Below are 57671 nucleotides of genomic sequence, written 5' to 3'. Positions count from 1 at the left end.
AGAGCCTTCAAGGTATCGTGTCGCCTACCCTGCTGGCCTCCTTCGCGTTGTTGGCGGTCTTTCCCTGGATTGCCCGTCTCATCGTACGCTTCGTGCAGCGACGCAAGGTTTACCAGGGATTCACGCGGCCCTCGCGCTTCGACGTGGACATTGCCGTGATTGGCGGCGGTTCGGCGGGTCTGGTGACCAGCTATATTGCCAGTGCGGTCAAGGCCAAGGTAGCGCTGGTGGAAAAACACAAGATGGGCGGCGACTGTCTGAACACCGGCTGTGTACCTTCCAAAGCACTGATTCGCGCGGCGCGTGCCGCCCATGAGATACGTACCGCACCACGCTTTGGGGTCACCTCTAGCGAGCCAGAGATCGACTTTGCCAAGGTGATGGGCCACGTTCACCAGGCCATTCGCGATATCGAACCCCACGATAGTGTGGAGCGTTATAACGACTTAGGCGTTGAGGTGTACCAGGATCACGCCACGCTCCTCTCGCCCTGGGAAATCCAGATCGGTGATCAGACCCTATCGGCTCGCCATATCGTGCTGGCGACCGGGTCACGCCCGCGCGTACCGTCGCTACCGGGGATAGAGCGTGCGCCGCTATTAACGTCTGAAAACCTGTGGTCGTTAACCGAACTCCCCAAGCGCCTGGTCGTGCTGGGTGGCGGTGCGATTGGTTGCGAACTTAGCCAGAGTTTTGCCCGCTTGGGTAGTCAGGTCACGTTAGTGGAGGGAGGCTCACAACTACTCGGACGCGAAGACCCAGAAGTAGGCGAGCAGGTCGAAAGCACCCTGACCAGCGAGGGGGTGACGGTGATGACCGATGCCAACGCGCTGGAGGTGCTCAACGACGAAGCAGGCTATCAGTTGGTCGTGGAACATAACGGTGAGCGACATCTGCTTGCCTTTGACTACCTGCTGGTCAGTGTCGGCCGTCAAGCCAATATCGAAGGTTTAGGGCTGGAAGCGCTGGGAATTACCACCACCCCAACGGGCACAATAGAGCTTAACGAGCGCCTGCAGACTCGCTTGCCTAACATTTGGGCCTGTGGTGATGTGGCGGGGCCTTTCCAACTGACCCATGCAGGTTCCCACCAAGCGTGGTATGCGGCCGTGAATGCGCTGTTTGGCGAACTAAAAAGCTTTAAAGTGGACTACCGCTATATGCCCGCGGTGACCTATGTGCAGCCTGAAGTGGCACGCGTAGGGCTGAACGAAACGGAAGCGAAAGCTAAAAAAGTGGCGTATGAGGTCACTCGTTATGCCATGAGCGAAAGCGACCGTGCCATCGCCGAAGGTGCTCCCCAGGGCTTTATCAAAGTGCTCACGGTGCCCGGTAAAGACAAGATTCTGGGCGCGACCATCGTGGCGGAAAATGCCGGTGAATGGCTGGGCGAATTTACCATCGCCATGAAACACGGCCTGGGTTTAAACAAGCTGCTGGGCACCATTCACCCCTACCCCACGTTAAGCGAAGCGGCAAAGGCGACCGCGGGCGCGTGGAAAAATGCCCACAAGCCCGAGCGGGTGCTGGCCCTATTGAAACGTTACTTTAGCTGGCGTCGCGGTGATCGTTAAATGAAGCAATTAGTACTGATGGGTGCGGGTCATGCCCACGCCTTTGTTCTCGAAGCCTTTGCCAAGCAGCCCGACCCTGGCATCGCCATCACCGTTATCAGCGATGCCCCTTTAGCCGCTTACTCCGGCAGTGTTCCTGCGTGGCTGGCGGGTGAATGTACTCTACGTGACACGCAGATAGACGTGGCGGCACTATGCCAGAGGGCTAATGCCAGGCTACTTCTTTCCTCAGTGAACGCGATCAATACCCGTGCGCGCTACGTCAACCTTGCTAACGGAGAGCGGGTTTATTTTGACGTTGCTTCGTTCAACATCGGCTCAACCTTAACGCCTCCCCAGCGCCACGGAGAGAACCTTCCCAAGCAGCTCATCATGCGCCCGTTAAGCTCATTGCACGAGCGCTGGCAGGCGCTGCTGAAGGAGGTTGACCGCTTACCCAGCCATAGCCTCCAACGTATTACGGCAGTAGGCGGCGGTGCCGCTGGCTGCGAGACCTTGATGAGTGTACTGGCACAGCTACGTTCTCAGCGCCCGGATATCGAGTGGCAAGGCAAGATACTTAGCGCCTCTTCGCAGTTGCTTCCCAGTGCGGGATATTTACCGCGATGGCTCACCCGTCGGGCACTGGTAAAGGCAGGTATCAGCGTGCACTCATCGCTACGCGGTGAAGCCCTTATTGAAGGCGGAGTATTAACGCAGAACGGTAAGCACATCGTTGCAGATATCGTGCTGTGGGCAACGGGGGCAGTGGGTCACCCTTGGCTTGCGACCACCGCACTACCGGTCGATAAGCAGCGCTTTATTCGAGTCGAAAACACGCTGGAAGTCACTGGCCTAGCGGGTATTTTTGCTGCTGGCGACTGTGCCGCGTTTACCCCCAGGCTACCCAACGCAGGCGTTTATGCGGTGCGCATGGGCCCTCACTTAGCGAACAATCTTCGCCATGCCTGCTACGGCGACGCGCTAACGCCCTGGCAGCCACCCAAGCGCGTCCTGGCACTGATTGGCACCGGCAATGGCCACGCCATCGCCAGCCGTGGCGTCGTGGGGCTAACCGGAAAATGGGTGTGGGAATGGAAAAAGCGGATTGATGCGCGCTTTATCGCCCGCTTCAATCCGCCTTTTGAACGCTAAACGCTTAGCTGGTGACTAACGACTAGTTACCTTCGCGCCAGCCGCCAAGCACTCGACTATCCGGACCGAAGAAAACCAATCGATCATGGTCAATCAAGTAACGATAGGCGGATTCCATCATGTCCGTCACCCGCTTAGCATCCCCCATTTGCGGGCATGCCATCCGCGTCGTGCCCAGGTTACTAAACTCAATGCGCTGGCTATCGCCTAACTTGACTTGACCAGTGATACGGTTACAGCCATCACTGCCGCTCACCTTTCCTTCTCGGGAAATGTGGAAAAAAGGCGTTTCCGGCATGGCAAGACGCTCATCGGTACCCACCAACAACAAGTTCCAGCGCTGCTCGACGATAGCACCTGAGAATGAAGAATCTCCTGGCCCTTGGGGCGCCGGCGAGCTTGGCCCTGGCGCGCTGCTACAAGCACTTAAAAGCAGCGCTAGCGACGCAAGCCAAGGCAGTAATGGCCAACCTTTCATGGTCATGATGATGTTTCCTTTCATTAGCAATTACCAGCTACCGCTATTTTCCATGGAAGCCCAGGGCTCTTGCGGCTCGAAGGCATCGCCTTTCTGGAGCAACTCGACGGAAACACCATCCGGCGATTTGACAAAGGCCATATAGCCGTCGCGTGGCGGACGGTTAATCGTCACGCCATTATCCTGTAGATGTCGGCAAAGCGCGTAAATATCATCGACCCGATAGGCTAAATGGCCAAAATTGCGCCCGCCGGTATAGGTTTCAGGGTCCCAGTTATAGGTCAGTTCAAGCTCGGGAGCCGTCAATCGCTCTGAACGCGACACATCTTCCGGGGCTGCCAGAAAGACCAAGGTAAAGCGCCCTTTCTCATTCTCTTTACGGCGGACTTCTTCAAGCCCTAGCAGATCGCAGTAAAAATGTAGCGATGCATCCAGATCACTGACCCGTACCATGGTGTGTAGATATTGCATATTACCTCCAGAGAAAACTGACATTTACAGGCGTTACAAAAACGTGACAGCGTAAATATATGACGGCACCGCTGTACAATTAATTAATAACGTTTATCTTAACTGGGTTTACCCGTAGGAGAAACCTGTGGATTCTGTCACACAAGCCGCCCTTGGCGCCGCGATTGGCGGTGCCGTGCTGGGCCAGCGTTTAGGACGTAAAGCTATCCTTATTGGCGCTGTATTGGGCACGCTCCCAGACCTTGATGTGGCATTAGATTATGGCGATGCGATTGCCAATGTCACTGAGCATCGGGGCTTTAGTCATTCACTGTTTGTGCTCACGGGTGTGGCGACACTGCTGGCGATTCTATGCGCCCGTTTTGCATCAGTAACGTCTGTCAGCCTAGCTCGCTGGTGGTGTTTTTTCACACTGATTTTGATCACTCACCCGCTACTTGATGCGCTGACAACCTACGGTACCCAACTATTTTGGCCCATGAAGGTCGCGCCCACAGCGTGGCCCATTATTTTTATTATCGATCCCGCCTATACCCTCGCCTTACTGATTGCACTGGGCTTTGGTCTGGTATCTTTGCGGGTAAAAAAGGCGTGCACCTGGGGGCTGGCGATCAGCTGTATTTACTTAGCCATGGCGGCAGGTGCCAAGTTAACGGTTGAACAACGACTCGCCCCGGCACTGGCGGAGCAAGGGTTGGAAGAGGCCCCCCTCCTGGTCCAGCCTACGCCCTTTAATATAGTGCTATGGCGTGCCACGGTGGTAGAGGATGATCGCTATTATGAAAGCTTAGTTAGCCTTTTTGATAATGGCCATGAACCAACATTTGAGCCGTTGGTTCGTAATGTCGCGTTAGCCGCCCCCTCGCTGATGAGTCAGCAAGGACAACGTTTGGCCTGGTTCACTGGGCCTTTCCTGCGCTATGAGACGCGCTGGTTGAACCATAAGCAGACATTGATCGCCACCGATATCCGACTTGGCTTTCCGGGGTTTCATCCCTTCAGCTTCACTCTGGCCACATTAGAGGATGACGTGTGGGTGCCACTAGCGGTGAGCGAACAGGTGCAGACAACCCGCGGGCTTCATCTGGAAACGCTATCACGGCTTGCTGCTCGTGCGGCGGGCGACACCTCAGCTCTCTGCGCTAGTGACTATGTCGCCCAGCAGTGGCGGGCCGAGCGTGTGGTTTATCGCTGCTAAGTGAGCCCAGCCAATACCCTGTAGCGCGCACCGCCGTTAGGCAAGGCTAGCGTCATACATCCTAGGGAGCGATACCTTGGCCACAGCCACTGTACTGCTCACCACCATACGTCAACGTGACCCGGGCCGGGAAAGGCTCACCACTCATGCTGTCAAAGCAGGCACCCGCGTCAATTCGCACACGATAAAATGGGGCCACATCAGCGCTTTCCAATACAACACGCCCTGCCTCGTTATCCATGACGCTGACCATATAGGGTAGTTGAAGGCTTTCTTCCCCGTAATTTGTCTGCATAGTCAGCGTCGGCGTATCGTGCGCCAATGCCACCGACCAGCCCGGCTCATTGCCACGCGCAAAAAACATTACCCCAGGCTTATCATCGCGGGTTAACGCAGCACGCTGCCCGGCCAACGAACACTGAAGCTGCCCCCGGGGAGTCTCCACCAGCGCCTTTTCACCCCGGTTCCAGAAGCTGATCTCGCCATCTTGATAGCGTGCGCCGCTCGCCACCACTGCTTGCGGCAGTCGCCATGCGCCATGCAACGACCAAAGGCGCAGGTCGTTAGCATTGGTTGCTGTCACTAAGTGCTGCTGAGCTGGCGAGCAGTGCCAAGCATCAAAGCGCTGAGCAGAGCCGGGGAAAAGCGCCGATGGAAAAAAAGGTGCTCGGTTATCGCTGCTTGCCTGGCTGGCGGAGGAGGTGGCTGGAGAAGAGGACGTGGCAGCACAGCCTCCCATGACGAGCAGGACGCCAGCGGCGGCGACACCTCCCCACGCTGTTAACATCTTCATACACTGCGCTCCGTTTATATTCTGACGCTATTCATTGCTGATATTCTTGCCTAAGCGATTGATTACGGTCGTACTTTACCACGCTTAAACGCCTGCAGATCGTCAGTGTCGAGCTGCTCTACCTGGGGAGGCAGCTCCAGCTCTTCACGTTTAATTTTTACCTGCATTTTTTCCGCCAGCCGCTCGGCGTCATCATCGGTAGTCCGCCCGTTAAGCTCTGCTAACTGGGCCATGCCCTGGTGATAAAAGGTAAGCAAATCAAGCGCGGTACGATTATTCTCGTCCACCGCTTGGCGCAGTTGGGTTAGATAGCTACTGACTTGCGACAGGTGATGCTTAAGCTGCCAGACATAGCGCACTTCTTTCATCCAAGGACGCTCACGCAGCACGGCGAAGAGCGCACTGGTCGCCAACAGTCCCAACAGCACGCCCAAGGCATTCAGCCACAGGCTACTGCCAAAGGTGGAGGTGAGCAGCATTGAAAAAAGAAGCCCAAATACAATCAGTTGGCCCGCCATGGCGAAGCTAATGATGCGGGCTTTGCGACGGTAGGTTTCAGGGTCGTGATGCTCAAGCGTAAATACCATGGCCAGCCTCAATGATGGTGCAAATAAGCTATGATACGGGGCTGGCCACGGCAAACAAGTAATAGCATGCGTCAATGCTGATTTAAGCTAACCTCTCTGCGGCGGTTTTCAGCAAGTGCTCGGTGGTTTCCCAGCCAACACAAGCATCGGTGACCGAGACACCGTAGCGCATGGCACCGGGCTTAAGCGGCTGCTTGCCTTCAAATAGATGGCTTTCCAGCATCAGCGCTACCAAATTGGCTTCGCCTGCCTGGCGCTGCGCTAACACATCCAGCATGACTTCACTCTGGCGACGATGATCTTTGCGCGCGTTGGCGTGACTGCAATCGACCATCAGTCTAGGGTTTTGGCCAGCGTTACGCAGCGCTGCGGTGGCGGCTTTTACGTGGTGTGTCTGGTAGTTGGGCTCACCGTGTCCGCCGCGCAGCACCACATGGGTGTGAGGGTTGCCTGGCGTTTGCTGGACAACCGGATAGCCCTGAGGATCTACCGCAAAACGCTGGTGCGGATGGGCGGCGGCACTCATCGCATCAATGGCCACCTGCACGTCGCCGCTGGTGGCATTTTTGAATCCCACCGCAGCCGCTAAATCACTGGCTAACTCACGGTGCAGCTGCGATTCCGTGGTGCGCGCACCAATCGCTACCCAGCTCAGCAGGTCATCCACATAGGGGGCCAGCATCGGCTGTAACAGCTCGGTCGCCACCGGCAGGCCGCGCGCGGCCACTGCGTGCATTAGCTCACGGGATAGCGCTAAACCGCGTGGCATATCACCACTTCCGTCGAGTCCTGGGTCGTATGCCAGCCCTTTCCACCCTACCGTGGTGCGTGGCTTTTCAATATACACACGCATCACCGGCAGAATGTGCTCGCGCACCTCTTCACTTAACGCGGCAAGGCGGTCAGCGTACTCCAGTGCAGCGTCAGGATCATCCACGGAACAAGGCCCTACCACTACCAGTAAGCGGTCATCGTGGCCACTTAGAATTTGCTGTACGGCATGGCGTTGATGGCTAATCTGCTCACGTAGGGAGTTATTTAGTGAGATGCGCTGGCGAAGCAAGGCGGGCGTAGGCAGCCTGGTAGCAGTACCGTCAGGTGCAGTCTCAGTGCCGGGCGCTGAAGGCGTCAGCGGTGGCGTCGCATGGGTCTTGTTGATAACAGAACTAACAGGGGCATTCATGGGTCATTCTCCGCAATCGTGTGACTAAGTGACCACCCAGGCGCACACGGTCGGAGGTGGCAGCTAGCACCGACCGCGCGTCACTAAATCGCCAGCTATAGCCATAGCCTACAAAGCCCGTAGCGAAAGCGTTAATCAGTGCACGATAGATCATGATGCTGCTCCTTGATGAAATTATGATGAAAATCAACTATGCCCATAATGCCAAAAGCCCCGGCGGGGTTACCGACCGGGGCTTGTATGCTTGCGGCAGGCAACCTGGTGGTGTGCCTGGTGGCGCGACGCTACGTGTCGGCCAGGGGCACACCGTGGCTAAACCAATACCAATAAACCATAGCGCTATTCCCAGGCACGCCCGCACGTGAGCCGCCAGCCATGTAGGGCTGTTGCTTCACTGGAGAGGACGTGCTGAGTCGGTGCATGGCTTTATTCCGCAAGAGTGCCTAATGGCGTTATGGTTTTATCCTGCCTGCAAGTGGTGAAAATGGCAACACTCAACCACTAAAAGCTTGGATGATACGCAGGGTCGCGGGCAACGCGCTCATGCTAACCAGTACCACCAAGCCTAGAAAAATAGCCAGAAAACCAGAATCGTCTTTAAATTCTTCGTCGTGATGGGCCATCTTAGCCTCCTTTTGTCAGGGAATATAAACGATGAGCGCCATCGCGTGGGCGCTTACCAAAAGTCTACGAGCCTTAACCTTGACAAGCAGCGCCACCAAAACGAACTCGCTCTAACACGGGCCGTTATTGGTGCACGATCCTACGCTGCTCGTTTACCAAACTAGGGTGTGCGAGGCGCGTAAGCAAATACGTCGGAAAACACGCGTTCCAGCGTTATCCCTTTTGCTTCGAGCACATCCAGGCAGGCGTACACCATTCCAGGCGAACCAGAGATATATACATCGCAGGTTTCGGGTGACATCTCCGCGGCTTTTAGTACCTGATCAATACGCCCATGGTGATGGGTAATCCGCTCGCCCACCGCTAACGGCTCTTCTAGCGGCAGCTCAGTGACGGCATGAAACGAAAAATTGGTATGGGTTTGCGCCCAGTGGCTAGCCAACTGCTCCAAATAAAGGTCTTGTCGACCACGGGCAGCCCACCACAGCGAAATTTCCCGCTCAGGCTGTTCGTGCAGCACCGCTTCAATGATCGCCTTCATTTGGGAGAAACCGGTGGCTGCCGCTATCAATATCAGTGGCCGCTGGCTGTCGAGATCCAGCACACTCTCGCCACCGGGCAAGCGCAGAGTCACCTGGCTTGCGACCTGAAGCATCTCGCGTAGCCGTACAGAACTATCCCGCTCGGGCCAGTGCTGAATATGTAGCTCAATGAGACCTTCACCACGGTCAACACTGGCAATCGAAAACGGCACCCAGGTGTTCTCGTCTAGCTTCAGCTCTAAATACTGCCCTGGCGCATACTGCATAGCCTCAGCACGGCCTAAAAGCCTGACACCGAAAACATCGGCGCTTAAGTTTTCAACCTCGGTGACTTGGCAAGTCAACGTCCTTGCACTCATGAAAGCCTCTTTTTGCAAATTCGGTCTGCGATTCGTCACAGGGTCAACACCGGTGGTCACCACATCAAAGACGAGAGGGTGGCAACTCCAGGCCAATACCCAATGTTTCCCAACGTTCATCGACACGTGTTTTAACGGACTCGTCCATCACGATGGGAGTGCCCCATTCGCGGTCGGTTTCACCCGGCCATTTATTGGTGGCGTCTAACCCCATCTTGGAACCAAGACCTGAGACCGGCGAGGCGAAATCGAGATAATCAATCGGGGTATTCTCGACCATCACCGTGTCCCGCGCAGGGTCCATGCGTGTGGTGATCGCCCAGATCACGTCTTCCCAATTACGTGCGTCTACATCGTCATCGAGTACAATCACAAACTTGGTGTACATGAACTGGCGCAAGAAGCTCCATACCCCCATCATCACGCGCTTGGCATGACCAGGGTACTGCTTCTTCATGGTGACGACCGCCATCCGGTATGAACAGCCTTCGGGCGGCAGGTAGAAATCGACAATTTCAGGGAACTGCTTGCACAGGATCGGCACAAATACTTCGTTAAGCGCCACGCCCAGAATCGCTGGCTCATCCGGCGGCCGCCCGGTATAGGTCGAATGATAGATGGCATCACGACGCATCGTCATCCGGGTAACGGTAAATACCGGAAAATGATCGACTTCGTTGTAATAACCGGTGTGGTCGCCAAAAGGCCCTTCTGCGGCCATGTCGTCGGGGTAGATAAATCCTTCAAGGATGATCTCGCTGGACGCCGGTACATCAATGTCAGCGTGGCCACACTTCACAAGCTCGGTGCGCGAACCGCGCAAAAGCCCTGCAAAGGCATACTCAGAGAGGCTATCCGGTACGGGCGTTACGGCACCCAAAATGGTTGCTGGATCAGCACCTAAAGCAACCGCAACGGGGAACGGCTCGCCAGGGTGGGCTTGTTGAAACTCCTGAAAGTCCAATGCCCCCCCGCGATGCGATAACCAACGCATGATCAGGCGGTTTTTACCGATCTTCTGTTGGCGGTAAATCCCCAGGTTCTGGCGTTTTTTATGGGGGCCTTTGGTAATCACCAATGGCCAGGTAACCAAGGGGCCCGCGTCGCCAGGCCAGCAGTGCTGGATCGGCAGCAGGCCCAGATCAACCTCATCACCTTCGTACACCACCTCCTGTACGGGGGCATACTTAATGTTTTTTGGCCCCATACTGAGTACTTGCTTGAAGATCGGCAGCTTGTCCCACGCGTCTTTCAAGCCCTTCGGTGGATCAGGCTCTTTAAGAAACGCCAGCAGCTTGCCAACTTCTCTCAGTGCTTCAACCGAGTCCTGGCCCATGCCCAATGCCACCCGCTTTGGGGTGCCAAACAGGTTACCCAGCAGTGGCATGTCGTGCCCTTTGACGTTTTCAAACAGTAACGCCGGGCCGCCCGCACGCAGGGTGCGGTCGCAAATTTCGGTAATTTCCAGGTAAGGGTCGACTTCGACGTGGATACGCTTGAGTTCACCTTGCGCTTCAAGCGCCGTGATGAACTCGCGTAAATCTTTGTACTTCAAGGCGCGCTCCCTGGCTGGCAAATTCGCCGCTGGATAACCATAGCGGCGTTTTAGCGTTTCTGCGGCGTTTTACGACAAGCTAGCGGCGTTTCATCGCTTCAAAGAATTCTAGATTGGTCTTGGTGTCTTTCAGACGATCAATCAAGAACTCAGTGGCTGCGGTGTCTTCCATCGGGTTGAGCAGCTTGCGCAGAATCCACATGCGCTGCATTTCATCTTCTGAGGCCAGGAGATCCTCACGACGGGTACCACTGCGGCGAATATTGATCGCCGGGAATACACGACGCTCCGCCAGCTTGCGGTCCAGGTGGGCTTCCATATTACCGGTACCCTTGAACTCTTCGAAGATGACTTCATCCATTTTGGAGCCCGTATCGACCAGCGCCGTAGCGATAATCGTCAGGCTGCCGCCCTCTTCGATGTTACGCGCCGCACCAAAGAAACGCTTGGGCTTCTCGAGCGCGTGGGCATCAACACCACCCGTCAACACTTTGCCGGAGCTAGGCACGACGGTGTTGTAAGCGCGCGCCAAGCGGGTAATCGAGTCGAGCAGAATGACCACGTCTTTTTTGTGCTCAACCAGACGCTTGGCTTTCTCGATGACCATCTCGGCCACCTGAACGTGACGTGCTGGCGGTTCATCAAAGGTCGATGCAACCACTTCACCGCGCACGGTGCGTGACATTTCGGTCACTTCCTCAGGGCGTTCATCGATCAACAATACGATCAAATGACACTCTGGGTTGTTGCGGGTAATGGAAGTCGCGATGTTTTGCAGCATCAGCGTCTTACCCGCCTTGGGCGGCGACACCAGCAAACCACGCTGTCCTTTACCAATCGGCGAGGTTAAATCAATGATCCGCGCGGTCAGGTCTTCGGTGGAGCCGTTGCCGATCTCCATGCGCATACGATCGTCTGGAAACAGGGGCGTCAAGTTTTCAAACAGGATCTTATGCTTGGCATTCTCCGGACGGTCAAAGTTGATTTGACTGACCTTCAGCAGGGCGAAGTAACGCTCCCCCTCCTTCGGCGGGCGGATCTTGCCTGAAATGGAGTCGCCTTTACGTAAATTGAACCGGCGGATCTGCGACGGCGAAATGTAAATGTCGTCTGGACCGGCGAGATAAGAGCTGTCAGCGCTGCGCAGGAAGCCAAAGCCATCCTGAAGAATTTCCAGCACACCGTCGCCGTAGATATCCTCGCCACTTTTGGCGTGTTTCTTGAGGATGGCGAAAATGATGTCCTGTTTGCGCGAACGGGCCAAGTTATCGATTCCCATTTCACGGGCGATATCGAGGAGCTCGGGAACGGTTTTTTGCTTGAGTTCAGTGAGATTCATCGGTGTGTTAGAAAGTTGCTCATGGAAGCTGGGCGCCAAGCGCCGGGAGTAAGACAGGAGGCGTGAAAGTGACGCCGTGTGATGCGTTCAGATCCCGGTAAAGGCACGCGCTCGAAGATGAAAGGGACAAGGTTGAACTTAACTAACAACGCTATTGCTTGCCATCATTAAGACTCAACTCGAGGGTGCTAACACTTGCTTAATCTGGCTCATGCAGGAGAACGGCTGAACCAGTGGGCAATCTGACGACTTGGAGTTCTGGCTGACGCTAACAGGCTAAACGAATAATAACGTCTGGGGCGACCAAGGTGCCGTACTTGAGCGGCGCATGCAAGATAATTTATCTAAATAATAAACAATCTAACAACGACGCGCTTGTGAACACGCGAACTAACCAGGTCAAATCAGGCCAGTAGCTCGATGTTAGTCAAGCGCCGCGACAAACGCAAGCCTTATAGAACGCCTGCAATTGACAATGAGTAAAGGTCGCCGCAACCTTGGCATAGCCAACACGAAGGAAAGCACATGCCCAAGGACGTTTCGCCCCCAATTTCCGCTATTACCGCTGAGGAAGAGAGCGGTGAGCCCCAGCGCTTAGCCGCTATCGACATGGGTTCCAACAGCTTTCACTTACTCGTCGCCAACTATCAGCATGAACGTCTGCAGGTGGTGGCCCGTCTGGGTGAAAAAGTCCAGCTCGCCGCTGGATTAGACGACGACGGCCTGCTCAGCGAAGCCGCCATGCAGCGTGCGCTGGATTGTTTGGGGCGCTTCGCGCCGTTTTTAAGCGACATTACCAATACCAACTTACGTATCGTCGGCACCAACGCGCTGCGCGATGCCCATAACAGTCAAACGTTTATCGAGCGTGCCGAGGCCCAATTGGGTCACGCCATCGAAATTATTGCCGGCCGTGAGGAAGCACGACTGATTTACTTAGGCGCCGCTCATGCGCTGGCAGAAAATGGTCGTCGATTAATTGTCGATATCGGCGGTGGTTCGACCGAATTTATCATTGGTGAAGCCTTTGAGCCGAAGGCGCTGGAAAGTCTGCGCATGGGCTGCGTTACCTTTTCACGGCGCTTCTTCCCTGACGGCGAGCTAAACGAAAAACGCATGCGCCGCGCTGAGCTAGCCGCCCTCTCAGAGCTTGCCAATATCCAACGGCCCTATCAGCGCCTGGGCTGGGATGACCCGGTAGGCTCAAGCGGCACGATTAAAGCCGCAGCGAGCGTCCTTTTTGCCTATGGCGATACGCCGCATGAGGGCGTTATCACGCGCGGCGGATTGAAGAAGTTGCGCGAACGACTATTAAAGTGCAAACAGCTGGATAAAGTAGAGCTGGAGGGTCTCAAAGCCGACCGCGCCAAAGTATTTCCGGCAGGCATTGCCATTCTTGGGGCTATATTTGAAGCCTTTGATTTAACTCAGATGCGCTTTGCCGATGGCGCCCTACGCGAAGGCGTTCTCTACGACATGGCCGGGCGCAATAGTGCCGAGGACTCGCGCTCGAAAAGCCTGGAGTCACTGAAGCGCACCTACGACGTGGACACCCGCCAGGGACTCAATATCGCCGACACCGCTGAACGCTTATTTAATCAGGTGCGCCATGACTGGTCGCTACCTCAGGATAAAGCGCGCTATTTACAGTGGGCAAGCCACGTCCATGAAATCGGCTTGGCGATTTCTCATAGCCAGTTTCACCGCCATGGTGCCTATCTGCTGGAGCACTCCGACTTGGCAGGTTTTTCGCGCCCGGAGCAACGTCTACTGGCGTTTTTAGTGCGTGCCCATCGGCGCAAATTCCCGTTAAAAGAGTGGCAGGCGCTGCCCGATGCGCAGCAAGCGGTAGCCCAGAAACTTGCGCGGCTACTGCGCTTGGCAGTGCTACTTAACCACTCTCGCCCTGAAAGCGCGCCAGCGCTACCCAGCCTAAGCGCCGACAGCGATAGCATGACGATTACGCTGCCCGAGAGTGATGAGCCTACCCTGCTCAGCACCGATCTGGAGCAGGAGCAAACGTTTATGGAGGCGGCTGGTTTTAAGCTCTTGATCAAGCAGACGAAGTCAGACGAGTAAACACGACACCCGCCGCCTGCCATAGCAGCGTGGCGGGAGGTGAAATCACTCCAATGCAGCTATCTGCCTGCATGATCACCACTAGCCGCTCACGTTCCCAAGGGGGAACATCGGCCTCCTGCAACAAGCGCTTTACATCGCGCCGCCCACGGCCGGGCAAGTGGATGACCTCCCCGCCCTGTCGCCAGGTCACCCGCAATGGTTGAGACCGCGCTGAAACGCTCTGTTGAGAGGCGGCCACTTGCCAGCCTAGCGGCCCAAGCGGCGTCTTCAGCGCTGTTTGCCCATTCCAATCAACCGCCCACTCAGGCAACGGCTCATACGGTTTCAACAGATAGAGCCGCTGACGCCACAGGCGCGCTTGGGCCCCCGGCCACTCAATGCACACCTCTGCATCCGGCTTAGCGGTTAGCTGCTCAAGCACGCTTTCTAAGCGCTTTTGCGGTGGCGTCGGCAGTCCATGCTGGTGGCAAAACGTACGTATCAGCAGCCGCTGTCGCGGGCGGGAGCGTTCGCTTAGCGCCGTGGCGCCGAGCGTATGATTTTCGCCTAGCAGCGTGAGTAGTTCGGCTTCCGCGTACTCCGTCAATAGCGTATCGGCTTCGCCGGCATGGGCGGCACTGCTTGCCAGTGCTGCGTCCGCTGCGGGCCAACGCTCGCGCAGCGTGGCTAGCACTTGATGACGCAGGCGGTTACGATCAAGCGCAATGTCGCTATTGGTAGGGTCTTCGCACCACGACAGGTCAAGCACGCGAGCCGCCGTCTCCAGCTCGGCCCTGGCAATGAACAACCATGGGCGCATCAGTGTGACTCCCTGGGATTGGCGCCGATAAGGCATCCCCGCCAATCCACGCACGCCGCTACCACGCAGCGCCGCAAGCAGAAACGTCTCGGCCTGATCGGTCTGATGCTGCGCCAGCCATAGTGCATCGCCGTCCGGAATCGTCTCGAAAAACGCCTTATAACGGGCGTCGCGAGCCGCTCCCTCGATACCTTTCCCGGATGTTTTTACCGCCACCTTAGTGACGGTTAAAGGGACATTCAAACGTTCACAAAGCGCCCGCGAGTGCGCTTCAAACGACTCCGCCGCTGCCTGCAGACCGTGGTTAACATGGATCGCCCGTAGCGAGCGCCCCGCTGGCTCGGCGAGTGCGGCGGCTAATGCGAGCAGTAAGCAGGAGTCTAATCCCCCCGACAGCGCCACCCAAATAGTACGCCCTGGCGGAACCTCCGCCAGGGCGTTATCGAGCAGGCCTTTCAGGGTGTTAAGCGGTGGGGGCGCCATAGCTCATTAAGCGTTTATAGCGACGCTCTAGCAGCGCGTCTGTATCCATCGCCTGCAAACGTTCCAGGCTCGCTGTAAGAGCCTCTTTGACCCGCTCAGCGGTGCTGATGGGGTGACGATGCGAGCCACCCAGTGGCTCTTTAATCAACGAATCGACAAAGCCCAGTTCTTTTAGGCGTTCCGCGGTAATCCCCATGGCTTGGGCGGCATCAGACGCTTTGCTCGCGCTCTTCCACAGGATCGAGGCGCAGCCTTCCGGAGAAATCACCGAATAGGTGGAGTACTGCAGCATTTGCAGCTCATCGCAGACGCCAATGGCCAGCGCCCCACCAGAACCACCTTCGCCTACGACGGTGGAAATAATCGGCGTTTTCAGGCGCGACATAACGGCCAGATTGTAGGCAATCGCTTCAGACTGACCACGCTCTTCAGCGTCAATCCCCGGATAGGCACCGGGAGTATCGATAAAGGTCAAAATCGGCATTTTGAACCGCTCAGCCATTTCCATCAGTCGACACGCCTTGCGGTAGCCTTCAGGGCGCGGCATGCCGAAGTTACGGCGCACTTTTTCTTTTACATCGCGACCTTTCTGATGGCCAATCACCATCACCGGCGAATCGTTTAGCCGCGCAATGCCACCCACTAGCGCGGCATCGTCAGCAAAGTTTCGATCACCATGAAGCTCGTCAAAATCTGTAAAAATGTGCTCAAGATAGTCCAGCGTATAAGGCCGCTGGGGATGGCGCGATAGCTGTGACACCTGCCAGGGGGTCAAATCCTTGAAGATCGATTCCGTCAGCTTACGGCTTTTTTCTTCCAGCCGAGAAATCTCATCCGAGAGGTTCACCTGGCTATCGGAGCTGACTAAACGCAGCTCTTCAATTTTTGCCTGAAGTTCAGCAATGGGCTGTTCAAAATCGAGGTAATTAGGATTCATCGGCTCTGCCTGTAAGCTGCCTGTCAAAAAGACGCTTGATCAAAATAAATAAGTAATAAAGAGCATTATCGCACCCTGACCCTGCCGTGCAAGGTCGGTGAGTGCCCTTTAGCGATAGCTCTTTAACGATAGCTCTTTAACGATAGCGTAGCTGGACCCCCGCCTGGCCCTGAACATCCCTTAGCGCCAGCAGCAGGTCATCACTAGGCGCGACTTTCCACTCCTCGGCAAGTTCCAGCCACGCGACGGCGGCCGGGTGGCGATACTGCAGGCGTACAGGGAGGCCAGCATCGTCGCGATACGGCGTAAGGCTATCGCGTAGCGTTTCGATCAGCCGGCCATTAATCTGCTCAGCATCAAGGGCAAGCTCTACGGCTTGGCCATAGCGAATACGCGCCGTCACCATGGGCGTGACGTCTTTGCCGCGCAGGCGTAAACCGCCGGAAAATTCATCGCTGGAGACTTCACCTTCCACAATCAACACCTGATCGGACTCAATCTGCCCGCGCAACTGCTCGAACAGCTCGCCAAACAGCGAGGCCTCAATACGCCCGGTACGGTCATCCAGGGTGATAAATGCCATGGTGTCGCCGCGTTTGGATTTCATGGTGCGCACACCCACGACCAAGCCCGCCACTCGCTGAGGATCACGCGAGGGCTTTAGATCACTGATCCGGGTAGAGACAAAGCGCTTCAACTCTCGCTCATACTCATCAATGGGGTGACCGGTCAGGTAAAGCCCCAGGGTGTCTTTCTCTCCAGACAGGCGCTCACGATCGGTCCACTCCCGGGCGCTGAGGTATTCACTGTAGACCTGGCTGTCACCCTCTTCGGGTTCAGCAAACGCGTCGCCGAACATGTCCAGCATGCCCAGATTCTGGTTGGTATGATTTTGTGCGGCGGCTTTTAGGGCATCTTCCATAGCGGCAAACAGCACCGCACGATTGGGACCCAGCGTATCCAATGCACCGGAGCGAATGAGCGCTTCCAGCGTACGCTTATTCATGCGCTTGGGGTCGATACGCCGACAAAAATCAAAGATATCCTTGAACGGGCCGTCAGCCTGGCGAGCCTCGACGATAGCGCCAATCGGACCTTCACCCACGCCTCGAATAGCGCCAAGGCCATAAACCACCCGCGCATCGGTATCGACGGTAAACTTATAGCCGCCTACGTTGACATCGGGCGGGGTCACGGTAAGTTTGAGGTTACGACACTCCTCAATCAGCGGGACCACTTTATCCAGGTTGTCCATTTCCGTGGACATGACCGCGGCCATAAAGGGCCCCGGATAGTGGGCTTTCAGCCAGGCAGTTTGGTAAGACACCAGGGCGTAGGCGGCCGAGTGCGATTTGTTAAAACCGTAACCGGCGAATTTCTCCACCAGGTCAAAGATGTTACCGGCCAGATCTTTATCGATACCGTTGGCGGCGCAACCTTCCATAAAGCCGTCGCGCTGTTTGGCCATCTCTTCAGGCTTTTTCTTACCCATCGCGCGGCGCAGCATATCGGCCTGACCGAGGCTGTAGCCCGCCATGACCTGAGCGATCTGCATGACCTGCTCTTGGTAAAGAATAATGCCGTAGGTAGGCGCCAGCACTGGCTTCAACAGCTCATGCTGATAATCCGGGTGTGGATAAGAGACTTCAGCCCGGCCGTGCTTACGGTTGATGAAGTCATCGACCATGCCCGACTGCAGCGGGCCGGGGCGGAACAGCGCCACCAGAGCGATCATATCGTCCAGCGAGTCGGGCAGCAGGCGTTTGATCAGCTCCTTCATGCCGCGGGATTCAAGCTGGAACACCGCGGTGGTTTCGGCGCGTTTGAGCATCTCAAAGGTCGGCGCGTCGTCCAACGGGATGCTGTCTATATTGAGCGATTCCTGGCCGTTGACGCTGCGCACCTTATCGACCATTTCCAACGCCCAGTCGATAATGGTCAGCGTCCGCAGGCCCAGAAAGTCGAACTTGACCAGCCCCGCCTCTTCGATATCGTTTTTATCGAACTGAACCACTAAACCAGAGCCATCTTCATCGCATAGCAATGGTGAGAAATCGCTCAGTTTGGTGGGGGCAATCACCACGCCGCCCGCGTGCTTACCGGTGCCTCGGGTGGTGCCCTCCAGCTTGAGCGCCATCTCCCAGATTTCTTCGGCTTCTTCGTCGTTGGCGATAAACTCCTTGAGCGCTGGCTCCTGCTCAATGGCCTTCGCCAAGGTCATGCCGACTTCAAAAGGAATCAGCTTTGAGAGCTTGTCACCCAGTGAATAGGGGCGCCCCTGAGCACGCGCCACATCGCGCACCACGGCCTTGGCCGCCATGGTGCCAAAAGTAACGATCTGGGAAACCGCGTTGCGTCCGTAGCGCTCGGCGACGTACTCGATCACTTTGTCGCGTTTTTCCATACAGAAGTCGACGTCAAAGTCGGGCATGGAGACACGCTCTGGATTCAAAAAGCGCTCAAACAGCAGATCGTAGCCAATCGGGTCCAAGTCGGTGATCTTTTGCGCGTAGGCCACCAGCGAGCCTGCACCCGAGCCGCGCCCAGGACCTACCGGCACGTTGTTATCCTTGGCCCACTGGATAAAGTCCATTACGATCAGGAAGTAGCCAGGAAACCCCATCTGAATAATAACGTTAAGCTCAAACTCCAACCGGTCGCGGTAGCGCTGGTCGATCGCTTGATACTCCTCGCTATCGCGGGGGTAGCGTTCAACGGGAAAAAGGAAATTGAGTCGATCCGTTAACCCATCGTGGGATACCTTGCGGAAAAACTCATCCTGAGTCATGCCCTCGGGTATCTCAAATTCGGGCAGGAAAATCTCACCCAAGCGCACGTCTACACTGCAACGCTCAGCGATCATCACGCTGTTTTCCAGCGCCTCGGGAATGTCCGAGAATAGCGCCGCCATCTCGTCAGGACTTTTCAGGTACTGCTCTTCAGTATAACGCCGCTCGCGGCGCGGATCGTCCAGCGCCTTGCCTTCGCCAATCGCCACGCGGGTTTCATGGGCCCAAAAATCATCTCGCTCTAGAAAGCGAACATCGTTGGTCGCGACCACCGGGGTGCCGGTTTCAATGGCGAGCTTGACGCTGGCATGAACGCAAGCCTCTTCCAACGAGCGTCCAGTGCGCACCAACTCTAAATAAAAGCGATCAGGAAACGCCGCTTGCCACTCGTCGAGCAGCACGCGGGCGTCTTGTTCGTGGTCAGCCAGGAGGTGACGGCCAATCTCGCCCTCGCGTGCGCCGGAGAGCACGATCAAGCCCTCGCTTTGTTCAAGCACCCACTGCTTTTCGAGAATGGCACGCCCTTGGCGCTGGCCGTGCGTCCAGCCTTTCGAGATCAGCTCGGTTAGGTTGCGATAACCGACATTGTTCATCGCCAGCAGCGTTAGCCGGTAAGGGTGGGTCTCGTCGTGAGGGTTCTGTAGCCATACATCGCTACCGATAATCGGCTTTAACCCTGCCCCTTGGGCGGCCTTATAAAACTTCACCAGACCGAACAGGTTGGTCTCATCGGTCAATGCCAGCGCAGGCATCGCCCGCTCAGCGGTGGTGCTTACCAATGACTTGAGCTTAACCAAGCCGTCGACCAGGGAGTATTCACTGTGCACACGCAGATGAACAAACGGTATCGTCATGACACTCTCAACATATTCATAACATTCTCAGCAAAAAAGGCACGGACTTAAAACAGCGCTAGAGCCTGTTGATCGTTGATAGCTGACGCTGAACGGGGGCAAAACTACGCCGATGCTCTGGCAATGGGCCATGCGCCGCCAAGGCAGCAAGATGCTCTTTGGTGGGATAGCCTTTATGACGTGCAAAGCCATACTCAGGATAGCGCAAATCCAGCGCTACCATTTGGGCATCCCGAGCGACTTTTGCCAAAATCGACGCGGCAGCAATGGCCGCGTGGCGAGCATCGCCCTTGACCACCGCCTGGCCGGGTAATTGATGGCCGGGTAACCGGTTACCATCAACGAGTAGATATTCAGCGGCGGGAGCCAGCGCATCAATCGCCCGGCGCATGGCCAAATGAGTGGCGTGGTAAATATTCAAGGTATCCACTTCGCCAGCATCAGCTTGCGCTACAGCAAACGTTAAGGCCCGCTCGCGGATCTGACTATCGAGTGCTTCACGCCTGCGCGCGGTCAACTTTTTGGAGTCGGTCAGCCCCTCAATAGGTTTGGCTGGGTCAAGAATCACCGCAGCAGCGACCACGCTGCCCACCAGGGGCCCGCGCCCTACTTCATCCACCCCCGCCAACCGCTCACCGCTGTAGGCAAGCTCGATCGGCGGAAAATCTTTGTGCTCAATTGACCAGTGTTCCATCGACCAATGTGCCATCGATCCGCTGTTAATCGTCATGCACATTCTCCAGCGTTTGACCGGCAGCCAACAGACTAATCGCCTCGGCAGCACGTCGGCTAGCGTCGCGCTGCAGCGTAATATGTAGCGTTGCGAAGCGCGCCTCCAACTCGCGCCGGCTAGCGTCGTCCGCCAGCATCGCGCCGAGCTGGTCAGCAATCGCCTCTGGCGAAGCGGCCTCTTGAATAAGCTCTGGCACCAGCGTTTCCTGGGCAATCAGGTTAGGCAGTGATACCCACTGGGTTTTCACCAGCCGCTTTGCCAGCCAATGGGTAGCCGGAGCCATTTTATAGGCGACCAGCATGCTACGGTGGCACAGCATTGCCTCCAGCGCGGCCGTCCCTGACGCCAGCAATACAACGTCACTGGCTATCATGGCCTCGCGGGCCTGTTCATTCAGCAGCAGGCAGCGCTTGGCCAACTGCGGATAATGCGCTAACAGTGCGCTGATTTCTCGATGGCGATCAGCCGTAGCGGCAGGAATAACGACCTGCAGCGCAGGGTGCCGTTGACAGAGTTGTTCGGCGGCGGCACAAAATGTATCACCCAGAAAACGAATTTCATTCGCCCGGGAACCGGGCAACAGTGCTAACACTTGGCTGTCAGGTTCCAGCCCCAGCGCCTGGCGTGTCCCTAACCGATCATTTTCAAGCGGCAGTTCGTCCGCTAATGGGTGGCCTACAAACGCAACAGGCACTCGATGGTCGCGGTAGAACTCAGCTTCAAAGGGCAACAGGGTGAGCATGCCATCTACCGATTTGGCGATCCCTTTTACGCGCCCCTGGCGCCAGGCCCAGACGGAAGGGCTCACATAATGGGCGGTGGTGATACCGGCTTCGCGGAGCTGACGTTCAAGCCCCAAATTGAAGTCGGGAGCATCGATTCCCAGCATGATATCCGGCTGCCAAGCCAAGGCTTCGGCTTTCAGAGTACGCCGCACCTTGATCAGCGCTGGCAGGTGCTTCAGCACTTCAACCAACCCCATTACCGCCAACGTTTCCAGTGGGAAGCGGCTTTGCATACCCGCCGCCTGCATACGCGGACCACCGATACCACGAAACTCGACCTCGGGGTGACGTGCGCTGAGTTCACGCATCAGCCCAGCACCAAGGATATCGCCAGAAAGCTCTCCGGCCACGAGGTAGACGCGCTTCAAGCTCATAAGCGTTTTCGCATGGCGTTAGCGGGTAATGCCGCGTGTTGAACGCTCAATAGAGGCAGCAAAATACTCAATTTCAGGCAAGTCGAAACGGCTACGCATTTCGACCAACGCCTGTTCAGTGGTCAGGCCCTGACGGTAGACCATCTTGTAGGCAGCCGTTAAAGCACTAATCGCTTCACGACTAAAACCACGGCGCTTCAAGCCCACCAGATTGAGCCCCCGAGCTTCGGCGGGGTTGCCATTGATCATCATGTAGGCAGGCGTATCTTTGGTAATGATCGACCCACCGCCAGCCATGGCGTGATCGCCAAAATGACAGAACTGATGCACCGCTGACAAGCCGCCCAAAATGGCATGATCGCCAACGGTGACGTGACCCGCCAAGGTGACCTGATTGGCCAAGATACAATCATTACCAATCACGCAGTCGTGGCCCACGTGGACATAGGCCATGAAGAGGTTACGGGAACCAATCGTGGTTTCACTGCGATCCTGGACAGTACCGCGATGTAGCGTGGCGCCTTCACGAATGACGTTATCATCGCCCATGACCAGCCGTGTCGGTTCACCTGCGTATTTTTTATCCTGGCAGTCTTCACCTACCGAGGCAAACTGGAAAATACGCGTGCGTTCGCCCAACGTCGTGGGACCTTTCACCACGACATGGGGGCCAATGACCGAGCCGGCGCCGATAGACACATCGGGACCGATGATACTAAAAGGGCCAACCTCAACGTCATCGGCCAGGTGCGCCGTGGGGTCGACCAGTGCAGTAGGATGTATCAAGCAACCTTCCTCTCGGCACAAATAATTTCCGCTTCGCAGGCCAGCTCACCATCCACCGTTGCTCGGCAGGCAAACTTCCAGATGCCTCTTTTACCTTTAATAACGTTGGCTTCCAGGGTGAGCTTGTCACCCGGCATCACCGGTCGCTTGAAGCGCACATTATCACTGCCGACCAGATAGTAAACGTAGCCATCGGCAGGACGTTTATTAACCGTTTTAAATCCTAGGATACCGCACACCTGGGCCAGCGCTTCAATCACCAGCACGCCGGGCATAATCGGATGATGCGGAAAGTGGCCATTGAAGAATGGCTCATTGATACTAACGTTCTTGTACGCAACGATGGATTCGCCGGTGGTTAACTGCGTTACTCGATCCACCAGTAAAAAGGGATACCGGTGAGGCAAGTATTCGCGAATTTCATTGATATCCATAACCATCGTAGCGACCTCTAAAATGACATACACCTGATGACTCTCAGGTAAAGACCAGTACTCCGACTGGCAAAATGGCTGTGGATTATACCCTGCTGCTCTCTCGCCTCAAGTCAGCAATAGTGAAAAATCATTCAGCCTTAATCAATCACGCTGCTTTTTTTCCAACCTGGACAATCGCTTAGCGATGTCATCAAGCTGTTTAAAACGCACTGCATTTTTGCGCCATTGAGTGTTGGCCATGGCCCCCGTGCCGGAAGAGTACACCCCCGGCTCATGAATCGAGTTGGTGACCAAACTCATTCCGGTTACCTGAACACCATCACAAAGAGTTAAGTGACCGGATAAACCGACGCCGCCGCCCAGCATGCAATGCTTGCCCACTTTGGTAGAGCCGGCAATACCGACACAGCCTGCCAGTGCGCTATGGTCGCCAATGATGACGTTATGGGCAATTTGCACCTGACTGTCTATTTTAACGTCATCGCCAATCACCGTATCACCCAACGCTCCACGGTCAATACTAGAGCAGCTGCCGACTTCAACGTCATCGCCGAGTACCACGCCGCCCAACTGGGCTATTTTATGCCAGCCAGCGCCATCGTGAGCAAAGCCGAAGCCATCACCGCCGATCACACAACCGCTTTGCAAGATACCCCGTTTGCCAATCACCACGCCATGACACAGAGTGACATTGGCATGCAAACGCGTTTCGTCGCCAATATGGCAGTCAGCCCCCACCACACTGCCAGCGCCGATCACCACGCGATCACCTAGCACCACGCCTGCTTCAATCACCGCGTGCGCTTGAATAGCCACATCGGCGCCTAGCTGTACGTCATCGGCCACGACCGCCGAGGGGTGAATGCCGACCACATCACGTGCGGGCAACGGATCAAACAGCTGCGATAGTTTGGCGTAGCCCAGATAAGGATTATCGATTTCCAGACGCGCCACAGGGCAGTGTTTGCCATGCTCAGGATGCAGTAGCACCGCTGCTGCGTTGGTCGTTGCCAAATCTTTTAAATAAGCGCGGTTGGCTAGGAAGGCGACCTGATCCGGCTGCGCGTCTTTGAGCGTCGCCAAGCCACGTATCGGTTGCTGCGCATTGCCGCTAACGGCAATCCCTAAATGGCGAGCGATGTCCGCGAGGGTAAGGTGATGAGAAGCGTACGTCATGAGAGCCCAGGGAAGCTTTGGTGTGGCTAAGCCACACCAATCATCGTTGAAATTTAGTCCAAGGTATCAAAAATCTGCGTGACCTCGTCGGTCACATTAGGCAGATCAACACCCGAGTGCAGTACCCCTTGGGGTTCGACCAACACGTCGATATCGTGACGCTCCAACACTTGGGCAACGGCCTGCTCAAGCTTCGGCTCAGCGCCTTCTAGAAACTGCTGCTCTGAGCGCTGCTGGGCCTGTAGCACTTCCTGGCGTAGCTGTTCAAACCGACGGCCTTTTTGCTGTAACTCGCCGATCAGCGACTCACGCTCGGATTGTGCCATTGTTTCGCCTTCTCGCTGCAAGCGCTCCTGTAGCTGCTGCAACTCACCCCCCAGGGCCTGGGCTTCACGCTGTTGAGCGCCAATTTGACCTTCCAAGGTGCTAAATGACGCCTGCGCAGATTGGGTATTCATCAATGCTGCTCGCCAGTCCAACACCGCGACTTCTGCGGCGTGAGCAGGCAAGATCATCGCGCCCAACAGACATACGACTGCTGTCAGTTTACGCATCTTGTTATCTCCTTAGGTCACGCTAGTGCGCGCCGCCTTGGCGCGCATTCTAGCAAAGTTAGTACGCTGGTCGCTTAGAACGATTGTCCTAATGAGAACTGGAAGACCTGGGTATCGTCACCGCTCTCATCATTTAATGGCTTAGCAACGCTAAACGTCAACGGACCAACCGGTGTAAGCCAGGAAAGACCAATACCCGCGCTGTAGCGCAAATTGCCTAAATCAACACCAGAGCTACACCGCTGGCGATTTGCATCTTCTGCAAGAACATCGTAGCAGGAGCTCAGGAAGGTATTACCGCCGTCCAAAAACAGTGATGTTTGCAGAGAACGCTGATCCTCAATAAAGGGCAGCGGGAAAATGATCTCAGCACTACCTTCGATTGACACATTACCGCCCAGGGTACGATCACGACCACCTTCGGTGGCGGGTGTCGTACGTTGGCCTAGCGTATTAGACGTGTAACCGCGTACCGAGCCCAGGCCGCCGGCATAGAAGTTTTCATAAAACGGGAAGGGATCATTGCCGCCTAACGTGTCGGCATAGCCTACGTTACCGGTAAATTTCAAGGCCCAGGCGTCGTTATCGGTGATGGGGAAAAGCTGCTGTGCGCGTGCGCGGAGCTTGTAATACTCCGCATCGCTGCCGGGCACACCGGTTTCCAGTGACACACGCTGATAGCTGCCGTCCGTCGGCATAATGCCGCGGTTGAGGTTATTACGTGTCCAGCTGGCGGTCAGTTTCAAGCTCTGCGCATCGCCACCTTCGTCTTGAACGTAACGGCGAATTTCAGAGGCCGTATCGTTATAGGTTTTCACCGTCAGATCTTCAACGCTGGCACCAAAGTTAAGCCGCGATAGCTCGCTGACTGGATAACCGAAGTTGATACCCGCGCCGTACGCATCCGTCGAGTATGTCGAAATGTCCGAATCGGCATAGTCGGTTTCGCGATAAAACACATTGTAACCGCGAGAAATTCCGTCCAGCGTCCAGTAAGGATCGGTGAAACCGAAATTCACGCTGGTGAACGTATCGCTGCGCTGAGCGCCTACGTTGACGCGATTACCCGTGCCAAGAAAGTTATTCTGCGAAAGGCCGACACCGTAAATTACCCCGGCACTTTGAGAAAAGCCAACGCTTGCGGAGACCGAGCCTGAGGGCTGCTCTTCCACGTTATAGGTAACATCCAGCAAGTTAGGCTCGCCGGGAACAGGCTGGGTATTGACCTCGACTTGGCTGAAGAAGCCAAGCCGTTCAAGACGCTGGCGCGACTGGGTAATCGCGTCAGTCGAGGCGGGGGCGCCTTCCAACTGAATCATTTCACGTCGTAACACCTCATCCTGAGTGGTGGTGTTACCGAAGAACTCGATACGCCGCACGTAAGCCCGTTCACCGGGATTGATCACAATCACCAAATCGACTGTTTCGCCGTCATCGGACATTTCAGGCACGCCCTGAATGTCTGCAAACGCGAAGCCTTCGGCACCCAAACGCTGGCTTAGTGCTTCCGTAGAAGCATTCACATCACCACGTGAAAAAATCTCACCCTCCTGCACGGTAAGCAACTGGCGGGCTTCGCTTTCGCTAATCTGAAGATCACCGGCAAAGCGGATATCACCGACACGATACTGATTGCCTTCAGCGACGTTGAGGGTGATAAATATCTCGGATTTGTCCGGGCCAATCGATACCTGTGTCGAGGTAACATCGAAGTTGACGTAACCACGATCCAAGTAGAACGTGCGTAGACGCTCGATATCGCCCGATAGCGCTTCACGGGAATACTCGTCGCTCGAGAACCAGCCAAAAAAGCGACCTGGACGATCATTTAGCTCAAACACGTCCCGCAGCGTTTCATCATCAAACGCCTCGTTGCCCACGATATTAATCTGGCGAATCTTGGCAACTTCGCCTTCGTTGATATCGATATTAACCTGAACCCGCCCCTCATCGATCTCGTTCACCTCCGTATCGATGCTGGCACTATAACGACCTTGAGACTGATAAACCCCTTCCAGTTCGCGCTGGATCTCTTCAAGCGTGGAGAGCTCCAGTACCTGCCCTTCAGAGAGGCCTGACTCACGTAAACCTTTACGCAGATCCTCTTCGGAGATCTGGTCGTTACCACTGATTTGCAGCCGTGCGATGGTCGGGCGTTCGACAACCTGAATCACCAGCACATCGCCTTCGCGGGCCAGGGAAACATCGTCAAACAATCCTGTGGCAAACAAGTCACGCGCCGCGGCGGCCAATTGCTCTTCGCTGACGCGCTCATTGGCACTCACAGGGAATGCATTAAAGACCGATGCGGCGGATACCCGCTGGAGTCCTTCCACTCGAATGTCTGAAACGTCAAAGGATTGTGCTTGGGCGCCGCTGGCACCCGCCAGCAAGAGTGCTGCCATTCCAAGGGTCTTCATTTTCATGCAGTCAAATCGCTCGCGTTGGTCTGCCGATCATTTAAGAAAGGCACCATATACATTTGTGCAGGCAGATGCCAAGGCATCCTGCGCGCTACACGCGTCATTACCACAGGCGCATCAGATCAAAATAGAGGGCCATTAACATCAGGGTGCCAACCATGGCAAGCCCAATGCGCAATCCTACCGCTTGAGTTTTTTCCGAGACCGGCCGTCCACGCACGACCTCCATAAAATAATAAAGCAAATGACCACCATCGAGCACGGGGATAGGAAGTAAGTTAAGCACCCCGAGGCTGATAGAAAGATACGCTAGAAACCCGATAAAGGCTTCCATCCCCGCTCGCGCTGAATCGCCCGACACCTGTGCAATGGTGATGGGGCCCGATAGGTTGGAAGGCGAAATAAGCCCCACCAACATTTTCCGGATCGCATCAACGGTGAGCAGCGTCATCTCGCCGGTACGCGAAAGCGCCTGGCCAAATGCGTCGATGGGACCATAACGGATTTCTCGTTGAAACTCGGACGGCCACCCAACCTGCTCGGCGCCAGCGCCGATATAGCCAATCTCAACGCCGGTATCCAATTCATTACGCGCCGGAATTAACGCAACGCTACGCTGTTCGCCGTTTCGAGCGTAAGTGAGCTGCAGCGTCTCCCCAGGGTTACCGCGTACGATATTGACGAAGTGCATCCAATCATCGACGGGTTCGCCGTTAATTGCCACCATTCTATCGCCTGCTTGAAGCCCCGCTTGCTCCGCGGCTTCACCGCTCACCACCTGGCCTAAAATAGCCGGAAACTCAGGCTGCCAAGGTGTGATACCTAGTGACTGCAGCGGCTGTGGTGGATCCTGGCGAACTAAATAATCGGAAACGGATAACCCATAGCGCTGGGCATCGGTCGCGTTACCAGACCGCGCGTCAATAGCCAACTCACCACTGAAGCCAATCATCGAGACCAGCTTCAGGTTAACATCTTCCCATGAGCGCATCGCGTCGCCTTGAATGGCAACAATTTCATCGCCATTGGCAAGCCCTGCTTCAGCGGCAGGTGAATCAGACGCCACGCTGCCGACCATCGGTGACACGACCGTTGTGCCAGCCACAAACAGCGCCCAATAGGCAACGATGGCGAGCAAGAAGTTGGCGATAGGCCCGGCCGCCACAATCGCGATGCGCTGCCACACGCTTTTGCGGTTAAAGGCCTGCGCTAACTGGTCATGAGGCACTGGCGCTTCACGCTCATCGAGCATTTTGACATAGCCGCCCAAGGGAATAGCCGCTATGGCGTACTCGGTACCATGACGGTCAAAACGCGACCAGAGCGGTTTGCCAAACCCCACCGAAAATCGCAGTACTTTGACGCCACAGCGTCTCGCCACCCAAAAGTGGCCAAACTCATGGAACGTCACCAATAGGCCCAGCACCACGATCACCGCTAAGATATTCTGTATCAGGCCCACTCTGCACTCCTTAACGCCCCGCTTTCAACGACCAGCTCAGCCATTGCTTAAGCGGACCACCTTGTAACCAGTTCCAGCGCCTGCTGTCGCGCCCATTGATCGGTTGCTAATACGCTCTCCAGACTGTCGACACGGCCATCAATGGGACGCGCCAAGACGTCCGCTACCAGTTTGCCTATTGCCGTAAAGCCAAGCCGGCGATGCAAAAAGGCATCGACTGCCACTTCGTTAGCGGCGTTGAGAACCACTGGCGCCATGCCCCCCTGCTGCATGGATTCACGAGCGAGCCTCAAACAGGGAAAGCGGGCTTCGTCTGGTGCTTCAAAATCAAGCCGTGCCACCTGGAATAGATCCAGGGTTTCGACCCCAGCGTCAATACGTTCCGGCCACGCTAACCCATAGGCAATAGGGATGCGCATATCGGGATTCCCCAACTGTGCAATCACCGACCCATCGTGATAGGCCGCCATGGAGTGAATCACGCTTTGCGGGTGTACCACTACCTGGATCTGCTCGGGCGTGGCATCAAATAGCCAGCAGGCCTCAATCAGCTCCAGCCCTTTATTCATCAGGGTGGCGCTATCCACCGATATTTTACGCCCCATTGACCAGTTCGGATGAGCGCAGGCTTGCTCGGGAGTAACATTGTTGATATCGGCTTGATTCCAGGTACGAAACGGCCCGCCAGAGGCGGTTAACAGCAATTGGCGAACGCCGTGTTTCGCAAGCCCGCCGCGATGCTCCGCAGGTAGACACTGATAGATGGCATTATGTTCGGAATCAATCGGTAGTAATGTTGCACCGGAACGGGAAACCGCCTCCATAAACAGCGCACCGCTCATCACCAGCGCCTCTTTATTGGCCAATAGAACGCGCTTGCCTGCTTCCGCGGCTGCTAGCGCAGGCAGCAAGCCCGCCGACCCTACAATGGCGGCCATGACGCAGTCGACACTAGGATCTCGAGCCACCTCACACAGCGCCTGCGGGCCTGCGCTCACGTCGGTTGGCTGCCCAGCCCGCTTAAGCTCCTGGCGCAGCCAGGCGGCATCAGCGTCATTATCCAACACTGCGACCGCGGGCCGGTGCGTTAAGCACTGCGCCAACAAGGCTTCTTTCGAGGTGTGCGCGGTCAGGGCATGGACACGATAACGGTCGGGATGACGACCAATAACATCCAGCGTGCTAGTGCCCACCGAGCCGGTTGATCCGAGGATCGTCACACGCTGAACAGATAGTGGCTGACGCTGGCTCATAGAGGCTGCCCTTGATTCAACATTTGCACGAGCACCTCAAAATAGAACAGCGCAAAAAGCGGAATCGCGGCGGTAAGACTATCGATACGATCCAATACCCCCCCGTGCCCCGGTAGCAGTTGGCTTGAATCTTTAATATTACGGTAGCGTTTAAGCATACTTTCGAGCAGATCCCCAAGCACGGAGGTCAGCGTCACTATCGCCGTTATCAGCACCAGGGTAATACCGCCAGCCATCGACAGTGGTAACCAAAGCGCAAAGCAGGTAGCTAAAATAGCAGTCGATGCCAAACCGCCGAGCACCCCCTCCCACGATTTACCAGGGCTAACGTTGGGCGCCAGCTTTCGTTTACCCCAGTTACGGCCCACAAAGTAGGCACCAATATCCGCCGTCCAGACCAGCAGCAGTACAAACAGCAACCAGATGCTGCCGCTCTCGCGCAAGACATTAAAGCCTACCCAGCAAGGCACTAGCACCCATAGCCCCATTACCAGACGCCGCAGAGTAGATTGCCACTGCTGACCTTTAGCAGGATAGTGAATGACCCAATAGAGGTTTGCACACCAGCCTGCCGCCGCTATCCAGAGCGGCCATATTGCCGTCGCGGCGCCAGTTAGCCACATGATCAGCATCAACACCGCCATCGCAGCCACTAGCTGGGCGCGTTGAGCGGTACGCAAAACGCCCGCCAGATTGGCCCACTCCCAAGCCCCGAGTAGCACAATGGCCGCTGTAAATAACGCAAATAGGCCGCCGTCTACTCCAAACAGCCCAGCCAACACCAACGGTGCAAGCCAGGCTGCGGTGATAATCCGCTGTTTAAGCACCTTGCGCCTCTATTTGTTCGTCGGTCATGCCAAAGCGGCGACGACGCTGGCAGAAGTCGTTTAATGCCGCATCAAACGCATCAGCGCCGAAGTCAGGCCAGAGCAACGGTGAAAAATGCAGTTCGGCATAGGCCAACTGCCACAGCATAAAGTTGGACAGCCGCTGCTCCCCGCTAGTACGAATACACAAGTCCACCGGCGGCACGCTGTCACCACCCATGGCGGCATCAAAGCGCGCCTCGTCAATATCGGAAGGTGCTATGTCACCTGCCGCCACTTGCTCAGCCAGCATACGGGCGGCGCGGGCAATTTCCCACTGACCGCCGTAGTTGGCAGCGATGATTAAATGCATCCCGGTGTTGTTTGCGGTTAACGCCTCAGCACGCTGGATATGCTTTTGTATCGCATGGGAAAAGCCTTGCTGTTCGCCAATAATCGTTAGACGAACATTGCGCTCATTGAGTTTTTTGACTTCACGCTTCAGCGCCATCAAAAAAAGCTCCATCAGCGCATTGACCTCCGCGGCGGGGCGCTTCCAGTTTTCACTGGAAAAGGCAAACAGGCTTAGCGTTTGCACATCGCGCTCGGCGGCTCGCTGTATCACCGCACGCACGGTTTCAACACCGGCCCGATGCCCTCTAACACCCGACAATCCCCGCGCACGCGCCCAGCGATTATTACCGTCCATAATGATGGCGACATGGGACGGTGGTGCCTCTCCGGTTGGCGAAGGCGAGTTGGCGCCGCCCGTCTGTTCTTCAGGAAGCTGGGGTGACGTCATGGGTTTCCGTACCAAAGATCAATCATAAATAAACCAGCCATTGTGTGGCAAAACGGGCAGCATAAGCTGCCCGAGGCTGAATAGACCGCAGGTTTACACCTGCATGAGATCCTGCTCTTTTGCTTCCAGTGCTTTATCGATCTCGGCAATATACTTGTCGGTTAACTTCTGAATCGCATCTTCACCTTGACGCTGATCATCTTCGGTGATGTCTTTATCTTTTAACAACGACTTGAAGTCACCGTTAGCATCGCGGCGAACGTTACGCACTGCAACACGCGCGTTTTCTGCTTCGCTACGCGCCTGCTTGATATAGCCTTTGCGGGTCTCTTCGGTGAGCATCGGCATCGGCACACGAATCACGTTACCGGCGCTGGCTGGGTTAAGGCCCAGATCAGAGGTCATGATCGCTTTTTCGATTTTCTGCACCATGCCCTGTTCCCATGGCGAAATAGTCAGCGTACGAGCGTCCTCTACGTTAATAGAGGCCACTTGGCTAAGCGGCACTTGGCTGCCGTAATAGTCCAGGGTTACCGCGTCCAAGATACTCGGGTGAGCGCGGCCGGTACGAATTTTATTAAAGTTACTGTGCAGCGCATCGACGCTTTTTTTCATGCGCGATTCGGCATCTTTCTTAATATCATTGATCACGTCATTACCCTCTGTATATCAGCGTGCCTTCCTTGCCCCCTACTACCATATTCAGTAGGGCACCAGGCTTATTCATGTCAAATACCCGCACCGGCATATTATGGTCACGTACCAGGCAGATAGCGGTCAAATCCATAATGCCCAATTTTTGATCCAGGGCGTCATCGTAAGAGAGCTGGTCGTACTTTACAGCATCGGTATTTTTTACCGGGTCCTTGTCGTAGACGCCGTCGACTTTGGTTGCCTTGATAACCACATCGGCGTCTACTTCGATGCCGCGCAGACAGGCAGCCGAGTCAGTCGTAAAGAAAGGATTACCCGTTCCGGCAGAGAACAGCACCACGTCCCCGGAGGTCAAATAACGAATCGCTGTGCGACGGTCATAATGCTCGACCACGCCGCTCATCGGAATGGCTGACATGACACGCGAACGGATATTGGACCGCTCCAGGGCGTCACGCATCGCCAAGGCATTCATTACCGTGGCCAGCATGCCCATATGGTCGCCGGTAACACGGTCCATGCCAGCTTCATTGAGCGCGGCACCACGGAACAAGTTACCGCCGCCGATGACAATACCTACCTGGACGCCAATGCCAACTAACTGACCAATTTCCAGTGCCATGCGATCAAGCACCTTAGGGTCGATTCCAAAGTCGTGCTCACCCATGAGCGCTTCACCCGAAAGCTTGAGCAAAATACGCTTGTATTTTGACTTCGAACTCTCAGCATTGCCTTTCGCGGGGGTTACGTGGAGGGCAGGCTCTTGAACATCACGTGACATGGCATTTCTCCTGAGGCAGACCTGAACACAAGCAGACGGGGCAGTCCCACTGTATAACCCCCGTTATGGTATAGGGGCCGATATACTAACATCGTTTATACAGGGGCCGGATACGCGAAGGCGTGCGCTTACGCGCACGCCATCTTCTTTCTGAAACTTCTGACCTCAGCGACGGCCAGCCTGTTCCATCACTTCCTTAGCAAAGTCGACTTCTTCTTTCTCGATACCTTCGCCTACTTCGAAGCGTTTAAAGCCAACCACTTCACCGCCTGCTGCTTTAACGTACTCAGCGACCGTTTGGTTCGGATCTTTAACAAACGGCTGCTCGGTCAGGCTGTTTTCTGCCAGATACTTTTTCAAGCGACCCTGAACCATTTTTTCAGCGATTTGCTCAGGCTTACCGGCCATGTCCGGTTGAGCAAGAATAATCGCTTTTTCCTGATCCAGTTGCTCTTGGGGCATATCGCCCGGATGAGCAACCGCAGGGTTGATGGCCGCCACGTGCATCGCTACATCTTTAGCGACGTCGGTGGTGCCACCGGTCAAAACGGTCAGCACACCAATACGGCCGCCGTGGACATATTCGCCTACCAATCCACCGTCAGCGGCGTTAACAACGATAGAGCGACGCACACCGATGTTCTCGCCGATTTTTTGAACGAGCTGCTCACGCGCTGTTTCCAGCTCACCGTTCATAACGGCGGCGACATCTTCACTCTTCGCAGCAAAGAAGGCGTTAGCAATGTTGTCTGCAAACGCAATGAAGTTGTCATCACGCGCGACAAAATCGGTCTCGGAGTTGATTTCAACCATTACGCCGTAGCTACCGTCATCGGCTACACGCGTGACCACAACACCTTCTGCGGCGATACGGTCAGCTTTCTTCGCTGCTTTAAGTCCTGAGCTTTTGCGCAGGTTTTCAATGGCAACTTCGATATCGCCGCCGGTTTCGGTGAGTGCTTTTTTACACTCCATCATGCCGAGGCCGGTACGTTCGCGAAGTTCCTTGACCTGAGAGGCGCTGATAGCTGCCATGAGAATTCACCTCTGAAATGGTTCTATGAGAGTTAAACGCAATACAGAGTATAAGCACGATAGATGACCATCATGTATCACTCTGTATGACGGGCCGGTATTCAGTCGCCGGCAAATTCTGCCCACCCCGATGTGTCATCGGTAGTGGGAAAAAGGGGGCATAGCCCCCTTTTATTACGATGCGGCATACCTGCTTACCGCACCCACTGCTGCGATTACTCGGCGGCAGTGTTGTCTTCAGCTGCAGCGGCCTCTTCGGTCACTTCAACGAACTCTTCAGCACTACCTTCTTTGGCACGACCACACGCATCCGCAATCGCTTTAACGTAGATCTGGATAGCGCGGATAGAGTCATCGTTACCGGGGATAACGTAATCAACGCCATCGGGGTTGGAGTTAGTATCCACCACACCGATAACCGGGATACCCAGCTTGTTGGCTTCGTTGATCGCGATGCGCTCGTGGTCAACGTCGATAACGAACAGTGCGTCCGGCAGGCCGCCCATGTTCTTGATACCACCGATAGAGCGTTCCAGCTTGTCCTGTTCGCGAGTCGCCATCAAGACTTCTTTCTTGGTCAACTTCTCGAACGTGCCGTCTTCGCGCATGGTTTCAAGATCGCGCAGACGCTTAATGGACTGACGAATGGTCTTGAAGTTAGTCAACATGCCGCCCAACCAGCGGTGGTTGACGAACGGCTGACCGGCACGGTTCGCTTCTTCTTTGATTACCTTGCTAGCGCTGCGCTTGGTGCCAACAAACAAAATCTTGTTGTTGGATGCCGCCATCTTCTCGACCACGTCGATCGCTTCGTTCAGCGCCGGCAACGTGTGCTCGAGGTTGATGATGTGAATCTTGTTGCGCGCGCCGAAGATAAATTTGCTCATCTTCGGGTTCCAGTACTTGGTCTGGTGACCGAAGTGAGCACCTGCTTTAAGCAGGTCACGCATATTAACGTGAGCCATGGTAAAACTCCTGAAAACTCGGGTTAGGCCTCCACGCACCCCATGGATCCGACCGTTGACCGCGCTTAACGCTGCCAGCGGCACCCGGGACCATGTGCCGGTGCATGTGTGTTTTTAAGGCTTGATGTTTGTCTTGATTTCGCACGAAGCGCACCCATTAACGAGCACACGACGCATTCATCGCCCTGCCCTACTGCGTACCTCCTCGCCAAGAAGCTCGGAATCACGATTGCAGGAAAGCGCGCGGCTTTATACCATAGATCCTTTCCAAGATGAAGTCGCAGCCCGTGTTACGATCTTTATTTGCCGCTTACTTTTAGCCTGAACCCAGATCGAGAATTCATGAACGTTCCTATCAAGACACCTTCAGAAATCGAGAAAATGCGTGAAGCCGGGCGCCAAGCCGTCAGTGTATTTGAAATGATCACCCCCCATATACAAGCGGGCGTCAGCACCGGTGAGATCGACCGGCTGTGTCATGAATATATTGTCAATGAACTGGGCTCCACTCCTGCCCCGCTCAACTACCATGGCTATACCCACGCCACCTGCATTTCCCTGAACCATGTGGTCTGCCATGGCTTCCCGGATTTCAATAAAAAGCTTAAAAACGGCGACATCATGAATCTGGATGTCACGGTTAAGACGCCAGAGGGTTATCATGGCGACTCTAGTATGATGTTTATCGTAGGCGAAACCATTCAAGGTGAGCGCCTATGCCGGGTTACGCAGGAATGCCTTTATAAAAGTATTGCACTGGTCAAACCCGGCGTTCGTCTTTCAGAGCTGGCGCGAGTGATTCAGCAACATGCGGAAGCACATGGCTATTCGGTCGTGCGCGACTTTTGCGGTCATGGCATCGGAGCCGACTTCCACGAAGAGCCGCAGTTCCTGCACTACGACGGGTACGCTCCGGAAGCCGATATCGCGCTGAAAGCAGGCATGTGCTTCACCATTGAACCGATGATTAACGTTGGCAGCTACAGAACCAAGGTACTCCGCGATGGCTGGACCGCCGTCACCAAAGACAAGAGCCTGTCTGCTCAGTGGGAACACACCCTGCTAGTGACCGAGACCGGGGTTGAAGTACTGACCGCGCGCAGCGATGAAGACTTTGGTTTCCTAGCCAACTGATGCTCCTCCACCATTACCGGTTCGAACCGGACACTTCGCTGTATGATTTAGACCTTTTCCGGACCGAACTGGCGGGTTCGCGCTCGCCGGTTGCTCCGTTCAAAGCGGCGTTGCGTGAGCTCCAGTCGCGCCTGGACGAGCAGTTTCGCGCGGGCGCGGATATTCGTGATTTAGTACGTGGCCGCGCCTGGTATTTAGATCAGCTACTGGCGATCGCCTGGGCGCAGCATGCCTGGCCCGATGACGGCATTGCGCTGGTGGCGGTAGGGGGCTATGGGCGAGGTGAACTGCACCCGCACTCGGATATAGACCTGCTGCTGCTGCTTGAACAGGACGACGACACGGCCTACCGCGAGCCGCTCACCGCGTTTATCACGTTCTTATGGGATATTGGCCTGGAGATCGGCCACAGCGTGCGCTCGCTCAACGACTGTGAACGCGAAGCCGAAGCGGACGTAACGGTCATCACCAACCTGCTGGAATCGCGTCTGATAGCAGGCCCCGAGCCGCTGCGCGAAGCGATGCGCGAACGTCTGAGCGCTGAACATATTTGGCCCGCCAACCGTTTTTTTGAAGCCAAGTGGCAAGAGCAAATCACTCGCCACTACCGCTACAACAATTCGGAGTACCACCTGGAGCCCAATCTCAAAAGCTCCCCTGGCGGGCTGCGCGATATTCAGATGATTGGCTGGGTCGCCAAGCGTCACTTTGGCACCGAACAGTATGCCGACATTGTCGCCAATGGCTTTATGAACGACGCTGAACTGCGCATTCTGAGCCAAGGACAGGCGTTTTTATGGCAGGTCCGCTATGCCCTGCACATGCTGACCGACCGCGCCGAAGATCGCCTGCTGTTTGACCATCAGCGCACGATTGCCGAGATGTTTGGTTTTCGCGACACGCCCGAGCACTTGGCCGTTGAGCAGTTCATGAAGCGTTACTATCGGCACGTCACCGCCCTCGCCGGGCTGAACGACATGCTGCTACAGCACTTTGATGAAGTGATCCTGCGCGGCAAAGAGGCACTGGAAACCATTAAGCTCAATGAGCGCTTTGAGACCAAAGGTGGCTATATTCAGGCTCGCTCGCGCACGCTTTTCCGTGAGCGGCCCGCCGCCATGCTGGAACTCTTTTTGCTGATGGCCAAGCATCCTGATATCGAAGGGGTGCGTGCCGATACGATCCGCCTTATTCGTGACCATCGCCACCAAATTGACGACCACTACCGCGACGACCCTCGCCATCAGCGGCTATTCATGGCCATTATGCGCGCACCGGGCAACGTGCCACGCCAACTACGACGTATGAATCGTTACGGCATTCTTGGCAAATACCTACCCGAATTTGGCCGCGCCGTGGGGCTGATGCAGCACGACCTGTTTCATATCTATACCGTCGATGCCCACACGCTTCGTTTGCTCAAATTCCTCCACGGCTTTCGTAAACCGGAGTCGAAAGGCGACTTTCCCGTCGCGGCGGCACTCATGCAGCAGCTTCCCAAGCTGGACTTACTGTGGATAGCGGGGCTGTTTCACGATATCGGCAAGGGCCGCGGTGGCGATCACTCAGAAATTGGCGCGCGAGACGTTGAGCAGTTCTGTCGCCGTCACCACGTGTCGACTCACGACACGAATCTGGTCAGTTGGCTGGTTGAATACCACTTACTGATGTCAATGACCGCCCAAAAGCGCGACATCAGCGACCCTGACGTCATTCGCGACTTTGCCTTGGTGGTCAGAAACGAGACTCGCCTAGACTACTTATACGTACTCACCGTGGCCGATATCAACGCCACCAACCCAACGCTGTGGAACGGCTGGCGTGCCTCACTGTTGCGCCAACTTCACGCGGAAACCAAACGCGCCCTACGCCGCGGTTTGAACAACCCGCCCGACCGTGACGACTGGGTGCTCGAAACACGCACCGAGGCCCGCTCACTGCTGCAGACCATCGGTATCCAGCGATCCCAAATCGACCAGCTATGGGAGTCGCTTGGCGAGGACTACTTTCTCCAGTACGCGCCCAGCGAAATTGTCTGGCAAACCCAGGGCATCCTCAATCATAACCAGTCGCCGCTGCCGCTGGTGTTGATTAGCGCACCGACTGCTGACATGGCCGAAGGCGGCACTAAAGTATTTATCCATACTCGTTCGGTGGATGACCTGTTCGCGGCGACGGCCGCCGCCATGGAGCAGCTAGGCCTTTCGATCCACGACGCACGCATCGCCACCTCCCACAATAACTGGACACTGAATACCTTCATTGTCCTTGATAATCACGGCCAACCTATCCGTGATCCGGCCCATATCGAAGAAATGCGCCAGCACTTGGTGGAAGAGCTTGATGATCCCGACGATTACCCCACTATCGTGACGCGTCATACGCCACGGCAGCTCAAGCATTTCAAAGTGCCGACGGAAGTAATTATCGAGCAGGACCCGGCCAATGAGCGCACGCTACTGGAACTCACAGCCCCCGACCGCCCCGGCTTACTCGCACGGGTGGGGCGTATTTTCATGGAGCAGGATATCGCGCTTTCAGCGGCCAAAATTGCCACCCTTGGCGAGCGGGTTGAGGACGTCTTTTTCATCACCACCAAGGCAGGCGAGCCACTGACCGACCCTGAACGTCAGCAGCAACTGCGAGAGCGGTTGATTGAGGTTTTGGGAGTTTAAGCTTGTTCGCAAGCCCGGTTAGGTTTGAGCCTACACCGCGGCTTGCCTATAATCGGCGGTTTACGCCTGCCAGCTATCAACGGATACTTCATGAACGCCGACCTTGACGCCCTGCATCCTTACCCGTTTGAAAAACTGGCCGCGCTGAAGGCAGAGCTGACACCGCCAACCGGGATAGCTCATATTCCGCTCACCATTGGCGAACCGCAACACCCGCCTTACTCCGGGGCACTTGACGCGCTGGTGGCGCATCAGCTGGAAATGGCCCGCTATCCGGCTACCAACGGCCTTCCGGCGCTCCGTCAAGCCATTACCCGCTGGGCAACGCAGCGCTTTTCGGTTCGCGAACTCGACAGCGAACAGCACGTGGTTCCCGTTAACGGTACGCGGGAGGCAATCTTTGCCTTTGTACAGGCAGCACTGGATCGCACCCGTCCCGCCAACGTCGCCGTACCCAATCCGTTTTATCAGATTTATGAAGGTGCGACGCTACTGGCAGGCGGTCAACCGCTATATCTTGACTGTACCGCCGAGACTGACTTCCGTCCCGATTTTTCAGCGGTGAGCGCGGATACCTGGCGCGATGTGCAAATCGTGTTTATCTGCTCGCCGGGCAACCCAACCGGTGCGGTCACGCCGCTTGATGAGTTCAAACAGCTGATTGCGCTGGCTGACGAGCACGATTTTATTATCGCCTCCGATGAGTGCTACTCCGAGCTTTATCTCGATGAGCACACCCCGCCGTCCGGCCTGCTACAAGCGTGCGCGGAGCTGGGCCGCGATGATTACCGCCGTTGCGTGGTGTTTCACTCACTCTCCAAGCGCTCTAACCTGCCTGGGCTGCGCTCAGGTTTTGTGGCGGGCGACGCGACCCTGCTGGCACCGTTTAAGCGCTATCGCACTTACCACGGGTGTGCGATGTCGCTACCCGTGCAGCACGCGTCTATCGCTGCCTGGCAGGATGAACACCATGTACGCGCCAACCGCGACGCCTATCGTGAAAAATTCAGCGCGGTCACCGAGGTACTCGCTCCCGTGATGGATTTCCCCACGCCCCAAGCCAGTTTTTATTTATGGCCAGCGGTACCGGAGGGCGACGATATCGCCTTTACCCAACGTCTTTTTTGCGAGCAACACGTCAGTGTGTTGCCCGGCAGCTTAATGGGACGCCCAGGGGAAAATGGCGTGAATCCTGGTGCAGGTCGCTTACGGTTAGCGCTGGTAGCCGAGCTCGCCCCGACGCTGGAAGCCGCTCAGCGTATTCGCCAACTGATTGAGCGCGGCTAACCGGTATAGGTACGGTCGGTCGTCATACCTCACTGGTGACGACCGCCTGCGCGCGACATAATCACTCTTCAAACGGAGGTCGTATGCTCACTCTCTATATCATTAACAGCTGTGACACGTGTCGCAAGGCGCGCAAAGCACTGGAAGCAAAAGGCCTCCCTTTCAACACGCACGACCTGCGAAAAGATGGGCTTTCGGCGGGTCTGTTGGAACATATTCTGGAGCGCGTACCGCTTGTCGATGCTGTCAACAAGCGCAGTAAAACGTGGCGCGACCTCTCCCAAGAGGAGAAAGACGCTTTCGATACGTCTGCACGCCAGCTATTGATCAAGCATCCCACGCTGCTGAAGCGACCCTTGCTGGAAGTGGACGACACCACCCTGATAGTGGGTTACCGCGCCGGCGATTACGATCATTTGAGCGGCTAGCTATCTGCCCGCTCATGCCTTTTTTCACTTTTAAAATCACCACAGGATTATCGTTATGTTGAGTTTTGCGCTTGGAATCGGCACCCAAAACACCCAGGGCAATTGGTTGGAAATTTACTATCCGGCACCGTTGCTTAACCCACCAGCCAGTTTGGTAGAGGCCGCTCAACAAGCGCTGGACGCCCCCAAAGGCAACGCCGCGATCAGCTTTTTGCCGCAAGACTGCACGCGCCTGGCAAAAGCATTAGAGGACGCTGGGCACACGGATCAAGCAGAACTTGCAGAAGCACTCTCCGCTAGCCAGCGCCCTCTGGTGGCGATGTTCCTAGACACGGACCAAGCGCCACAGACTGTGCCTGAAGTGTACTTGAAACTGCACCTGCTATCGCACCGCTTAGTGAAGCCTCATGGGCTTGATCTCACCGGCATGTTTGGCCTGCTGCGCAACATCGCCTGGACCAACGAAGGTGCTATCGATGTTGAAGAGCTGCCCACGCGTCGCTTGAAAGCACGCATGGCCGGACGCGCCCTGTCAGTAGACTGTGTCGACAAGTTCCCCAAAATGACCGACTACGTGGTGCCTAGCGGCATTCGTATTGGTGACACTGCCCGCGTGCGCCTGGGCGCCTACCTGGGTGAAGGCACTACCGTCATGCACGAAGGCTTCGTCAACTTTAATGCGGGCTCTGAAGGTCCTGGCATGATTGAAGGGCGTATTGCAGCTGGCGTCATGGTCGGCAAAGGCTCGGATTTGGGCGGTGGCTGCTCCACCATGGGGACGCTTTCCGGCGGTGGCAACATCGTGATTAAAGTGGGAGAAGGCTGCCTGATCGGCGCCAATGCGGGCATCGGTATTCCTCTAGGCGACCGCTGCACCGTGGAAGCAGGGCTCTACGTCACCGCGGGTACCAAGATCACCGTGCTCGATGATCAGAAAAATGATGTCGAGACGGTCAGCGGCCGCGACCTTGCCGGGCAAAGTGACCTACTGCTGCGCCGCAACTCGCAAAGCGGGCGCGTCGAGTGCCTGACCAACAAGAGCGCCGTGGAGCTGAACGAGGCGCTACATGCCCATAACTGAGCCTGAAGCCCTGTCGCCCACGCTTAAGCTCGCCTTCGCCTTGCTCAACAGGGCGTCGGTCACGCCAGACGACGAAGGCTGCCAGGCGCTTTTAATTGAGCGCTTAACGGCGCTCGGGTTTCATATTGAGCAACTGCCGTTTGGGGATGTGAAGAACTTTTGGGCAGTACGCGGTCATCATGGCCCGGTGGTCGCTTTCGCTGGGCATACCGACGTGGTGCCCAGCGGCCCCTATACCAACTGGCAGTATCCACCGTTCGAACCCTGCATCGACGATGACGGCATGCTATGCGGGCGCGGCGCCGCTGACATGAAAGGCAGCCTCGCCTCCATGCTGACCGCCGTTGAACGCTTTGTCACCCGCCACCCCGACCACGATGGCCGTATCGCTTTTCTGATCACTTCCGACGAAGAAGGCCCAGCCGTGGACGGCACACGTGCAGTAGTGGAGCATCTTCGTGAACGCAACGAACGTCTCGACTACTGTATCGTCGGCGAACCATCGTCCACTGAGCGGCTAGGGGATGTCATCAAGAACGGCCGCCGCGGTTCGCTCGGCGGCACGCTGCACATTAAAGGGGTGCAAGGCCATGTGGCTTACCCGCATTTAGCTCGCAACCCTATTCATCAGGCAATGCCGGCGCTGGATGCGCTGGTCAATGAACACTGGGATGCGGGTAACGCGTTTTTTCCGGCCACCAGCTTTCAAGTGTCCAACCTGCGCGCAGGTACCGGTGCCACTAACGTGATTCCTGGCGATGTGGAAGTGGTGTTTAATTTTCGCTTCTCTACGGAAGTGACGCATCACCAGCTACAGGCGCGCACGGAAGCCATTCTTGACCAGCACGGCCTGGAATATCAGGTGGACTGGACACTTAACGGTGAGCCGTTTCTAACCGCCGAGGGCGAGCTGGTCAATGCGGCTATCAAAGGCGTTGAAGCAGTGACGGGCCGTAAACCCGCGCTTTCGACCAGCGGCGGCACCTCGGACGGCCGCTTTATCGCCACCCTAGGGGCTCAAGTAGTCGAGCTAGGCCCACTCAACGACACCATCCATAAAGTCAATGAGCGCGTTCGCGCCAGCGACCTGGATGACTTAAGTCGGATATATGAAGCGACACTGCAAGCGTTGCTCATCTCTGACGAGGTCAACATATGATGGAGCGGTATCCCGACATTGAAATCTACCTGGCCAACGTGCCGTTTGAGGCGCTCAATGAGTGGCTCAACAGCGCGCTGATAGCACCGCCGCTTAGCCCCGCAGGCAAAGGCAAATGGAAAACCCGCGGTCAATACCAGGGCGATTGCGTACCGATCTTGCTGGTGGATAAAGCCGCGGATGGTTTTGCAAGTCTGTGGTTCGATAGCCCTCACACGCCGTGGATGACGGATCAGGAGTGCGCGCAACACGCGGCGGAAGCCCTGCAAACGGAAGTTCGCTGCTCTTTGGGGGGCTGGCACCCAGGCGCTGATCCTGACCGTTTCTGGCAGGTGCTGCCGGGTGGCAAAGAGGGCGCTATCGAGTGGCCCGACTCAGGCCGTTAACGGACCACCTTAAACGAAAACGGCCCCGCCAAAGCGGGGCCGCTTACTTACCACTAGCTCAATTACTCAATGATGCTGACATCGTCGGCCTGTAGACCACGCTCATTTTTAATCACGTGGTACCGCACAATCTGGCCTTCTGCCAACATTCGCGGGCCACGCCCTCGAATGGCGCGAAAATGTACAAATACATCCTCACCATTATCGCGGGTAATAAAGCCATAGCCTTTATTGGTATTGAACCACTTCACTTCTCCCTCTTCGCGGCCATCATTGGGATCGATAATGTCTTCATCTTCATCATCCTCCAATGGCGCAGCCGCTTGAGGCTGACGCGCTGCAGGTTTAGGACGAGCCACCCGATCAGACGCCACGACGATCGACGGCGCAAAAGCGGCTGACGCTAATGTGCCAATACAAAGAACAATAAAACTACCTAAGGCAACCGCAATATAGACACTGCTAACACCACTTATTGCCAACTCGGCCATCCAAAGCTCGGCGAGGGCACTATCGGTTAAATGAACGATCCCTGCCAGCAACAGTGGCGTAGGGGCGGACAGTAATATACTGATTAAGAAACAGCGAAACACAACTTTTGGGTTCATAGAAAAAAAAAGCTCTCTTGTTGTATGGGTAACAGACGAAGGACAATACCTGCACTATCAGGCCCATTCCCAATAGCACCGGCATACTACTACATAAGGCTTCAATATTATCATGACCTACGAATTATCGTCTTCTGAACTAGCTCAACGCTTTGAATCTATAGAAAGCCGCCTGGCCCATCAAGAGCACTGGCTCGACACGTTAGATCAAGCAGTTATCCAACAGGAGCGACGCCTGGAAAAGCTTGAACAGTTGAGCGGCTTAATGCGCGAACAGCTTCGCGAGCAACATCAGGCCCTACAAGCCAACGAATCTCAGGACGGCCAGCGCCCCGAGGATGATATTCCGCCGCATTATTAACAAGAGTCGTGAAGCGTCTGTGAAGCGTATTTTTTACTTGCGCGTCACGCTTATTGCTCTAAATACTATTATCTTAAACCTTCACAACACTCGCTGGGTCATGGTGCTGCAGACCAAAGGCCTCCGCCACCGCCTGATACGTCACCTGACCCGCGTGCACATTCAGGCCTGGCAAAAAGTGCGGGTCGTCACGCAGTGCCTGCTGCCAGCCTTTATCCGCCAGCGCGATGACAAACGGCAGCGTGGCATTGGTCAGCCCCTGGGTAGAGGTACGCGCGACCGCGCCGGGCATATTCGCCACACAGTAGTGAACGACACCATCGACAATATACGTTGGTTCGGCGTGAGTCGTGGGCTTGCTGGTTTCAAAGCAGCCGCCTTGGTCGATGGCCACATCCACCAGCACGCTGCCAGGTTTCATGTGGGCAAGCATGGGGCGAGTGATCAACTTAGGCGCAGCGGCGCCGGGCACCAGCACGGCACCAATAATCATATCGGATTCACGGACGGCCGTTTCCAATGCATCGGTCGTCGAATACACCGTTTTGATGCGCCCTTGATAACGATCATCCAGCACTTCTAGCCGTGCCAGCGATTTATCCAGAATGGTCACCTCAGCGCCTAACCCCTGCGCCATACGAGCGGCGTTTTCGCCCACCACACCACCGCCGATCACGGTGACCTTCCCTGGCGCCACCCCCGGCACGCCGGGCAACAACACACCCGCGCCCCCTTGCGCTTTTTCCAGACTGTGGGCGCCCGCCTGAACAGCCATACGCCCAGCGACCGTGCTCATCGGCGCCAGCAGTGGCAACCCACCGCGGGCTTCGGTGATCGTCTCGTAGGCAATACAGGTAGCGCCACTTTCCATCAACCCACGGGTAAGCGACTCCTCGGCGGCGAGGTGCAGGTAGGTGAACAGCGTATGCTGTGCCGTGAGTCGCGCCACTTCCTCGGGCTGCGGCTCTTTTACCTTGAGGATTAGTTCGGCGTTGCGCCATAACGCCTCCACATCGGTCTCTAGCTGTGCGCCAGCGGCTTGGTAATCCGCATCGGCAAACCCCGCGCCCTCGCCTGCACCGACCTGAATGCTCACCTGATGGCCACGCCCGGTTAGCTCCCGCGCACCGGTAGGCGTCAAAGCAACCCGATATTCGTGATTTTTAATCTCTTTGGGGACGGCGATTTGCATGGGTGTATCCCTTTTTAGTAAATGTTAATACCAAGATGTCATGAGGCTTGATAAGCAAATTACAGCACAGTTGACACTCACCACCAGCAAGGCAACAAAAAACAAAAAAAACGCCTGTTAAGGCGTTTTTTAGGAGAAAAATCTAGTGAATGTGGGTTATTAACGAAAAAATCCACGTATAAAAGAGGGTGGCCGTTCCGCTTACGAAATACACTATTGTTTGGCCCCCCATATCGGAGGGCTCCCTTAGCGGCCCTGGCGCTTCCAGCATGCGGCTGGCAGGTTAGTGATAGTTTTCTCGAACACGCTACACTAATGCCATCGCCACGATATTTAGGATCGCCACGATGTTTAGGAGAGCTTGCCGCCATGGCGATGCCGAATTTTGAGGATGCCTCGCGCACTCCCAGCGAACAATTAGTCGGCCCCGATGAGCTACCGGTGACCATCGCGTTCAATGACACGGCTTACGCGTCGGTGCTCGCCACCCCTGAAGATCTCGATCACTGGGCACTGGGCTTTGCGTTCGGTGAAGGTATTATTACTCGGATAAATCAGGTTGAGACAATCACCACTGATCGACTGCGTCATGGTTTACGCGTGCGGCTATCCGTGCCCGACCATATAGAGCGCTTGGCCGGTGAGCGGCACCGCGTTACCGCCGCCTCTTCAAGCTGTGGTCGTTGCGGCAGCGCCGAAGAAGCACACATGATGGAGGGGCTGCTACGCCTGCCTCCCGCGGCGCTACCAGCACCGGCACAGTTAGCGGAGGCATTGGCGATGCTTAAAGATGCGGCTCGTCCTGGGCTGCACATGGCGCTAGGCTTTGATAGCGAGGGGCAATGGCTTGCTAGCGGTGTCGACATAGGTCGTCACAGTGCGCTCGACAAGCTGATTGGCGAGGGCCTCGCCGCCGGGCGACTGCCTGCCATGGTGCTGCTTTCGAGCCGCTGTAGTCTGGAACTGGTGCAGAAAGTGGTGCGCGCCGCTATTCCAACGCTTGCCACGCTATCGCATCCGTCACATATGGCGGTGGATATCGCCCGCCTTTGCGCGCTCAATCTGATCTGCTGTCACCGCGGCAGGAAGCTCACGCTGCTCAGCCGCAGTTGAACAGCGCTTTTTTACTGGGCGCGCTAGGCTCTTCAATCACCGCATCACCATAGAGGCGCTGGTATTCGTCAGGCAAGCGCTTGGGCCGCCCGGTTGAGAGCGCCACGCAGGCAAACCGCGTACGGGCATAAAGCAGTGTCTTAGCGTCGTTGACGCGCACCAGTTGGAAACGGCGAGTCAAACTAAAACGCCTGTCGCATTCGACTATCCAGGTCGCCAACTGAAGTTCGTCACCGGCAAAAGCAGGCGCGAGATAATCCAGTTCGTGACGGTGAACCACCATCGCGCGATCGAGCTGCCGATAGCGGTCAAGCGACAGACCCAGCGCTTCAGAGTGCGCCCAGCTACTCTGCTCAACCCAGCGTAGGTATTCGCTGTTGTTGACGTGTTGATAGGCGTCTATCGCTTCATCGGCAACATGGATATCGATCACGAAGGGATCGGGCAACACCCACTCCATCCTTGGCTCCTTGACGTGGAATGCTAAGGGCTAGTCGCGGAACACGCGCACGCCCAATGCTTTTAAGTAAGACGTTTCAGGGATGGCCGGATGCACCGGGTGGTCCGGCCCTTGATGGCCCTGGAAAATAACCTGCCCCTGGCGATCCTGATGGCGTACCGCACCACGAACCACATCCATTAACCGCTCGGGCGCCAGGTGCATCGAGCACGACGCCGACAGCAGCAGGCCATCACGGCCCAGCAAACGCATGGCTTCGCGGTTTAGACGTGCATAGGCGCGCTCACCATTGGGGATATCTTTACGCTTTTTGATAAACGCGGGCGGGTCCAGCACGATCACATCGAACTGTTCGCCGTCTGCTTTTAACGCAGCCAAGGCCTCAAAGGCATCGCCCTCGCCTATGGCCACGTGCTCCTGAACACCATTCAACTCAGCGTTACGCGCCACCTGCTCCAAGGCCGCGCCCGAAGCATCCACACACAACACTTCCTTGGCGCCGTGAGCCGCCGCCTGCACGCCCCAACCACCCACGTAGCTGAAGACATCCAGCACGCGCTTTCCGGCCACCTGCCGATTGAGCCATTCGCGGTTAACGCGGTGATCAAAGAACCAACCGGTTTTCTGGCCATTGAGTACCGGCACCACGAAACGCGCCCCGTTCTCTTCCAGGATCACTTCGTCAGGCAGCGTGCCTTTTACCACTTCAACATGGGCCTCCAACCCTTCCTGGCGGCGGCCACCGGTGTCGTTACGGAAAACGATCACTTCAGGTTTGATGACCTTTTCAAGCGCATCGACGATCTCGTCGGCCAGCGCCTGCATGCCTGCTGTATTCAGCTGAACGACCAGCACATCGCCAAAGCGGTCCACGACCAGGCCGGGCAATAGATCCCCTTCACCGTGAATCAAGCGGTAAAAAGGCTGTGTATAAAGACGCTGACGCAGCGCCAGCGCCTGGTTAAAGCGATGCACGAAAAGCGAACGGTCCAAGCGCATTTCGGGATCACGCGACATTACCCGAGCGGCAATCAAGGAGTGGGGATTCACATACGCCACGGCCATCACCTTGCCATTAGAGGCCTCCACCAATGCGGCTTCACCTGCGGCAAAGTTCTTCAGTGGTGTTTCTTTGATATCGACCTCGTTAGAGTAGATCCAGAGGTGACCCGCTTTAAGGCGACGATCAGCATGTTTATTCAGGCGCAGGCGTTGGGTCACAGCAATCTCCAAAAACGTAGGCGAAGCAATCAATATCAAAAATGGGGCGGTCACAGAGCGCCATTAGCGCTGGCAACCAGGGCAGAACACGCTGGCACGCTGCCCAAGGGTAATACGGCGAAGCTCACTGCCACAGCGCCTACACGGCTGGCCCTGGCGGCCATAGACATTCAAGCGCTGAGCGAAATAGCCAGGCTCACCCTGACCACTAACGAAATCACGCAGCGTGGTGCCGCCTTGGGTAATAGCGGCGGCAAGCACCTCTTTAACCGCCAGGGCCAAGGCGTCATAACGCGCACGGGAAATCCTTCCTGCCGCTCGTCGAGGATCGATACCCGCCATGAACAGGGCCTCCGTGGCGTAAATATTACCGGCACCCACGACCACCTGGTTATCCATTAAAAACGGCTTGACCGCCACTCGCTTGTGTCGCGAGAGCGTATAGAGCCACTTGCCATTAAATTGATCCGACAGTGGCTCGGGGCCCAGGTGGGCAAGACGCTTATCCAGCGCGGCATCCTGGGTCTGCCAATCGACAAACCCAAACCGACGCGGATCGTGGTAGCGCAACACATAGCCGCTGGCCAAGACGACATCGACGTGATCATGCTTTTTAGGCAGATCCCCCACCTTGGCAATGCGTAGACTGCCCGACATGCCAAGGTGCCACAGCAATGTAGCGTCGGCGATGCCGGACGTGGGCACCGACAGAACAGGCATTTGCAGATACTTAGCACGCCGCGTTAAGCCCCCGATGCGTGCCCCCACCAACCGCTCCGCCAAGTCGTCAGGCACGGGAACGCGCAACCTTGGCTGGCGCACCAGCACCTCGGTCACTTCCTGCCCCTCAACATAGGGGGCAATTCCGCGGCGGGTCGTTTCAACTTCGGGCAGTTCGGGCATGTTAACGGCCTATAATGACAGCCTGGTGAAGGCGACTACTTAGCGCTTGTATCGCAGGAAGCCATGCATGCAAAAACCCGGCTTGGGGCCGGGTTTTTGAACAGGCTCTCGCCTGCAGTAGAAGCCGATCATCATCGCAAAAGCGATTACTTGATCTTGGCTTCCTTATAAATAACGTGCTTACGGACGACCGGATCGAATTTCTTGAATTCGAATTTATCCGGGGTGTTCCGCTTGTTCTTATCAGTGGTGTAGAAGTGACCTGTACCGGCACTAGACACCAACTTGATTTTATCGCGCATGGTTTAACTCTCCCAAAATGATTGGCCCAACGGGTTGGCCCAAAAAGCTGGCTTAGATCGCGTCGCCGCGTTTACGAATAGCCACCAGAACCGATTCGATACCTTTCTTGTCGATGATACGCATTCCTTTAGTGGAAACGCGCAGCTTGACGAAGCGGTTTTCAGACTCAACCCAAAAACGATGGGTGTGCAGGTTCGGCAAGAAACGACGACGTGTCTTACGCTGGGAGTGTGAAACGTTGTTACCAGTTACCGGACGCTTGCCGGTAACCTGACATACTTTGGACATTAGAGCCTCCAACTGCTTGGCCAGGATATAATAACCTGAGTGTTCAAAACTGTCGGGCAAACCGGAGCAGGGAAGGTGTCGGCGCCGTTAACCGCCAAGCTTTATCCAAATCCGTTATTCAACCCAAGTTTAAAGGTGGCACTTTATACCAGAGCACTCGACTTGCAGCAAGCAAAACCGATCCAAAAGGGCAAAAAAGCGCCTCTTAGCTCACCATACTTAGACATAAAGACAAAGTATTCGACGCTTCGATTTTGTTTATAGCCAGCCACGCTCGGCAAAAGAAACCACTTCTCCATCCCCCACCACGAAGTGATCCAACACGCGCACATCGAAAAGGGCGAGCGCGTCTTTTAGGCGTTCTGTAATGCGTCGATCAGCATCGCTTGGCTCAGCCACACCCGATGGATGGTTATGAGCCAGAATAACGGCGCCAGCGCTAAGTTCTAATGCGCGCTTTGCCACTTCGCGGGGATAAACAGATGCGCTGTCTAGGGTACCGCGAAACAGCGATTCATAGCGAATAATTCGGTGCTGTGTATCCAAAAAAAGCACCGCAAACTCTTCATGCCCTAAATGGCGTAGTTGAGAGCTCAGATAATGACGCACCAAGGAAGGCGAGGTGAGCGCATTGCCACGTGCCAACTGACTGGCCAGATGACGTCGTGATAGCTCCAGCGTCGCCTGAAGCTGGGCATATTTGGCGCTCCCCAGGCCGTGGGCGGCGCAGAAGCTGACCTGGTCGGCCTCCAACAGTTGGCGCAAGCCCCCAAAGCGGCTGAGCAAGTCTCGGGCCAGATCGACCGCCGAGCGCCCCTGTACACCGACGCGTAAAAAAATAGCCAACAGCTCCGCATCTGACAGCGACTGGGCGCCCGAGTGTAATAGCTTTTCCCGAGGCCGCTCGCCTTCCGGCCAGTGATTAATTCCCATCGCACCTTCCCGCATTGCCCAACTCTGGCGCTGAAGGCCAGCCGTATAAGAGCCGTCTCACGCTGCCGGTCTCATTATACCTAGCTTAACCTTGTTTCCCCTTCAGATGCCAAATTGATGGTGCCAGTGGTATGGTAAGCCTCCTTACGAACGCGGATGTGGATCTCGGACATGGCCTCTGCTTTTACCTCAACTATCTCAGCTACCTCAACAACAGCGACGACACCGAACGCCTCGGGACGTGCGTCGTTCAGCGCATCAACGCTGGCGGGCAAACGAGTGCTCCTTGGCGTCAGCGGTGGCATCGCTGCCTATAAAAGCGCTCTGATTGTGCGCCTGCTCAAGCAGGCGGGTAGCGACGTACGGGTAGTAATGACCGAGGGAGCACAGGCGTTCATTACCCCGCTCACGCTACAGGCGCTTTCCGGCGAGCCCGTACGTACATCGCTACTTGATCCGGAAGCCGAAGCGGGCATGGGCCATATTGAGCTGGCCCGCTGGGCAGACGTAGTGCTTATTGCTCCGGCCACGGCCGATCTTATCGCTCGTTTGGTGCACGGCATGGCAGATGATCTGCTCACGACGCTATGCCTGGCGTCAGAGGCGCCCAAGCTGATGGCGCCGGCGATGAACCAGGCGATGTGGCGCCACCCCGCCACCCAACGCAACGTCGCCCAACTGCATCAAGATGGCTGGCAACTCATCGGTCCCGCCGCCGGAGATCAAGCCTGTGGCGATGTCGGTCCTGGCCGTATGAGCGAGCCTGACGAGATTTTTAACGCCGTAATGACGCTGTTTACCGCCGCTCATGCCGCGCTCAACGGCCCTCATGTGGTGATTACGGCGGGGCCTACCCGCGAGCCACTGGATCCCGTTCGCTACCTATCCAACCACAGCTCGGGAAAAATGGGCTTTGCGCTGGCGGCCGCAGCGGTGGCCGCGGGCGCTAACGTGACGCTGATCAGCGGGCCGGTTAACGTACCGACTCCCCTCGGCGTCACGCGGATAGACGTTGAGTCTGCCGAGCAGATGCACCAAGAAGCCCAGCGGCTGTCACCCACGGCGGCGCTGTTTATCGGCTGCGCCGCCGTCGCAGACTATCGCGCGGCGGCCCCCGCCGAGCACAAGCTTAAAAAACGCGAAAATAGCGACACGCTTACGCTAACGCTGATCAAAAACCCTGACATCATCGCCAGTGTCGCCGCCTTGCCTGCCGATCAGCGACCGCTGGTGGTCGGCTTTGCCGCCGAAACCCAGGATGTTGAGCGCTACGCACATGACAAGCTCATGCGAAAAGGGCTAGACATGATTGTCGCCAACGATGTCTCCCAAGCGGGCCTGGGCTTTGGCAGCGATGAGAATGCCGCCTGGCTGCTCTGGCATACCCCCCAGGGCGTTGAGAGCCGAGCAGAGCCGGCCCAACCCAAAACCCAGCTGGCCGCGACGATTATTGATCAAGCGCTCGCCCTACTCGCGACAAAAACACCTCGAGAAGCATCAACGAACGCCCCTGGAGATCCCCTATGAGTGCCCGCCCCCAGCTACAGTGCAAATTGCTCGATGAGCGCCTGAAAGACTATTTGCCTGGCTCGTTACCGCACTATGCCACCGAAGGCTCGGCGGGTATGGATCTACGCGCCCTGCTTGATGAACCGTTAACCTTAGCCCCTGGCGAATGCCAGCTCGTGCGCACAGGTCTTGCCATTTATATTGAAGACCCCGGCCTTGCAGGAATGATTTTGCCGCGCTCGGGCTTGGGCCATAAACACGGTATCGTGCTGGGCAATTTAGTCGGTTTGATCGATTCGGATTACCAGGGAGAACTGATGATTTCGGTCTGGAACCGCGGCCAAGACGCGTTCACGCTCGCCCCTTTCGATCGTCTGGCCCAATACGTGCTTGTGCCTGTTGTCCAAGCCGAGCTGACGGTCGTGGACGCTTTTGAAGACTCATTACGAGGCGGAGGCGGATTTGGCAGCACCGGAAGTCAGTAGTGATTGGCCCGCTGGTCAAGATCCCCTTATGACAGAAAACGCTGTTTAGCTGGTTTAAAGGAAACTCTTTTTAGCTGGGAAGCCCTATGCCTATGAACGCACAGACGGTACCTGCATCGATTTTTCGCGCCTACGATATTCGTGGCATCGTTGACGACACCCTGACAGAAGAAACGGTGGAAATGATCGGCCGTGCGGTGGGTTCCGAGGCCGCTGCGCGCGGTGAATCCAGCGTTGTCGTGGCACGCGACGGCCGGCTGTCAGGTGAACGCCTGCAGGCAGCGTTGATACGCGGCCTTAACGCTGCCGGTCGAGACGTTATCGACATTGGCATGGTGCCTACCCCAGTGCTTTATTTTGCGACGCATACGTTAACCGGCACACGGTCAGGCGTGATGGTCACCGGCAGCCATAATCCGCCTGACTATAATGGTTTTAAAATCGTCATTAACGGCGAAACGCTTTCGGGTGACGCGATTACTGCTCTGTACGATCGCATTCAGTCTGGCAACCTGGAAACGGGCCAAGGCGGCATTACTCACCACGATATTCGCGACACGTATTTAGCACGCATTCTTGGCGACGTTAAGATCCATCGACCGATCAAGGCGGTGGTGGATTGCGGCAATGGGGTTGCCGGAGAGCTAGGCCCCAAGCTGCTAGAACGTATGGGCGTCGACACCACGGTGCTCTTCGCCGAGATTGATGGCAGCTTCCCTAATCATCACCCCGACCCTGGCAAGCCCGAAAACATGCAGGACTTGATGCGCAAGGTACGCGAAACCGGCGCAGATATAGGCATTGCCTTTGACGGCGATGGTGACCGTCTGGGTGTCGTATCACCGGCAGGCAAGCTGATTTACCCCGATCACTTATTGATGGTGTTTGCCACTGACATGCTCGCTCGCAATCCCGGGGCCAAGGTCATTTTTGATATCAAGTGCACCGGCAACCTGGTCAAGGTGGTCAGCGAGGCGGGCGGGGAGCCGGAGATGTGGCGTACCGGGCACTCGCTGATCAAAGCGCGCATGAAAGAGACCGGTGCGCAGCTTGGCGGTGAGATGAGCGGACACCTGTTTTTCCAAGAGCGCTGGTACGGGTTTGACGACGGGCTTTACGCCGCCGCTCGGCTGGTGGAGATTCTCACTCAACAACGCGATGACGCGGATACGTTTTTTGACCGCTTCCCCCAAGACGTTGGTACGCCAGAAATTAATATTGCGGTTACCGACGCTAACAAATTTTCTCTGGTGGATAGGCTTGCTCGTGAGGGAGACTTCGGCGAAGGTATTAAAACTACCCTGGATGGCATCCGCGTTGATTACCAGGATGGCTGGGGGTTGTGTCGCGCCTCCAACACCACCCCTGCCCTGGTAATGCGCTTTGAAGGTAAAGATCAAGCCGCCCTAACACGCATCAAATCAGTTTTTGACAGCGCGCTTCTGCGCGTAGCGCCAGACCTTGAGCTGCCCTGATTAACGCAGCCAGGCGCTAAGGGATCGTGCGCACTTAGAAAGCACGACCTTCACTATTAAACGGCATAATAACGTTAGCAAGGGACAACCTCATGAGTTCAGCCAGTCGCGACCCCCAGGTCGTTGTGGAGGTGCTTTCCGAAGCCCTCCCCTATATTCAGCAGTTCTCCGGCAAAACGGTGGTGGTCAAATACGGCGGTAATGCCATGACCGAAAGCACCCTGATAGACTCGTTTGCCCGCGACATCGTGTTAATGAAGGAAGTCGGCATTAACCCGGTCGTGGTACATGGCGGCGGACCGCAGATTGGGGATCTGCTCAAAAAGCTCAATATCGAATCACGCTTCGTCAACGGCATGCGGGTGACCGATTCGCAAACCATGGATGTGGTGGAAATGGTGCTGGGTGGCTTGGTCAACAAAAGCATTGTTAACCTGATCAACCAAAGCGGCGGCAAGGCGATTGGCTTGACCGGTAAAGACGGTGCGCAAATTCGTGCCCGCCAGCTCAAAGTCGAACACCAAAGCCCTGAAATGACCGTCCCCGAGATTATCGACATTGGTCATGTCGGTGAAGTGGAGTCGATCTCAACCGAGCTTATTGAAATGCTCGCTGCCCGCGATTTTATTCCGGTTATCGCCCCGATTGGCGTCGATGCTGAAGGCCATAGTTATAATATCAACGCCGACCTGGTCGCAGGCAAAATTGCCGAAGCGCTTAACGCCGAAAAACTCATGCTACTCACCAACGTTGCCGGCTTAATGAACGGCGAAGGTGAGGTCCTGACTGGATTAACCACCTCCCAAGTCGATGCCCTGATCGAAGACGGTACTATTTATGGCGGCATGCTACCTAAAATTCGCTGTGCATTGGATGCCGTGAAAGGCGGTGTGAACAGCTCGCACATCATTGATGGCCGTGTCCCCCACGCAGTATTGCTGGAAATTTTCACCAATGCTGGGGTGGGCACCCTAATCACGGACGCGAGCTAACCTCGAGGGAGGGCACATTATGAGCGAAGATCGTAAACCTCACCGCCGCGACCAGATTCTTCAAGCACTGGCGTTAATGCTCGAGGAAGACAGCGGCAAGCGCATTACCACCGCCGCTCTCGCCCGTCAGGTTGGGGTTTCAGAAGCGGCGCTGTATCGCCACTTCCCCAGCAAAGCACGTATGTTTGAGGGCCTGATCGACTATATTGAAGAGAATATTTTTGCCCGTATTACGCGCATTTTAGAAGATGTTCCCGACGCGACTACCCGATGCGGCACCATCCTGGCGCTACTATTAGGCTTTGCCGAAAAAAATCCCGGGCTGGCTCGTGTCATGGGGGGCGACGTGCTTACTGGCGAGACCGCGCGACTACGTCAACGGGTCAATCAACTTTTTGAACGTCTGGAAACGCAGCTAAAGCAGATCTTACGTGAAGCTGAGCTGCGTGAAGGCCTGCGCCCAACGATTCCTGCCTCTGCCGCGGCCAACTTGCTGGCAGCCCAAGCGGAAGGACGCATTTCACAGTATGTGCGTAGTGATTTTAAGCGGCTACCGACTGAACACTGGGAAGATCAGTGGTCGCTGCTTTCCACCCATTTACTGCGTGCAACAGCGCAGCCTGCCTAACTAAAGATCCGGTGTCGACATGGATGTTGACCCATCCTTCTAAAGCTACCTATCAAACGCTTTACAGCCCGCTAACAACGCCTCCTCCCTGGAATCGGTCATGAAAATGGTCACTAATGCAATTGACTTCGGATATGGAAACGGGCAATCGTCATTGGCACCAGTGATCCAGGAAGAAGCAACAGGATGTGGCATCGCCGCTAGTGCTGTACTGGCAGGAATTTCTTACGCCGACTCCAAGTTACTGGCCAATAACCTAGGTATCCAAGCCAGCGATAAATCTCTTTGGTCTGAAACAACGTCGGTCAGGAGGCTGCTTGCTGCTCTCAATATTTCGATATCACCTGATGAATCAGCATTCGAGTCATGGGAGCACCTACCTAAAAAATCACTATTAGCCATTAAGTGGCGACAAATCAATTATCAACCCTTCTGGCACTGGGTAGTTTTCGTTCGTCAGGATAAAACCAGCATGGTCTTGGATTCAAAACGTTCTCTCAAAAATAATGTGAGAACTGATTTCGGTCGTATAAAGCCAAAATGGTTTATCGAAGTTTATTAATTTCAAAAGAGAATATATGCAACCGACGACCAGACAAGCAACCGTCGAGGATATAGCCGAACTCATTAATATAGGGCTTAAAACATATCGTGAGACATTCGCCAGTTTCTATCCTCAATCGGTAATGAACCAGTATTTAAACGAGGCGTTTTCGGTCGATAAGCTCAAAAACGAGCTACAGCATGACCAGTCCCAGTTTTGGCTATTGGAAATTGAGGGCACATGCGCGGGCTATCTCAAGGTAAATTGGGGAAATGCTCAAACGGAAATGCAAGACGAATCAGGACTTGAGGTAGAAAGAATCTATCTTGCTCTTGAATACAAAGGAAAAGGGTTTGGTAAACTTCTCTTCGAGAAGGCAAGAGAGATCGCTAAAACACTTAATAGATCATCTATGTGGCTTGGTGTATGGGAAAACAACCAGCAAGCAATCGCATTTTATAAGTCGCAAGGCTTCGTGGTCGCTGGCACCCATAATTTCCAGATGGGTGATATTTGCGATACAGACTACATCATGACGTTAGCGTTAGCGGACGGCTAGACATTGCATATGAGGACCGACAGGCGACTCTTGAAAAAACTAGCAGGTATAAAAAAGCCGGCGCCTCTTAGAGGGCCGGCTTTTTGTGTGGTAAAAGCGCCTGACAGTGTCTGTCAGGCCACCATGGGCTCACCCATCTTCTGGCGTAGTTTTTTCATGGCATTCTTTTCCAACTGGCGAATGCGCTCGGCGCTGACACCATACACATCGGCCAAGTCATGCAGCGTCTCTTTACTATCTGCCAACCAACGACGCTGGAGGATATCCCGCGACCGCTCATCCAGCCCCTCAAGGGCAAGCTGTAAGCGGCGAGTGGAGTCTTCCTCGAAATTGCTATCCTCCAACTGCGTAGCTGGGTCGGAAGCAGCATCGTCAAGATAGTGGACAGGCGCTTGGTAAACGCTTTCTTCATCATCGCTCGGCGAGGCATCAAAGCCTGCATCGTACGAAGAAAGGCGCCCTTCCATATCGCGCACCACCTCGGGTTTCACGTCGAGGTCTTTGGCGATAGCCGCGACTTCGTCGTTATTCAGCCACGCCAGGCGCTTTTTGGCGCCGCGTAAATTGAAGAACAGTTTACGCTGGGCTTTGGTCGTGGCAATTTTAACGATTCGCCAGTTGCGCAGCACAAACTCGTGTATTTCCGCTTTGATCCAGTGAACGGCAAACGACACCAGACGTACGCCCTGGTTCGGATCGAAACGCTTGACGGCCTTCATAAGGCCGACGTTTCCCTCTTGGATCAAATCCGCCTGAGGTAATCCGTAGCCTGAGTAGCTGCGTGCGATATGTACCACAAAGCGTAAATGCGACATTACCAAACGCCGTGCGGCTTCCAGATCGCCCTCATCGTAAAGACGGTGCGCCAGCTCACGCTCTTCATCGGCACTTAAAACCGAAATTCCATTCACTGCGCGGATATAGCCGCCCAGATCGCCGCCTGGTGAAAGCTGCCCCATCGGTAGAAGACTAGTGCTCATGTGCAGGTGGTCTCCCCTGTAACCCATCGTGGTTGACGTAGCACGTTAATAACCTACTGCATAGACCTTATCCTAAGGATAAGGTTCGCACGAAAACACATTGTTTACACTGCCTTGCGCTCACAACATGCTGCCAGTGCTGGTGGGTAAATTTAACCTG

Annotated in this window: 56 protein-coding genes (1 of these 56 only partly in view); 20 read left to right on the top strand and 36 right to left on the bottom strand. The window is 55.7% G+C overall.

Annotated features, from left to right (window positions below; genetic code table 11):
* Both ACFFLD_RS05475 and ACFFLD_RS05470 read left to right on the top strand, forming a co-directional pair.
* Positions 1 to 1574 carry the 3' portion of an FAD-dependent oxidoreductase gene (locus ACFFLD_RS05475; RefSeq protein WP_386037735.1) on the top strand. The gene continues 568 nt to the left of window position 1, outside the view, so only the last 1574 of its 2142 coding nucleotides appear in the window; its start codon lies beyond the left edge, outside the window; it ends in the stop codon at positions 1572 to 1574.
* On the top strand, positions 1575 to 2708 hold the full coding sequence (locus ACFFLD_RS05470; RefSeq protein WP_386037732.1) for an FAD-dependent oxidoreductase: 1134 nt from the start codon (positions 1575 to 1577) through the stop codon (positions 2706 to 2708). It begins immediately after the preceding gene.
* Between the two features lie 22 nt (positions 2709 to 2730).
* Here the strand turns inward: ACFFLD_RS05470 and ACFFLD_RS05465 are convergent, their stop codons facing one another.
* Together ACFFLD_RS05465 and ACFFLD_RS05460 are read right to left on the bottom strand one after the other, a co-directional pair.
* A complete protein-coding gene (locus ACFFLD_RS05465; RefSeq protein WP_386037729.1) occupies positions 2731 to 3192 on the bottom strand; it encodes an META domain-containing protein in 462 nt (153 codons plus the stop codon).
* Positions 3193 to 3216: 24 nt separating this feature from the next.
* Positions 3217 to 3657: a VOC family protein gene (locus ACFFLD_RS05460; RefSeq protein ID WP_386037726.1), complete on the bottom strand. Its 441-nt coding sequence runs from the start codon at positions 3655 to 3657 to the stop codon at positions 3217 to 3219.
* A gap of 127 nt (positions 3658 to 3784) precedes the next feature.
* Here ACFFLD_RS05460 and ACFFLD_RS05455 point away from each other — a divergent pair, with 127 nt between their 5' ends.
* Positions 3785 to 4855, top strand: a complete 1071-nt coding sequence (locus tag ACFFLD_RS05455; protein ID WP_386037723.1) for a metal-dependent hydrolase — start codon at positions 3785 to 3787, stop codon at positions 4853 to 4855.
* Between the two features lie 61 nt (positions 4856 to 4916).
* Here ACFFLD_RS05455 and ACFFLD_RS05450 read toward each other — a convergent pair whose 3' ends face one another.
* The 7 genes from ACFFLD_RS05450 to rho form a co-directional block, all read right to left on the bottom strand.
* Positions 4917 to 5648, bottom strand: a complete 732-nt coding sequence (locus ACFFLD_RS05450; protein ID WP_386037720.1) for an MliC family protein — start codon at positions 5646 to 5648, stop codon at positions 4917 to 4919.
* Between the two features lie 62 nt (positions 5649 to 5710).
* Positions 5711 to 6235, bottom strand: coding sequence for a DUF3087 family protein (locus ACFFLD_RS05445; protein ID WP_386037717.1), 525 nt, complete (start codon positions 6233 to 6235; stop codon positions 5711 to 5713).
* An 82-nt stretch (positions 6236 to 6317) separates the two neighbouring features.
* The gene (locus ACFFLD_RS05440) at positions 6318 to 7418 is read right to left on the bottom strand and encodes a 3-deoxy-7-phosphoheptulonate synthase (protein WP_386037714.1); all 1101 of its coding nucleotides are present in this window, start codon (positions 7416 to 7418) and stop codon (positions 6318 to 6320) included.
* Positions 7419 to 7912: 494 nt separating this feature from the next.
* Entirely contained in the window at positions 7913 to 8041 is a 129-nt protein-coding gene (locus tag ACFFLD_RS05435) for a hypothetical protein (protein WP_386037711.1), read from the bottom strand.
* A 161-nt stretch (positions 8042 to 8202) separates the two neighbouring features.
* On the bottom strand, positions 8203 to 8943 hold the full coding sequence (locus tag ACFFLD_RS05430; protein ID WP_386037708.1) for an FAD-binding oxidoreductase: 741 nt from the start codon (positions 8941 to 8943) through the stop codon (positions 8203 to 8205).
* A 64-nt stretch (positions 8944 to 9007) separates the two neighbouring features.
* On the bottom strand, positions 9008 to 10498 hold the full coding sequence (ubiD, locus tag ACFFLD_RS05425; protein ID WP_386037705.1) for a 4-hydroxy-3-polyprenylbenzoate decarboxylase: 1491 nt from the start codon (positions 10496 to 10498) through the stop codon (positions 9008 to 9010).
* A gap of 79 nt (positions 10499 to 10577) precedes the next feature.
* A complete protein-coding gene (gene rho / locus ACFFLD_RS05420; protein WP_386037702.1) occupies positions 10578 to 11837 on the bottom strand; it encodes a transcription termination factor Rho in 1260 nt (419 codons plus the stop codon).
* 525 nt (positions 11838 to 12362) lie between these two features.
* On the opposite strand from rho, the gene ppx reads away from it, so the two are divergent.
* Complete coding sequence (gene ppx / locus ACFFLD_RS05415; RefSeq protein WP_386037699.1) at positions 12363 to 13916, top strand: exopolyphosphatase; 1554 nt, start codon at positions 12363 to 12365, stop codon at positions 13914 to 13916.
* On the opposite strand, the gene tilS is transcribed toward ppx, so the two are convergent.
* The 18 genes from tilS to rpsB all read right to left on the bottom strand — a co-directional run bounded on the left by tilS (position 13891) and on the right by rpsB (position 34807).
* Positions 13891 to 15201, bottom strand: coding sequence for a tRNA lysidine(34) synthetase TilS (gene tilS, locus ACFFLD_RS05410; protein ID WP_386037697.1), 1311 nt, complete (start codon positions 15199 to 15201; stop codon positions 13891 to 13893). The two genes, ppx and tilS, sit on opposite strands and share 26 nt — an antisense overlap.
* The gene (accA, locus tag ACFFLD_RS05405) at positions 15182 to 16138 is read right to left on the bottom strand and encodes an acetyl-CoA carboxylase carboxyl transferase subunit alpha (protein ID WP_386037694.1); all 957 of its coding nucleotides are present in this window, start codon (positions 16136 to 16138) and stop codon (positions 15182 to 15184) included. The genes tilS and accA overlap by 20 nt, the downstream gene beginning before the upstream one ends.
* Positions 16139 to 16274: 136 nt before the next feature.
* On the bottom strand, positions 16275 to 19781 hold the full coding sequence (gene dnaE, locus ACFFLD_RS05400; RefSeq protein ID WP_386037691.1) for a DNA polymerase III subunit alpha: 3507 nt from the start codon (positions 19779 to 19781) through the stop codon (positions 16275 to 16277).
* A gap of 58 nt (positions 19782 to 19839) precedes the next feature.
* Positions 19840 to 20475, bottom strand: a complete 636-nt coding sequence (gene rnhB / locus ACFFLD_RS05395) for a ribonuclease HII (protein ID WP_386040385.1) — start codon at positions 20473 to 20475, stop codon at positions 19840 to 19842.
* A gap of 25 nt (positions 20476 to 20500) precedes the next feature.
* Complete coding sequence (lpxB, locus tag ACFFLD_RS05390; protein WP_386037688.1) at positions 20501 to 21673, bottom strand: lipid-A-disaccharide synthase; 1173 nt, start codon at positions 21671 to 21673, stop codon at positions 20501 to 20503.
* Between the two features lie 18 nt (positions 21674 to 21691).
* A complete protein-coding gene (lpxA, locus tag ACFFLD_RS05385; protein ID WP_386037685.1) occupies positions 21692 to 22459 on the bottom strand; it encodes an acyl-ACP--UDP-N-acetylglucosamine O-acyltransferase in 768 nt (255 codons plus the stop codon).
* Entirely contained in the window at positions 22456 to 22899 is a 444-nt protein-coding gene (gene fabZ / locus ACFFLD_RS05380; RefSeq protein ID WP_386037683.1) for a 3-hydroxyacyl-ACP dehydratase FabZ, read from the bottom strand. Before fabZ ends, lpxA begins: the two co-directional genes overlap by 4 nt.
* A 138-nt stretch (positions 22900 to 23037) precedes the next feature.
* The gene (gene lpxD, locus ACFFLD_RS05375) at positions 23038 to 24072 is read right to left on the bottom strand and encodes a UDP-3-O-(3-hydroxymyristoyl)glucosamine N-acyltransferase (protein ID WP_386037680.1); all 1035 of its coding nucleotides are present in this window, start codon (positions 24070 to 24072) and stop codon (positions 23038 to 23040) included.
* Between the two features lie 53 nt (positions 24073 to 24125).
* The gene (locus ACFFLD_RS05370) at positions 24126 to 24626 is read right to left on the bottom strand and encodes an OmpH family outer membrane protein (RefSeq protein WP_386037677.1); all 501 of its coding nucleotides are present in this window, start codon (positions 24624 to 24626) and stop codon (positions 24126 to 24128) included.
* Between the two features lie 74 nt (positions 24627 to 24700).
* Positions 24701 to 27052 (bottom strand): outer membrane protein assembly factor BamA, encoded by a 2352-nt coding sequence (gene bamA / locus ACFFLD_RS05365; protein ID WP_386037674.1) that lies wholly within the window; start codon positions 27050 to 27052, stop codon positions 24701 to 24703.
* A gap of 100 nt (positions 27053 to 27152) precedes the next feature.
* Positions 27153 to 28511, bottom strand: coding sequence for an RIP metalloprotease RseP (gene rseP, locus ACFFLD_RS05360; RefSeq protein WP_386037671.1), 1359 nt, complete (start codon positions 28509 to 28511; stop codon positions 27153 to 27155).
* A gap of 47 nt (positions 28512 to 28558) precedes the next feature.
* The gene (gene ispC / locus ACFFLD_RS05355; RefSeq protein WP_386037668.1) at positions 28559 to 29764 is read right to left on the bottom strand and encodes a 1-deoxy-D-xylulose-5-phosphate reductoisomerase; all 1206 of its coding nucleotides are present in this window, start codon (positions 29762 to 29764) and stop codon (positions 28559 to 28561) included.
* Complete coding sequence (locus tag ACFFLD_RS05350; RefSeq protein ID WP_386037665.1) at positions 29761 to 30591, bottom strand: phosphatidate cytidylyltransferase; 831 nt, start codon at positions 30589 to 30591, stop codon at positions 29761 to 29763. Before ACFFLD_RS05350 ends, ispC begins: the two co-directional genes overlap by 4 nt.
* Complete coding sequence (uppS, locus tag ACFFLD_RS05345) at positions 30584 to 31372, bottom strand: polyprenyl diphosphate synthase (RefSeq protein WP_386037662.1); 789 nt, start codon at positions 31370 to 31372, stop codon at positions 30584 to 30586. The genes ACFFLD_RS05350 and uppS overlap by 8 nt, the downstream gene beginning before the upstream one ends.
* Before the next feature lie 93 nt (positions 31373 to 31465).
* Entirely contained in the window at positions 31466 to 32023 is a 558-nt protein-coding gene (gene frr / locus ACFFLD_RS05340; protein WP_386037659.1) for a ribosome recycling factor, read from the bottom strand.
* 4 nt (positions 32024 to 32027) lie between these two features.
* Entirely contained in the window at positions 32028 to 32807 is a 780-nt protein-coding gene (gene pyrH, locus ACFFLD_RS05335) for a UMP kinase (protein ID WP_386037656.1), read from the bottom strand.
* Between the two features lie 165 nt (positions 32808 to 32972).
* On the bottom strand, positions 32973 to 33842 hold the full coding sequence (gene tsf, locus ACFFLD_RS05330) for a translation elongation factor Ts (RefSeq protein ID WP_386037653.1): 870 nt from the start codon (positions 33840 to 33842) through the stop codon (positions 32973 to 32975).
* A 215-nt stretch (positions 33843 to 34057) separates the two neighbouring features.
* Complete coding sequence (gene rpsB / locus ACFFLD_RS05325) at positions 34058 to 34807, bottom strand: 30S ribosomal protein S2 (RefSeq protein ID WP_386037651.1); 750 nt, start codon at positions 34805 to 34807, stop codon at positions 34058 to 34060.
* A gap of 342 nt (positions 34808 to 35149) precedes the next feature.
* Between rpsB and map the strand changes: the two genes are divergently transcribed.
* The 7 genes from map (at position 35150) to ACFFLD_RS05290 (ending at position 42957) form a co-directional block, all read left to right on the top strand.
* Positions 35150 to 35941, top strand: a complete 792-nt coding sequence (map, locus tag ACFFLD_RS05320; protein WP_386037648.1) for a type I methionyl aminopeptidase — start codon at positions 35150 to 35152, stop codon at positions 35939 to 35941.
* Positions 35941 to 38616, top strand: a complete 2676-nt coding sequence (locus ACFFLD_RS05315; RefSeq protein ID WP_386037645.1) for a [protein-PII] uridylyltransferase — start codon at positions 35941 to 35943, stop codon at positions 38614 to 38616. The genes map and ACFFLD_RS05315 overlap by 1 nt, the downstream gene beginning before the upstream one ends.
* Positions 38617 to 38706: 90 nt before the next feature.
* Positions 38707 to 39903, top strand: a complete 1197-nt coding sequence (dapC, locus tag ACFFLD_RS05310) for a succinyldiaminopimelate transaminase (RefSeq protein WP_386037642.1) — start codon at positions 38707 to 38709, stop codon at positions 39901 to 39903.
* 83 nt (positions 39904 to 39986) lie between these two features.
* A complete protein-coding gene (locus tag ACFFLD_RS05305) occupies positions 39987 to 40331 on the top strand; it encodes a Spx/MgsR family RNA polymerase-binding regulatory protein (protein ID WP_386037639.1) in 345 nt (114 codons plus the stop codon).
* 55 nt (positions 40332 to 40386) lie between these two features.
* Complete coding sequence (gene dapD, locus ACFFLD_RS05300; RefSeq protein WP_386037637.1) at positions 40387 to 41412, top strand: 2,3,4,5-tetrahydropyridine-2,6-dicarboxylate N-succinyltransferase; 1026 nt, start codon at positions 40387 to 40389, stop codon at positions 41410 to 41412.
* Positions 41399 to 42571, top strand: a complete 1173-nt coding sequence (gene dapE / locus ACFFLD_RS05295; protein ID WP_386037634.1) for a succinyl-diaminopimelate desuccinylase — start codon at positions 41399 to 41401, stop codon at positions 42569 to 42571. The genes dapD and dapE overlap by 14 nt, the downstream gene beginning before the upstream one ends.
* Positions 42568 to 42957 (top strand): hypothetical protein, encoded by a 390-nt coding sequence (locus ACFFLD_RS05290; RefSeq protein WP_386037631.1) that lies wholly within the window; start codon positions 42568 to 42570, stop codon positions 42955 to 42957. The genes dapE and ACFFLD_RS05290 overlap by 4 nt, the downstream gene beginning before the upstream one ends.
* 62 nt (positions 42958 to 43019) lie before the next feature.
* Here the strand turns inward: ACFFLD_RS05290 and ACFFLD_RS05285 are convergent, their stop codons facing one another.
* Positions 43020 to 43565 carry a cold-shock protein gene (locus ACFFLD_RS05285; RefSeq protein WP_386037628.1) on the bottom strand — a complete coding sequence of 182 codons (546 nt, stop codon included), beginning with the start codon at positions 43563 to 43565 and terminating at the stop codon, positions 43020 to 43022.
* Positions 43566 to 43677: 112 nt separating this feature from the next.
* On the opposite strand from ACFFLD_RS05285, the gene ACFFLD_RS05280 reads away from it, so the two are divergent.
* Positions 43678 to 43926 carry a SlyX family protein gene (locus ACFFLD_RS05280; RefSeq protein ID WP_386037625.1) on the top strand — a complete coding sequence of 83 codons (249 nt, stop codon included), beginning with the start codon at positions 43678 to 43680 and terminating at the stop codon, positions 43924 to 43926.
* 73 nt (positions 43927 to 43999) lie between these two features.
* Here ACFFLD_RS05280 and ald read toward each other — a convergent pair whose 3' ends face one another.
* Positions 44000 to 45118, bottom strand: a complete 1119-nt coding sequence (ald, locus tag ACFFLD_RS05275; RefSeq protein ID WP_386037622.1) for an alanine dehydrogenase — start codon at positions 45116 to 45118, stop codon at positions 44000 to 44002.
* Between the two features lie 369 nt (positions 45119 to 45487).
* On the opposite strand from ald, the gene ACFFLD_RS05270 reads away from it, so the two are divergent.
* On the top strand, positions 45488 to 46231 hold the full coding sequence (locus ACFFLD_RS05270; RefSeq protein WP_386037620.1) for a formate dehydrogenase accessory sulfurtransferase FdhD: 744 nt from the start codon (positions 45488 to 45490) through the stop codon (positions 46229 to 46231).
* Here ACFFLD_RS05270 and ACFFLD_RS05265 read toward each other — a convergent pair.
* The 6 genes from ACFFLD_RS05265 to radC all read right to left on the bottom strand — a co-directional run bounded on the left by ACFFLD_RS05265 (position 46218) and on the right by radC (position 50339).
* Positions 46218 to 46691 carry an acyl-CoA thioesterase gene (locus ACFFLD_RS05265; protein WP_386037617.1) on the bottom strand — a complete coding sequence of 158 codons (474 nt, stop codon included), beginning with the start codon at positions 46689 to 46691 and terminating at the stop codon, positions 46218 to 46220. The genes ACFFLD_RS05270 and ACFFLD_RS05265 overlap by 14 nt on opposite strands.
* 30 nt (positions 46692 to 46721) lie before the next feature.
* On the bottom strand, positions 46722 to 47912 hold the full coding sequence (locus tag ACFFLD_RS05260; protein ID WP_386037614.1) for a class I SAM-dependent rRNA methyltransferase: 1191 nt from the start codon (positions 47910 to 47912) through the stop codon (positions 46722 to 46724).
* Between the two features lie 63 nt (positions 47913 to 47975).
* Positions 47976 to 48815: a bifunctional DNA-formamidopyrimidine glycosylase/DNA-(apurinic or apyrimidinic site) lyase gene (gene mutM / locus ACFFLD_RS05255; RefSeq protein ID WP_386037611.1), complete on the bottom strand. Its 840-nt coding sequence runs from the start codon at positions 48813 to 48815 to the stop codon at positions 47976 to 47978.
* A gap of 146 nt (positions 48816 to 48961) precedes the next feature.
* On the bottom strand, positions 48962 to 49117 hold the full coding sequence (gene rpmG, locus ACFFLD_RS05250; RefSeq protein WP_007111734.1) for a 50S ribosomal protein L33: 156 nt from the start codon (positions 49115 to 49117) through the stop codon (positions 48962 to 48964).
* A gap of 52 nt (positions 49118 to 49169) precedes the next feature.
* Positions 49170 to 49406 carry a 50S ribosomal protein L28 gene (gene rpmB / locus ACFFLD_RS05245; protein WP_386037606.1) on the bottom strand — a complete coding sequence of 79 codons (237 nt, stop codon included), beginning with the start codon at positions 49404 to 49406 and terminating at the stop codon, positions 49170 to 49172.
* Between the two features lie 258 nt (positions 49407 to 49664).
* Positions 49665 to 50339 (bottom strand): RadC family protein, encoded by a 675-nt coding sequence (radC, locus tag ACFFLD_RS05240; RefSeq protein ID WP_386037603.1) that lies wholly within the window; start codon positions 50337 to 50339, stop codon positions 49665 to 49667.
* A 171-nt stretch (positions 50340 to 50510) separates the two neighbouring features.
* Between radC and coaBC the strand changes: the two genes are divergently transcribed.
* From coaBC to ACFFLD_RS05205, 7 genes are all read left to right on the top strand, one after another.
* The gene (gene coaBC / locus ACFFLD_RS05235) at positions 50511 to 51866 is read left to right on the top strand and encodes a bifunctional phosphopantothenoylcysteine decarboxylase/phosphopantothenate--cysteine ligase CoaBC (protein WP_386037600.1); all 1356 of its coding nucleotides are present in this window, start codon (positions 50511 to 50513) and stop codon (positions 51864 to 51866) included.
* On the top strand, positions 51863 to 52333 hold the full coding sequence (gene dut / locus ACFFLD_RS05230; RefSeq protein ID WP_386037597.1) for a dUTP diphosphatase: 471 nt from the start codon (positions 51863 to 51865) through the stop codon (positions 52331 to 52333). Before coaBC ends, dut begins: the two co-directional genes overlap by 4 nt.
* Before the next feature lie 92 nt (positions 52334 to 52425).
* Positions 52426 to 53808 (top strand): phosphomannomutase/phosphoglucomutase, encoded by a 1383-nt coding sequence (locus ACFFLD_RS05225; protein WP_386040383.1) that lies wholly within the window; start codon positions 52426 to 52428, stop codon positions 53806 to 53808.
* 92 nt (positions 53809 to 53900) lie between these two features.
* Complete coding sequence (argB, locus tag ACFFLD_RS05220) at positions 53901 to 54800, top strand: acetylglutamate kinase (protein WP_386037594.1); 900 nt, start codon at positions 53901 to 53903, stop codon at positions 54798 to 54800.
* A gap of 19 nt (positions 54801 to 54819) precedes the next feature.
* Positions 54820 to 55428: a nucleoid occlusion factor SlmA gene (slmA, locus tag ACFFLD_RS05215; protein WP_386037591.1), complete on the top strand. Its 609-nt coding sequence runs from the start codon at positions 54820 to 54822 to the stop codon at positions 55426 to 55428.
* Between the two features lie 100 nt (positions 55429 to 55528).
* Positions 55529 to 55990 carry a hypothetical protein gene (locus ACFFLD_RS05210; protein ID WP_386037588.1) on the top strand — a complete coding sequence of 154 codons (462 nt, stop codon included), beginning with the start codon at positions 55529 to 55531 and terminating at the stop codon, positions 55988 to 55990.
* A gap of 16 nt (positions 55991 to 56006) precedes the next feature.
* Positions 56007 to 56531 carry a GNAT family N-acetyltransferase gene (locus tag ACFFLD_RS05205; protein ID WP_386037585.1) on the top strand — a complete coding sequence of 175 codons (525 nt, stop codon included), beginning with the start codon at positions 56007 to 56009 and terminating at the stop codon, positions 56529 to 56531.
* Positions 56532 to 56644: 113 nt separating this feature from the next.
* Here ACFFLD_RS05205 and rpoH read toward each other — a convergent pair whose 3' ends face one another.
* On the bottom strand, positions 56645 to 57511 hold the full coding sequence (rpoH, locus tag ACFFLD_RS05200; RefSeq protein ID WP_386037582.1) for an RNA polymerase sigma factor RpoH: 867 nt from the start codon (positions 57509 to 57511) through the stop codon (positions 56645 to 56647).
* Between the last annotated feature and the right edge of the window lie 160 nt (positions 57512 to 57671).

The sequence above is a fragment of the Vreelandella sulfidaeris genome (genome assembly GCF_042429665.1).
GTDB lineage: Bacteria > Pseudomonadota > Gammaproteobacteria > Pseudomonadales > Halomonadaceae > Vreelandella.
Note: the sequence above shows the minus strand (reverse complement) of the source record. Positions and strands in the feature narration are given on the sequence as shown.

Coding starts and splice junctions, on each gene's coding strand:
- ACFFLD_RS05470 (WP_386037732.1), top strand. CDS start 1,575: ATGAAGCAATTAGTACTGATGGGTGCGGGTCATGCCCACGCCTTTGTT.
- ACFFLD_RS05465 (WP_386037729.1), bottom strand. CDS start 3,192: ATGACCATGAAAGGTTGGCCATTACTGCCTTGGCTTGCGTCGCTAGCG.
- ACFFLD_RS05460 (WP_386037726.1), bottom strand. CDS start 3,657: ATGCAATATCTACACACCATGGTACGGGTCAGTGATCTGGATGCATCG.
- ACFFLD_RS05450 (WP_386037720.1), bottom strand. CDS start 5,648: ATGAAGATGTTAACAGCGTGGGGAGGTGTCGCCGCCGCTGGCGTCCTG.
- ACFFLD_RS05445 (WP_386037717.1), bottom strand. CDS start 6,235: ATGGTATTTACGCTTGAGCATCACGACCCTGAAACCTACCGTCGCAAA.
- ACFFLD_RS05440 (WP_386037714.1), bottom strand. CDS start 7,418: ATGAATGCCCCTGTTAGTTCTGTTATCAACAAGACCCATGCGACGCCA.
- ACFFLD_RS05435 (WP_386037711.1), bottom strand. CDS start 8,041: ATGGCCCATCACGACGAAGAATTTAAAGACGATTCTGGTTTTCTGGCT.
- ACFFLD_RS05430 (WP_386037708.1), bottom strand. CDS start 8,943: ATGAGTGCAAGGACGTTGACTTGCCAAGTCACCGAGGTTGAAAACTTA.
- rho (WP_386037702.1), bottom strand. CDS start 11,837: ATGAATCTCACTGAACTCAAGCAAAAAACCGTTCCCGAGCTCCTCGAT.
- ppx (WP_386037699.1), top strand. CDS start 12,363: ATGCCCAAGGACGTTTCGCCCCCAATTTCCGCTATTACCGCTGAGGAA.
- tilS (WP_386037697.1), bottom strand. CDS start 15,201: ATGGCGCCCCCACCGCTTAACACCCTGAAAGGCCTGCTCGATAACGCC.
- accA (WP_386037694.1), bottom strand. CDS start 16,138: ATGAATCCTAATTACCTCGATTTTGAACAGCCCATTGCTGAACTTCAG.
- dnaE (WP_386037691.1), bottom strand. CDS start 19,781: ATGACGATACCGTTTGTTCATCTGCGTGTGCACAGTGAATACTCCCTG.
- rnhB (WP_386040385.1), bottom strand. CDS start 20,475: ATGGAACACTGGTCAATTGAGCACAAAGATTTTCCGCCGATCGAGCTT.
- lpxB (WP_386037688.1), bottom strand. CDS start 21,673: ATGAGCTTGAAGCGCGTCTACCTCGTGGCCGGAGAGCTTTCTGGCGAT.
- fabZ (WP_386037683.1), bottom strand. CDS start 22,899: ATGGTTATGGATATCAATGAAATTCGCGAATACTTGCCTCACCGGTAT.
- lpxD (WP_386037680.1), bottom strand. CDS start 24,072: ATGACGTACGCTTCTCATCACCTTACCCTCGCGGACATCGCTCGCCAT.
- ACFFLD_RS05370 (WP_386037677.1), bottom strand. CDS start 24,626: ATGCGTAAACTGACAGCAGTCGTATGTCTGTTGGGCGCGATGATCTTG.
- bamA (WP_386037674.1), bottom strand. CDS start 27,052: ATGAAAATGAAGACCCTTGGAATGGCAGCACTCTTGCTGGCGGGTGCC.
- ispC (WP_386037668.1), bottom strand. CDS start 29,764: ATGAGCCAGCGTCAGCCACTATCTGTTCAGCGTGTGACGATCCTCGGA.
- uppS (WP_386037662.1), bottom strand. CDS start 31,372: ATGACGTCACCCCAGCTTCCTGAAGAACAGACGGGCGGCGCCAACTCG.
- pyrH (WP_386037656.1), bottom strand. CDS start 32,807: ATGTCACGTGATGTTCAAGAGCCTGCCCTCCACGTAACCCCCGCGAAA.
- tsf (WP_386037653.1), bottom strand. CDS start 33,842: ATGGCAGCTATCAGCGCCTCTCAGGTCAAGGAACTTCGCGAACGTACC.
- rpsB (WP_386037651.1), bottom strand. CDS start 34,807: ATGGCTCACGTTAATATGCGTGACCTGCTTAAAGCAGGTGCTCACTTC.
- map (WP_386037648.1), top strand. CDS start 35,150: ATGAACGTTCCTATCAAGACACCTTCAGAAATCGAGAAAATGCGTGAA.
- ACFFLD_RS05315 (WP_386037645.1), top strand. CDS start 35,941: ATGCTCCTCCACCATTACCGGTTCGAACCGGACACTTCGCTGTATGAT.
- dapC (WP_386037642.1), top strand. CDS start 38,707: ATGAACGCCGACCTTGACGCCCTGCATCCTTACCCGTTTGAAAAACTG.
- ACFFLD_RS05305 (WP_386037639.1), top strand. CDS start 39,987: ATGCTCACTCTCTATATCATTAACAGCTGTGACACGTGTCGCAAGGCG.
- dapD (WP_386037637.1), top strand. CDS start 40,387: ATGTTGAGTTTTGCGCTTGGAATCGGCACCCAAAACACCCAGGGCAAT.
- dapE (WP_386037634.1), top strand. CDS start 41,399: ATGCCCATAACTGAGCCTGAAGCCCTGTCGCCCACGCTTAAGCTCGCC.
- ACFFLD_RS05290 (WP_386037631.1), top strand. CDS start 42,568: ATGATGGAGCGGTATCCCGACATTGAAATCTACCTGGCCAACGTGCCG.
- ACFFLD_RS05285 (WP_386037628.1), bottom strand. CDS start 43,565: ATGAACCCAAAAGTTGTGTTTCGCTGTTTCTTAATCAGTATATTACTG.
- ACFFLD_RS05280 (WP_386037625.1), top strand. CDS start 43,678: ATGACCTACGAATTATCGTCTTCTGAACTAGCTCAACGCTTTGAATCT.
- ald (WP_386037622.1), bottom strand. CDS start 45,118: ATGCAAATCGCCGTCCCCAAAGAGATTAAAAATCACGAATATCGGGTT.
- ACFFLD_RS05270 (WP_386037620.1), top strand. CDS start 45,488: ATGGCGATGCCGAATTTTGAGGATGCCTCGCGCACTCCCAGCGAACAA.
- ACFFLD_RS05265 (WP_386037617.1), bottom strand. CDS start 46,691: ATGGAGTGGGTGTTGCCCGATCCCTTCGTGATCGATATCCATGTTGCC.
- mutM (WP_386037611.1), bottom strand. CDS start 48,815: ATGCCCGAACTGCCCGAAGTTGAAACGACCCGCCGCGGAATTGCCCCC.
- rpmG (WP_007111734.1), bottom strand. CDS start 49,117: ATGCGCGATAAAATCAAGTTGGTGTCTAGTGCCGGTACAGGTCACTTC.
- rpmB (WP_386037606.1), bottom strand. CDS start 49,406: ATGTCCAAAGTATGTCAGGTTACCGGCAAGCGTCCGGTAACTGGTAAC.
- radC (WP_386037603.1), bottom strand. CDS start 50,339: ATGGGAATTAATCACTGGCCGGAAGGCGAGCGGCCTCGGGAAAAGCTA.
- coaBC (WP_386037600.1), top strand. CDS start 50,511: ATGGCCTCTGCTTTTACCTCAACTATCTCAGCTACCTCAACAACAGCG.
- dut (WP_386037597.1), top strand. CDS start 51,863: ATGAGTGCCCGCCCCCAGCTACAGTGCAAATTGCTCGATGAGCGCCTG.
- ACFFLD_RS05225 (WP_386040383.1), top strand. CDS start 52,426: ATGAACGCACAGACGGTACCTGCATCGATTTTTCGCGCCTACGATATT.
- argB (WP_386037594.1), top strand. CDS start 53,901: ATGAGTTCAGCCAGTCGCGACCCCCAGGTCGTTGTGGAGGTGCTTTCC.
- slmA (WP_386037591.1), top strand. CDS start 54,820: ATGAGCGAAGATCGTAAACCTCACCGCCGCGACCAGATTCTTCAAGCA.
- ACFFLD_RS05210 (WP_386037588.1), top strand. CDS start 55,529: ATGAAAATGGTCACTAATGCAATTGACTTCGGATATGGAAACGGGCAA.
- ACFFLD_RS05205 (WP_386037585.1), top strand. CDS start 56,007: ATGCAACCGACGACCAGACAAGCAACCGTCGAGGATATAGCCGAACTC.
- rpoH (WP_386037582.1), bottom strand. CDS start 57,511: ATGAGCACTAGTCTTCTACCGATGGGGCAGCTTTCACCAGGCGGCGAT.